This window comes from Pseudomonas sp. PB101, from assembly GCF_009764265.1.
GTDB lineage: Bacteria > Pseudomonadota > Gammaproteobacteria > Pseudomonadales > Pseudomonadaceae > Aquipseudomonas.
Genome location: NZ_RWIR01000035.1, coordinates 114,303 through 171,973, shown reverse-complemented (window position 1 = coordinate 171,973; position 57,671 = coordinate 114,303). Strand labels below are relative to the sequence as shown.

Annotated in this window: 46 protein-coding genes and 1 pseudogene (2 of these 47 cut by a window edge); 27 read left to right on the top strand and 20 right to left on the bottom strand. The window is 59.5% G+C overall.

Features of this window, described 5'->3' with window-relative positions:
- The 10 genes from EI969_RS11505 to EI969_RS11460 form a co-directional block, all read left to right on the top strand.
- Window positions 1-1,499 carry the 3' portion of a DUF2235 domain-containing protein gene (locus EI969_RS11505; RefSeq protein ID WP_160387905.1) on the top strand. It extends 802 nt beyond the left edge of the window, so only the last 1,499 of its 2,301 coding nucleotides appear in the window; the start codon falls outside the window, past its left edge; the stop codon is at window positions 1,497-1,499.
- 37 nt (window positions 1,500-1,536) lie between these two features.
- Window positions 1,537-2,061, top strand: coding sequence for a DUF3304 domain-containing protein (locus tag EI969_RS11500; RefSeq protein ID WP_160387924.1), 525 nt, complete (start codon window positions 1,537-1,539; stop codon window positions 2,059-2,061).
- 102 nt (window positions 2,062-2,163) lie between these two features.
- Complete coding sequence (locus EI969_RS11495; RefSeq protein WP_160387904.1) at window positions 2,164-3,294, top strand: hypothetical protein; 1,131 nt, start codon at window positions 2,164-2,166, stop codon at window positions 3,292-3,294.
- Complete coding sequence (locus EI969_RS11490) at window positions 3,278-6,646, top strand: ImcF-related family protein (protein WP_256678297.1); 3,369 nt, start codon at window positions 3,278-3,280, stop codon at window positions 6,644-6,646. The genes EI969_RS11495 and EI969_RS11490 overlap by 17 nt, the downstream gene beginning before the upstream one ends.
- Window positions 6,643-8,250, top strand: a complete 1,608-nt coding sequence (gene tssA, locus EI969_RS11485) for a type VI secretion system protein TssA (RefSeq protein WP_160387903.1) — start codon at window positions 6,643-6,645, stop codon at window positions 8,248-8,250. The genes EI969_RS11490 and tssA overlap by 4 nt, the downstream gene beginning before the upstream one ends.
- A gap of 21 nt (window positions 8,251-8,271) precedes the next feature.
- Window positions 8,272-10,041, top strand: coding sequence for a type VI secretion system baseplate subunit TssF (tssF, locus tag EI969_RS11480; RefSeq protein ID WP_160387902.1), 1,770 nt, complete (start codon window positions 8,272-8,274; stop codon window positions 10,039-10,041).
- Window positions 10,005-11,102: a type VI secretion system baseplate subunit TssG gene (tssG, locus tag EI969_RS11475; RefSeq protein WP_160387901.1), complete on the top strand. Its 1,098-nt coding sequence runs from the start codon at window positions 10,005-10,007 to the stop codon at window positions 11,100-11,102. The genes tssF and tssG overlap by 37 nt, the downstream gene beginning before the upstream one ends.
- Window positions 11,083-11,619, top strand: coding sequence for a type VI secretion system lipoprotein TssJ (gene tssJ, locus EI969_RS11470; protein ID WP_160387900.1), 537 nt, complete (start codon window positions 11,083-11,085; stop codon window positions 11,617-11,619). The genes tssG and tssJ overlap by 20 nt, the downstream gene beginning before the upstream one ends.
- Before the next feature lie 2 nt (window positions 11,620-11,621).
- Window positions 11,622-12,062 (top strand): type VI secretion system baseplate subunit TssE, encoded by a 441-nt coding sequence (gene tssE, locus EI969_RS11465; RefSeq protein ID WP_160387899.1) that lies wholly within the window; start codon window positions 11,622-11,624, stop codon window positions 12,060-12,062.
- 37 nt (window positions 12,063-12,099) lie between these two features.
- On the top strand, window positions 12,100-13,245 hold the full coding sequence (locus EI969_RS11460; protein WP_256678296.1) for an OmpA family protein: 1,146 nt from the start codon (window positions 12,100-12,102) through the stop codon (window positions 13,243-13,245).
- A 60-nt stretch (window positions 13,246-13,305) separates the two neighbouring features.
- Here EI969_RS11460 and speF read toward each other — a convergent pair whose 3' ends face one another.
- Together speF and EI969_RS11450 are read right to left on the bottom strand one after the other, a co-directional pair.
- A complete protein-coding gene (gene speF, locus EI969_RS11455; RefSeq protein WP_160387897.1) occupies window positions 13,306-15,489 on the bottom strand; it encodes an ornithine decarboxylase SpeF in 2,184 nt (727 codons plus the stop codon).
- A 127-nt stretch (window positions 15,490-15,616) separates the two neighbouring features.
- Window positions 15,617-16,510 carry a serine hydrolase gene (locus EI969_RS11450; protein WP_160387896.1) on the bottom strand — a complete coding sequence of 298 codons (894 nt, stop codon included), beginning with the start codon at window positions 16,508-16,510 and terminating at the stop codon, window positions 15,617-15,619.
- Window positions 16,511-16,814: 304 nt separating this feature from the next.
- Here EI969_RS11450 and EI969_RS11445 point away from each other — a divergent pair, with 304 nt between their 5' ends.
- Window positions 16,815-17,597 (top strand): DeoR/GlpR family DNA-binding transcription regulator, encoded by a 783-nt coding sequence (locus EI969_RS11445; protein WP_160387895.1) that lies wholly within the window; start codon window positions 16,815-16,817, stop codon window positions 17,595-17,597.
- Between the two features lie 172 nt (window positions 17,598-17,769).
- Here EI969_RS11445 and EI969_RS11440 read toward each other — a convergent pair whose 3' ends face one another.
- The 4 genes from EI969_RS11440 to moaA form a co-directional block, all read right to left on the bottom strand.
- On the bottom strand, window positions 17,770-19,053 hold the full coding sequence (locus EI969_RS11440; RefSeq protein ID WP_160387894.1) for an FAD-binding oxidoreductase: 1,284 nt from the start codon (window positions 19,051-19,053) through the stop codon (window positions 17,770-17,772).
- Between the two features lie 363 nt (window positions 19,054-19,416).
- A complete protein-coding gene (gene chrA / locus EI969_RS11435) occupies window positions 19,417-20,775 on the bottom strand; it encodes a chromate efflux transporter (protein WP_160387893.1) in 1,359 nt (452 codons plus the stop codon).
- A 180-nt stretch (window positions 20,776-20,955) separates the two neighbouring features.
- The gene (locus tag EI969_RS11430; RefSeq protein WP_160387892.1) at window positions 20,956-21,855 is read right to left on the bottom strand and encodes a bestrophin family protein; all 900 of its coding nucleotides are present in this window, start codon (window positions 21,853-21,855) and stop codon (window positions 20,956-20,958) included.
- Window positions 21,856-21,860: 5 nt separating this feature from the next.
- On the bottom strand, window positions 21,861-22,859 hold the full coding sequence (gene moaA, locus EI969_RS11425) for a GTP 3',8-cyclase MoaA (protein ID WP_160387891.1): 999 nt from the start codon (window positions 22,857-22,859) through the stop codon (window positions 21,861-21,863).
- A gap of 592 nt (window positions 22,860-23,451) precedes the next feature.
- On the opposite strand from moaA, the pseudogene EI969_RS30260 reads away from it, so the two are divergent.
- From EI969_RS30260 to EI969_RS11385, 8 genes and pseudogenes are all read left to right on the top strand, one after another.
- Window positions 23,452-23,669 (top strand): annotated as a pseudogene (locus EI969_RS30260) (ubiquinol oxidase subunit II); the annotation flags it as partial.
- Between the two features lie 618 nt (window positions 23,670-24,287).
- A complete protein-coding gene (gene ccrA, locus EI969_RS11415; protein WP_160387890.1) occupies window positions 24,288-25,487 on the top strand; it encodes a crotonyl-CoA carboxylase/reductase in 1,200 nt (399 codons plus the stop codon).
- A gap of 12 nt (window positions 25,488-25,499) precedes the next feature.
- Window positions 25,500-27,347 (top strand): non-ribosomal peptide synthetase, encoded by a 1,848-nt coding sequence (locus EI969_RS11410; protein ID WP_160387889.1) that lies wholly within the window; start codon window positions 25,500-25,502, stop codon window positions 27,345-27,347.
- A 1-nt stretch (window position 27,348) separates the two neighbouring features.
- Window positions 27,349-33,075, top strand: a complete 5,727-nt coding sequence (locus EI969_RS11405; protein WP_160387888.1) for a type I polyketide synthase — start codon at window positions 27,349-27,351, stop codon at window positions 33,073-33,075.
- A complete protein-coding gene (locus EI969_RS11400) occupies window positions 33,065-33,793 on the top strand; it encodes a thioesterase II family protein (RefSeq protein WP_160387887.1) in 729 nt (242 codons plus the stop codon). The genes EI969_RS11405 and EI969_RS11400 overlap by 11 nt, the downstream gene beginning before the upstream one ends.
- The gene (locus EI969_RS11395) at window positions 33,783-34,700 is read left to right on the top strand and encodes a serine hydrolase (protein WP_160387886.1); all 918 of its coding nucleotides are present in this window, start codon (window positions 33,783-33,785) and stop codon (window positions 34,698-34,700) included. Before EI969_RS11400 ends, EI969_RS11395 begins: the two co-directional genes overlap by 11 nt.
- A gap of 1 nt (window position 34,701) precedes the next feature.
- Complete coding sequence (locus EI969_RS11390; protein ID WP_160387885.1) at window positions 34,702-35,460, top strand: class I SAM-dependent methyltransferase; 759 nt, start codon at window positions 34,702-34,704, stop codon at window positions 35,458-35,460.
- Window positions 35,447-36,694: an MFS transporter gene (locus EI969_RS11385; RefSeq protein ID WP_160387884.1), complete on the top strand. Its 1,248-nt coding sequence runs from the start codon at window positions 35,447-35,449 to the stop codon at window positions 36,692-36,694. The genes EI969_RS11390 and EI969_RS11385 overlap by 14 nt, the downstream gene beginning before the upstream one ends.
- On the opposite strand, the gene proS is transcribed toward EI969_RS11385, so the two are convergent.
- Together proS and EI969_RS11375 are read right to left on the bottom strand one after the other, a co-directional pair.
- Window positions 36,686-38,176, bottom strand: coding sequence for a proline--tRNA ligase (gene proS, locus EI969_RS11380; RefSeq protein ID WP_160387883.1), 1,491 nt, complete (start codon window positions 38,174-38,176; stop codon window positions 36,686-36,688). The genes EI969_RS11385 and proS overlap by 9 nt on opposite strands.
- A gap of 218 nt (window positions 38,177-38,394) precedes the next feature.
- The gene (locus EI969_RS11375) at window positions 38,395-39,246 is read right to left on the bottom strand and encodes a CAP domain-containing protein (RefSeq protein ID WP_160387882.1); all 852 of its coding nucleotides are present in this window, start codon (window positions 39,244-39,246) and stop codon (window positions 38,395-38,397) included.
- Window positions 39,247-39,388: 142 nt separating this feature from the next.
- On the opposite strand from EI969_RS11375, the gene EI969_RS11370 reads away from it, so the two are divergent.
- The 5 genes from EI969_RS11370 to EI969_RS11350 all read left to right on the top strand — a co-directional run bounded on the left by EI969_RS11370 (window position 39,389) and on the right by EI969_RS11350 (window position 43,776).
- A complete protein-coding gene (locus EI969_RS11370; protein ID WP_160387881.1) occupies window positions 39,389-40,009 on the top strand; it encodes a cell wall hydrolase in 621 nt (206 codons plus the stop codon).
- A 169-nt stretch (window positions 40,010-40,178) separates the two neighbouring features.
- Complete coding sequence (locus EI969_RS11365) at window positions 40,179-41,156, top strand: NAD-dependent epimerase (protein WP_160387880.1); 978 nt, start codon at window positions 40,179-40,181, stop codon at window positions 41,154-41,156.
- Between the two features lie 50 nt (window positions 41,157-41,206).
- The gene (locus EI969_RS11360) at window positions 41,207-41,947 is read left to right on the top strand and encodes a glycosyltransferase family 2 protein (protein ID WP_160387879.1); all 741 of its coding nucleotides are present in this window, start codon (window positions 41,207-41,209) and stop codon (window positions 41,945-41,947) included.
- Window positions 41,944-42,222, top strand: coding sequence for a lipid-A-disaccharide synthase N-terminal domain-containing protein (locus EI969_RS11355; RefSeq protein WP_007976061.1), 279 nt, complete (start codon window positions 41,944-41,946; stop codon window positions 42,220-42,222). Before EI969_RS11360 ends, EI969_RS11355 begins: the two co-directional genes overlap by 4 nt.
- A gap of 3 nt (window positions 42,223-42,225) precedes the next feature.
- Window positions 42,226-43,776 carry a glycosyltransferase family 39 protein gene (locus EI969_RS11350; RefSeq protein ID WP_160387878.1) on the top strand — a complete coding sequence of 517 codons (1,551 nt, stop codon included), beginning with the start codon at window positions 42,226-42,228 and terminating at the stop codon, window positions 43,774-43,776.
- A gap of 167 nt (window positions 43,777-43,943) precedes the next feature.
- Here the strand turns inward: EI969_RS11350 and EI969_RS11345 are convergent, their stop codons facing one another.
- Window positions 43,944-44,975 (bottom strand): NAD(P)-dependent alcohol dehydrogenase, encoded by a 1,032-nt coding sequence (locus tag EI969_RS11345; protein WP_160387877.1) that lies wholly within the window; start codon window positions 44,973-44,975, stop codon window positions 43,944-43,946.
- A 199-nt stretch (window positions 44,976-45,174) separates the two neighbouring features.
- On the opposite strand from EI969_RS11345, the gene EI969_RS11340 reads away from it, so the two are divergent.
- Window positions 45,175-45,375, top strand: a complete 201-nt coding sequence (locus EI969_RS11340; protein WP_008001923.1) for a YbdD/YjiX family protein — start codon at window positions 45,175-45,177, stop codon at window positions 45,373-45,375.
- 13 nt (window positions 45,376-45,388) lie between these two features.
- Here the strand turns inward: EI969_RS11340 and EI969_RS11335 are convergent, their stop codons facing one another.
- The 8 genes from EI969_RS11335 to EI969_RS11300 form a co-directional block, all read right to left on the bottom strand.
- Entirely contained in the window at window positions 45,389-46,156 is a 768-nt protein-coding gene (locus EI969_RS11335) for a metallophosphoesterase (protein WP_160387876.1), read from the bottom strand.
- Window positions 46,157-46,469: 313 nt separating this feature from the next.
- A complete protein-coding gene (locus EI969_RS11330; protein ID WP_160387875.1) occupies window positions 46,470-47,942 on the bottom strand; it encodes an aldehyde dehydrogenase family protein in 1,473 nt (490 codons plus the stop codon).
- Window positions 47,935-48,762 carry an ABC transporter permease gene (locus EI969_RS11325; protein WP_110659223.1) on the bottom strand — a complete coding sequence of 276 codons (828 nt, stop codon included), beginning with the start codon at window positions 48,760-48,762 and terminating at the stop codon, window positions 47,935-47,937. Before EI969_RS11325 ends, EI969_RS11330 begins: the two co-directional genes overlap by 8 nt.
- Window position 48,763: 1 nt before the next feature.
- Window positions 48,764-49,681 carry an ABC transporter permease gene (locus EI969_RS11320; RefSeq protein WP_160387874.1) on the bottom strand — a complete coding sequence of 306 codons (918 nt, stop codon included), beginning with the start codon at window positions 49,679-49,681 and terminating at the stop codon, window positions 48,764-48,766.
- Window positions 49,682-49,712: 31 nt separating this feature from the next.
- A complete protein-coding gene (locus EI969_RS11315) occupies window positions 49,713-50,855 on the bottom strand; it encodes a PotD/PotF family extracellular solute-binding protein (RefSeq protein WP_160387873.1) in 1,143 nt (380 codons plus the stop codon).
- 39 nt (window positions 50,856-50,894) lie between these two features.
- Window positions 50,895-52,010: an ABC transporter ATP-binding protein gene (locus EI969_RS11310; RefSeq protein ID WP_160387872.1), complete on the bottom strand. Its 1,116-nt coding sequence runs from the start codon at window positions 52,008-52,010 to the stop codon at window positions 50,895-50,897.
- Between the two features lie 186 nt (window positions 52,011-52,196).
- Window positions 52,197-52,685 (bottom strand): RES family NAD+ phosphorylase, encoded by a 489-nt coding sequence (locus EI969_RS11305; protein ID WP_160387871.1) that lies wholly within the window; start codon window positions 52,683-52,685, stop codon window positions 52,197-52,199.
- Window positions 52,682-53,158 carry an antitoxin Xre/MbcA/ParS toxin-binding domain-containing protein gene (locus tag EI969_RS11300; protein WP_103393764.1) on the bottom strand — a complete coding sequence of 159 codons (477 nt, stop codon included), beginning with the start codon at window positions 53,156-53,158 and terminating at the stop codon, window positions 52,682-52,684. Before EI969_RS11300 ends, EI969_RS11305 begins: the two co-directional genes overlap by 4 nt.
- Window positions 53,159-53,778: 620 nt before the next feature.
- Between EI969_RS11300 and EI969_RS11295 the strand changes: the two genes are divergently transcribed.
- Window positions 53,779-54,093: a DUF6124 family protein gene (locus EI969_RS11295; protein WP_160387870.1), complete on the top strand. Its 315-nt coding sequence runs from the start codon at window positions 53,779-53,781 to the stop codon at window positions 54,091-54,093.
- A gap of 138 nt (window positions 54,094-54,231) precedes the next feature.
- On the opposite strand, the gene EI969_RS11290 is transcribed toward EI969_RS11295, so the two are convergent.
- Both EI969_RS11290 and EI969_RS11285 read right to left on the bottom strand, forming a co-directional pair.
- Entirely contained in the window at window positions 54,232-55,056 is an 825-nt protein-coding gene (locus EI969_RS11290) for a response regulator transcription factor (RefSeq protein WP_160387869.1), read from the bottom strand.
- Between the two features lie 171 nt (window positions 55,057-55,227).
- Window positions 55,228-56,448 (bottom strand): MFS transporter, encoded by a 1,221-nt coding sequence (locus EI969_RS11285; RefSeq protein WP_160387868.1) that lies wholly within the window; start codon window positions 56,446-56,448, stop codon window positions 55,228-55,230.
- Between the two features lie 123 nt (window positions 56,449-56,571).
- On the opposite strand from EI969_RS11285, the gene EI969_RS11280 reads away from it, so the two are divergent.
- Window positions 56,572-57,345 carry a helix-turn-helix domain-containing protein gene (locus tag EI969_RS11280; RefSeq protein ID WP_160387867.1) on the top strand — a complete coding sequence of 258 codons (774 nt, stop codon included), beginning with the start codon at window positions 56,572-56,574 and terminating at the stop codon, window positions 57,343-57,345.
- A 33-nt stretch (window positions 57,346-57,378) separates the two neighbouring features.
- Here the strand turns inward: EI969_RS11280 and phnX are convergent, their stop codons facing one another.
- On the bottom strand, window positions 57,379-57,671 hold the 3' end of the coding sequence (gene phnX, locus EI969_RS11275) for a phosphonoacetaldehyde hydrolase (protein ID WP_007980567.1). 535 nt of this gene lie beyond the right edge of the window; only the last 293 of its 828 coding nucleotides appear in the window; its start codon lies beyond the right edge, outside the window; it ends in the stop codon at window positions 57,379-57,381.

Sequence of the window (57,671 nt, the reverse complement as noted above, 5' to 3'; positions counted from 1 at the left end):
GGGCTACCCAGAGCCTGAGACTGCTCGACCTGCACTTGCCGGTGAGCGTGGAATACCTCGGGCTGCTCGACACCGTGGCTTCGGTGGGTATCGCCGACATCATCCCGGGGGCGAACGGCCATATGAGCTGGGCCGATGGTAATCAGCAGCTGCCCGCTGATCTGGTCAAGCGCTGTTTGCACCTGGTGGCCAGCCATGAGCAGCGGCTGTGTTTTCCATTGGAGTCGATTCGCCGTACGCAGGGGGGGTACCCGGCGAACAGTGTCGAGGTGATCTACCCAGGGGTGCATTCGGATCAGGGTGGGGGGTATCCGCCTGGGGATCAGGGGAAGGCGATTGGAAGAGATGACCGTCTGCTGCTGTCCCAGATTGCCTTGCATGATCTGTATGCCGACGCCTTTGCCCATGGCGCCCCGCTGAAAGTACCCAAAGCGGCCTTGTCGGCTTCAATGAGCCGTGAATATTGGCGAGTGATGGATCTGGAGGCAGAGGCCGAATTCGCTATTACGCCAACTCTAGTCAACCGCTTCAACGCCTGGCGACAAGTGACTCTGGGCCTCGAGCCCGCACTGCCCCCGCTTACCCTCCAACAAATCGAACACTACGAACCACTCCTCGCCAGCGACAGCCTGGAGCAGGCCCTGCAAACCCAGTTGGGCTGGATCACCGCCTGGCGCATCGACCGCTATGGCTTCGCCAGCCTGATCGACACCGACTTCTACCGCGAGGCCAGCGACAAAGAAGCCGACCCGCAAGTGCGCAAGGACGCCGAGTACAAGCGCGACGCCAAGCAGAAAGAAGTCGAAGACCGGCGCAAGCTACAACACAACCGCGAACGCCGGGAGGACGTAGCAAAAACGCTGTTTGAACCCGGGGTCAAGGACTTCGATGCCGACATGGCGCAAACCCAGTTGCGCGAAGCCGCCGGGGAGTTCGCCGCAGCCTACCGGAGCCCCGGATCGCTGCGTACCATCGCCCTGCGCGTGGCCCTGCTGAGGCTGGGTCAGCAACCCTATCGGGCCTATGAAGTTATTCTTGCCGAGCATCGGCGCATGAAAGCTGCGGGGCGAGCCTTGGTCAGCCGGTTGTTCCCGGCCCCCAGCGACTGGGGCAACCACCGCGACGAACATACCCGCGGGCATGTGGCTGAACACCTCAACGCCGCGCAGCCCGAGGGCCTGCTACGCGCCCTGTTCGACGATCAGGTCCACGACTCCCGGGCCTGGTTTCTCTATTCGATTGGACGTGAGCCCTGGGGCCACTATTTCCAGGAACGCATGGTGTTCTTCGGTGACCTCGGCCGTCGGGATCTGGCGCTATATGGAGAAGAGGGTGCCGTTCAACTGGCGGGGGGCAAGACCGTCCCCGCGTCCGAGTCTGTTCGTTCAACACCACCGGTGATGGACGCCGAGCGCCTCGCTGAAGTTCATCGTGCCATCGACGCGATCTGGGATGCCTATGACGCCAATGGTGGGGAGGTGAACGATGCGCTGGTCTGAATTGATTCGTCGCTGCCCCGCACTAGCACTCGGCTCAATGCTCACGGGGCGCCCGCTGCTCGGCGCCCTGTGCGGACTCGCCGTAATGGTGCTGACAGAAAACGTCCATGCCAGCACCCTCGAAGGCATCAACCACACCCATTGGGCTATCAATCATTTCAGCGTCAATGGCCGTTCTGGCCTGGACATCATCGGTCCCTACCAAGGCGGAGGGGGGGGGTGTTGTTACATCGCACCTTCGCGCTGGCAGCCGGGGATGGCCGTGCGGGTCGAGTGGGAAACTGGAGCGAGTGGGGTGAGTGACCTCGCAGATGAATTTCCTGGGTTTGCCAATGAAGCCAAATACGACGAATGGCTTGAGAAAGTGGAGTCGCAGAAGCGTCGCCACAGCAAAGAAGTAGCCATCCCCGACTACACCGGCCAGAAAGTCTGCGGCCTCACCGTGCACTTCCTTCCTTGCGACGAGCTGCAGGTCACCACCTCCTGCTACGCCTACGGCAGCCCCGAATACCCGATCAAGACCCCGCTGCAATTGCCGGAGCCTCAGTCATGCCCAAAATAATCTGCGCCAAATGGCCGGAGGCAAGCCAATGAACGCTGTGATTGATCGGTGCATTGATAGCTGCACCCAAGTCAGTTCCATACCCCCTAGCCAGGTGCTCAAATGAAGCCAGCTCCGAAATTCCGCCCCTATCCGGAGCCGCGCGAAGCCCGTTATTCGCGCTGGTTTGCCGTTGGTGCTGCAGTGCTTTTACTAACATGGCTTGCATGGACGAACACTGTCGCCCTGCCGATGAACCTACCCAGGTTTTTACAGTTTATTTTTTTTGGAGCTCTGTCGGCACTATGGCTACTGGCATTTCTAGTACGCATACTTGTCTACTGCCTCGATTGGCATAGCGCGCGATACTATGAAAAAAACGCGAATCAGGTACAGCAAGGCTGGTGGGAACACCATCGCCAGAAGGTAGCGCTGATCGACACGGTATTGGTGGGGCCAGCCTGTACCAATCCGCTCCAAAGACAAGCCCTGTTCAGTGCGGACCACCGTCCCCCCACGCCTCAAAGTACGCCAGGCGGAGCAACGCTCAAACTGCTTCAGGTCTTCGGCGATGATCTCGTCGAGCGCGAGCGTCAACTGGCGAAGCTGCTGGTTCTACAGTGGCGGGCACAGCGGCCTGACCCTTGCGGGTTACAACCACTGTCATGCTACTGGCAAGGCTCCCAGTCCACCTGGCGAGCCTTCGCCGAGCAGATGGCGAAGTCCTTTCCCCAGATTGAATTGCCCGAGAAGCCCGAGCCTTGGGAGGGCATCTTCAGTCTCGATTCGATCATCGACCGACTGCATGGCGCCCCCACGGATGCGCGGATTCTCTGTGCCGGCTGTCAATCCTGGCCGCCCGGACAAGGCAGTCATTTGCCGGCAGGAGAGGCCGCGCTGCTGTGGCTGCTCGGTCCCCAAGGTGGAGTCGGTTTCACTCGCGGCGAATGGTTCGATGCGGACACCGAACAGCTCCCGACGGTGGCAGAGCGCGCGCTGCAACAGAGCAAATTGACCTCACCTCCGTCTGTTTGTGTCTCGTTCTCCCAGGCCGATGCACCCCTTGACTGGAACACCGGGCAGCACCTGCTAGACGCCAACTTTGGTGCCTTGGGCAGTCTGGAAGGCATGGTCGTTCAAACCCTGGCTGCCACCTGCTGCGAATTGCAGCGAGTGCCCTGTGCCTGGGTGGCAAGCGATCCTAATTACACATTTGTGCTTGGAGTTATGGAACCCGATGACTCAACAATCTGAATCCCTGAAAGTCTCTGCCTGGCGTACGACCTTATTGCTGGCTGTGTTCCTGGCGGTGCTGATCGCTGCAGGGATTGCGGTTTGGTGGTTATGGATGGAGCCGGGGCCTGTCACTCGTGCCTGGATGCTGGATGTATTGCTCAAGGCCGCATTGTTATGGGCGTTATTGTTCATCATGGCGCTGTTGACCTGGCAGACGATGCTGAACGGTATGCGCCAGCTGATAATCGGGCCATGGCTGCCGGCTTCGCAGCCCGTGAAAAACGATTCCGGTAAAGACAAACCGGCCATGGATGAGGCGTTACGCGAAAGTCATGGTCGTTTCTGGCGCCACAAGATCCGCTTGCTGCTCATCGTTGGAGAGCCCGAGCAGATCAAGGCCATCGCCCCCGGCCTGACCGAGGACCATTGGCTGGAAGACGAGGACACCGTACTGATCTGGGGCGGCAGTGTGCAGAAGGAACTGGACGAGTCGGTGCTTGAGCGCTGTTGCCGCCTGACCCGCTGGCGTGCCCTCGACGGGGTGGTCTGGGCGCTGGATAGCGCTCAGTGCGCCGACAGTAAAGTCATGGGCAGCGGCGCGCGGCACCTGCAAGCGTTGGCGCGTACGCTGGGTTGGTCGTTGCCGCTGCACCTTTGGCAGGTCTGCGCCAGTCACTGGGTGCAGGACAAGCGTCCGAGCCAGGCGGTGGGTTGCGCGCTACCGTCACGCCTCACCGCAGCAGACCTCGAAACGTCGCTGTACGGTCTGCTCGGCCCCATGCGCCAAGAGGGTTGGGCGCAGATGAACAAGGCCATGGCGCATGACTTCCTGGTGCGTCTGGCGCGGGACCTGGAGGTTGAAGGTGTGGTTCGTTGGCGCCAGACATTGACGCCTTGGTTCGGCGGTTCCCGTCAAAGCGTGCCGTTGCGCGGGTTGTGGTTCAGCTTGCCATTGAGCGAAGAAACGATTGAAGAAGACGATCACTTCTGGTCCATGGACCCGGCGTGGCACGGCGTGCTCGGCGAGCCAAAACAACCAAGCCGTCGCCTCGGCTGGAGCGCCCCGCGCATCGCCTACGGTTTGGTTTTGACCTTGGCCCTGGTCTGGAGCGCCGGCCTGCTGCTGTCGTTCATCAGCAACCGCGTGCAGATTCACCATTTGCAAACCTCGCTGACCGCACTTCAGCAAGCCACCCCCGGTGACGCACAACTCAGCGCCCTCAACGAACTGACCCGCGAACTCGGCCGCCTGGATTACCGCGCCAGCCACGGCTCACCATGGCATCAGCGTTTCGGCCTGAACCAGAACGATGCGCTATTGGCCACGCTCTGGCCGCGTTACGTCGAGGCCAATCAGCGCCTGTTGCGTGACCCGGCAGCGGCCACCCTCAAGGCCCGCCTCAACGCCCTGGTCAAGCTGCCACCGGACAGCCCCGAACGCGCCAAGCGCGCCCCGGCCGCCTACGCGCAGCTCAAGGCCTACCTGATGCTGGCGCGCCCGGAAAAAACCGATCCGGCCTTTCTCACCCAAGCCTTGGTGGAAGTCGAACCGCAAAGCACCGGCTACTCACCAGGCCTCTGGCACGCACTGACCCCAACCCTTTGGCAGTTCTACGCCGAACAACTGGCCACCCACCCGGACTGGCGCATCGACGCCGATCCCAAGCTGGTCGCCCAGGTGCGGCAGGTGCTGATCAGCCAACTGGGCCAGCGCAACGGCGAAGCCAGCCTGTACCAGACCGTGCTCGACAGCGCGGCCAATCACGCGCCGGCGCTCAGCCTGGCGCAGATGGTCGGCGACACCGAAGCCGCGGCGTTGTTTACCACTTCAGCCGAGGTCCCCGGCGTGTTCACCCGCCAGGCCTGGGAAGGCCAGGTGCGCCCGGCCATCGACGCCATCGCCGAGGCGCGCCGCGAGGAGATCGACTGGGTGCTCAGCGACAACCCGGCGCGTCTCGCCGCCGACTTGAGCCCGGAGCAGCTCAAGCAGCGCCTGACCGAACGTTACTTCCAGGACTACGCCCACGCCTGGCTGGACTTCCTCAACCAACTGCGCTGGCAACCGGTCGACAGCCTCGGCGAGGTGATCGACCAGTTGGCGCTGATGAGCGATGTGCGCCAGTCGCCGCTGATCGCGCTGATGAACACCCTGGCCTATCAGGGCCAGGCCGGCACCCGTCGTCAGGCGCTGGCCGACTCGCTGGTGCAGTCGGCGCAGCAACTGCTCGGCAAGGAGCCGGTTCCGGTAATCGAACAGGGCGTGCCCGGCACTGGCAGCCCACTGGACGCCACCTTTGGCCCGCTGTTGACCTTGCTGGGCAAAGACGTCGACAACCAGAACGACAACGAACGCCTGAGCCTGCAAGCCTTCCTCAACCGCGTCACCCGGGTGCGCCTGAAGTTGCAGCAAGTGAGCAACGCGCCCAATCCCCAGGCGATGACTCAGGCCCTGGCGCAATCAGTTTTCCAAGGCCACAGCGTCGACCTCACCGACACCCAGGCCTACGGCAGCCTGCTCGCCGCCAGCCTCGGCGCCGAATGGGACGGCATCGGCCAGGCGCTGTTCGTGCAACCGCTGGAGCAGGCCTGGCAACGGGTGCTGCAACCCTCGGTGGCGGGGCTCAACAGCCAGTGGCAACGGGCGATCGTGCGTGACTGGCAGGGCGCGTTTGCCGGGCGCTACCCCTTTGCCGCCACCGGCAGCGATGCCTCGCTGCCGATGCTCGGGCAGATGATCCGCGCCGACGCCGGGCGCATCGACCAGTTCCTCCAGCAGCAATTGGGCGGCGTGCTGCGCAAGGAAGGCAGCCGCTGGGTGGCCGATTCGCGGCACAGCCAGCGCCTGCACTTCAACCCGAAGTTCCTCGCGGCGATCAACCAGCTCAGCCACCTCGCCGACGTGCTCTACACCGACGGCGGCATGGGCCTGAGCTTCGAACTGCGCGGCAAGCCGGTGCGCGACGTGGTGCAGACCACTTTCATCCTCAACGGCGAAAAGCATGAGTACTTCAACCAGAAGGAACGCTGGCAGCGCTTCAGCTGGCCGGGCTTCAGCCAGCATCCGGGCACGCGTTTGCTGTGGATCAGCGTGCTGGCCAATGAACGTCTCTACGGCGATTACGAAGGCACCTGGGGCCTGATCCGCCTGCTCGAACAGGCAAAAATCACCGCGCTGAACGACACCGACAGCCAGTACCGCGTGCAGCTTCGGGCCCCGGACGGCCTCGACCTGACCTGGTACCTGCGCACTGAACTGGGCGCAGGGCCGCTGGCGTTGCTCAAGTTGCGCGGCTTTGAATTGCCGGGGCAGATATTTCTCGGCGAAGGCTCTCAAGCACAGCCCTATGCGCAGAATGGAAGTTACCCATGAGCCTGCTCAAACTGATCACCCGTTGCCTCGGCGAACGTGACCCGCTGGCCCTTGCCCGTACCCAGGCCGACTGTTGGCAATCCTGGTTGCAGCCCATCAGCGCGCAGTCGCCGGTCGGTGAAGACCCGGGCTATGACGATGACTTCCAGCGCATGCGCGAAGAGGTCAACAAGCTCTCCGGCGCGAACGTCGACGAGGTCATTCAACTGGCGGAGAAATTGCTCGGCCAGCGCAGCAAGGATTTGCGCATCGCCACGTATTACCTGTGGGCACGCCTGCAGAAGGACGGTGAGACAGGGTTGGCCGACGGCATCAGCCTGCTGGCTGCGTTGGTCGAACGGTACTCGGGCGATGTGCTTCCCGTGAGGGCCAACAGCCGCAAGATGGCCCTGGAATGGTTGACCAGTGCCAAAGTGCTGGATTGTCTGTCGCTTTACCCTGAAGTGGTCAAGGCCGAGGCGGAACGCACGGCGGCGGCGCTGGCCTGGCTGGAACATGGGTTGCAAGCCTGGCCCAAGGATCAGCGGCCGCAGCTGGATGCGTTGCATGGGGCGTTGTCGGCGCGCCTGGCGCAGTCTGGTGGGGTCGATGCGGTGGTGCCGCAACACAGCGCCAGCCACGATTCCGTCAGCCAGGCCTGCGCGCCGCACAGCCAGGCCAGCGCGCCGGACAGTCTGGCCATCAAGTCCGGGCGCGACCTGCTGAGAGGCGGCCGGACGCTGGCCGACTACCTGCGTGACCAGCCCCTGGGCTGGCTGGCGGCGCATCGCCTGATGAAAAGTTTGCGCTGGGATACCTTGCACGAGCCGCCGCTACAGGACGCCAGCGGCACGACGCGTCTTTCACCGCCCAGGGGAGAATCCAGGGCGAAACTCAAGCGCTTGTATCAGCAACAGAACTGGAGCGAATTGCTTGTTCAGGTCGAATGGATATTCGCCGAGGGGGTCAACCATTTCTGGCTGGACCTGCAGTGGTACCTGGTCCAGGCCCTGAGCAAACTACCGGCGCCTCACGACGGCTGGGCCGACATCGTCAAGCGCGACCTGGGCATGTTCCTCGAGCGTCTGCCGGGCCTTGAGTTGCTGGGGTGGAACGACGGTACACCGTTCGCCGACGAGACCACCCGTGAATGGATCGCTCAGCATGTCAGCGCCGATCAGTCGCGTCAGCTCCTGCCCTTAGCGGCTGCGCCAACGGTGTTGGCCGACGTCGAGATTCTCTCGCTGGAGAGCGAAGCACTGGCCCAGGCCGACAGCGACGGCGTCGAGCATGCGCTGGCCTGGCTGGCCGCGCGCCCGGACATTCACACCGGCCGCCAGCGCTGGCTGCTGCGCCTGCTGATGGCGCGGGTGGCCGAGCAATGTGGCAAGAACGACCTGGCCCTGCACCTGCTCGGTGAGCTGGAGGCCACGGCCGAGCGCCAGGCGTTGGTGCACTGGGAGCCGGAATTGAATTTCGAGGTCAAGGCACGCCTGCTCAAACTGACGCGCCTGAAAGCGCAGCGCAACGCTGTCGACAAGCCCGCCCTGGACAGGCGCATGGACACGTTGCTGGCGGCGCTGGTCGCCATCGATCCGGTACGCGCCTCCGTGCTGTGCGGCTGAACCTCATTTATCAGGATTTATGTGAGCATGGATAATCTGACACTGCGTTATTACGACGCCGAAATGCGCTATCTGCGCGAAGCCGGGCAGGAGTTTGCGCAAGCGTTCCCCGACCGCGCGGCGCAGTTGAACCTGGACAAACCCGGCGCCCGCGATCCCTATGTGGAGCGCCTGTTCGAGGGCTTCGCTTTCTTGATGGGGCGCCTGCGCGAAAAGCTCGACGACGACTTGCCGGAGTTGACCGAAGGCCTGGTCAGCCTGTTGTGGCCCCATTACCTGCGCACCATTCCCTCGCTGTCGATCGTCGAGTTCCAGGTGGAACTGGCACAGATCAGGCGCAGCGAGCTGATCGCCGCCGGCCAGGAGGTGCTCTCGCAACCCATCGGGCCACAGCGTACCGTATGCCGTTACACCACCACCCAGGACCTGCGGCTGCAACCCATCGAATTGCAATCCTTGCGCCTGGACCATGAGCCCGACGGCCGCTCGCTGCTGCGCCTGCGGTTTGCCTGCGCCACGGCGATCGACTGGAGCCAGATCGACCTCAGCCGCGTGCCGATGTACCTGAACGCCGATGCCCCCCTGGCCAGCGCGCTGCATCAGGCCCTGACCCTGAATGCCGACGCAATGTATGTGCGCTTGCCGGGCGAAGCGCCGCGCGTTGCGCTGGCAGGTCATTTCGCGCCTAAAGGCTTTGCCGATGAGGATCGCTTGTGGCCAAAGGGCGACAGCGCGTTCAGCGGCTATCAGTTGCTGCTGGAATATTTCACCTTCCGCGAGAAGTTCATGTTCGTCACTCTCCATGGCCTGGAGCAGGTGAACATCACTGCGGATATGCCCTGGTTCGAACTGGAGGTGGTCCTGCGCGAGTCGTGGCCGCAGGCATTCAACCTGAACGCCGAACACCTTCGCCTGCATGCGGTACCGGTGATCAATCTGTTCTCCCTGGAAGCCGATCCGATGCCGCTGGATCCATTGCAAACCGACTACCTGTTGCGTCCGATGCGCCTGCAGGACGGTCACACGGAAATCTACTCGGTGGACCAGGTCACCGCATCGAAGAACACCGAGCGTCTGGACTATGTGCCCTTCAGCAGTTTTCGTCACAAGGGCGGAATGTTGCGCGACGAGGCGCCCGAGCGTTACTTCCATACCCGCCTCAAGCGAGGTGCCAATGGCCTGCACGATACCTGGCTGATTCTCGGGGGCGACGGCTTCGATCAGGATCGCTTGCAGGGCAGCCAGAGCCTGTCCCTGCAACTGACCGGGACCCACGGCCTGCTGCCCCGCAAGGCGCTGCAAAGCACCCTGCTTGATAGGCTGGTCGACACCGCCTTGAGCGGCTTGCGCGTGCGCAATCTGAGCGCCCCGACCTTGCCGTGCTATCCGCCGAACCGCGATCGTTTCCACTGGCGAGTACTCAGTCACCTGGGTTCCAACTTCCTGCCGATGCTCGATAACGCCGAAGTGCTGCGCGGCACCCTGGCGCTGTACGACTGGAGCGGTAGCGAGCTGAACCGCCGTCGCCTGGCGGCTATCGTCGAAGTCAGGCACCACCTGGTGCAGCGGTTCGAAAAGGGCTTTCTGCTGCGCGGCGTGGACATCGAAGTGACCCTCGACGCCCATGGTTTTTGCGGCGAGGGCGACATCAGCCTGTTCGGCGAAATGCTCCATCGCTTCTTCGCGCTGTACGCCGACATTCACCTGTTCAACCAGCTCACGCTGATCCTTCAACCTACTGGAAAGTGCCTGCGATGGAACGAGAACCACAGTCAGCGTATTCCCGGCTGAAAGCCGGCGGATTGCTCGAAGCGCTGGAAGGGCGGGTGGCCGAAGCGAGTCTGTACCGGTTCTGCCAGTTGCTGGAGCAAGCCCTGCCAGGCCATCCGCCGCTGGGCAGTACCAGCCAACCGGCGGACGACCCGGTACGCTTTCGCCCGGACCCCGGCATGGGCTTTCCTGCCGGTGAACTGAAGGCCATCGAAATCGACGACCGCCAACCGCTGCGCCCGGCGACCGTGCGCACCCGGCTGTTGGGCTTGTACGGCGTCGACTCGCCATTGCCGACGGCCTTTGTCGACGACATTGCCCAGCGCCGCGACGGGCATGAGGCGCTTGAGGCATTTCTGGATATTTTCAACCACCGGATCTTCACCCAGTTCTATCGGATCTGGCGCAAGTATTCCTACCCGGCCACCTTCGAGTCCGGCGGCAGCGATGCGACTTCCCAGTGCTTGCTGGGCCTGGTGGGACTGGGGATTCCCGGCACGGCCAAGCGGATTGCCACGCCGGTTTCGCGCTTTCTTGCGCTGCTCAGTGTGATGCGTATGCCCACCCGCAATGCCGAAGGCATCACTGCGCTGGTGTCGTTGCTGGCGCCTGAAACCCGGGCGAGGATCACGCCGCACTGGCCGCAGAAAATCCCCCTGGTCCATCCGGCGAGCTTGTCGGCGCGTAGTCCGGTCAGTCTGTCCCAGGGCACGCCGCTGGGGAACAACGGGTTCGACGCCAACAGCCAGCTGCACCTGGCACTGTTCACCCGGGACCGGGACGAAGCACGGGGCTGGTTGCCTGATGGCCAGTTGTACAACGACCTGCTGGTGTTGCTGCGGGTCTACCTGGGCTGGCGCTGCACCGCCAGGCTGCAGTTATCGCTGCCGGTGCGCAGCTTGCCGCAACCGGTGCTGGGGCGGGCGCCGATCCGCCTGGGCATGACCGGCATGCTGGGTTCGGGCTGTGACACCTGGCAGGGCGGGGAACACGACACCATCACTATCAATCTGGGCCGCTATCAGGGCCTGACGAAAAACACTCGGAACAGGGAAGCACAGCATGTCGCGTACCGTTGGTAATTCATTGATCCTGACGACGCTGGCGGTAGTGCTCGCCGGCTGTGGTGTCACTCAGACTGTCTCGGAAGGCACGGCATCTGCCACCCGTTCGATTTTCTACAAACAGGTGAAAGACCTGCGCCTGGATTTCAGTGCCCGCACGGCCATCAACACTGATGTTGCGGACATGAATGCGATGTCGGTCCCGACGCTGGTACGGGTCTATCAACTGAGCGACAGCAAGGCACTGCACAGGGCTTCCTACGACAGCCTGCTCGGTGGCGACGAGCAGGCGCTGGCCGGCAATTTGCTCGATACCCGGGCGCTGGTGATCAAGCCTGGCGAGGGCGCGAAACTGGATGTGCCGCTGGACAAGGACGCGCGTTTCGTCACGGTGGTCGCGCTGTTTCGTAACCCCGATGTGCAGATGAATACTTGGCGCCTGACCTTGAACCGCGACGATCTCGACCCGGACCGGGCGCGGGTCATCGAGCTGGGGGACAACCAATTGACCCTGCGTGCATTGGCCCGGGACTGACCATGCCTGACCTCAATCCATCGCTTTACGAAACACTGCTGCAGAACTTCGACGGTGACCTGGACCTGCATCAAGTGAATGAAGAAGACCAGCACACGCTGTCGGTACTGGACAACCTGCAACGTATCCTCAACAGCCGGGCAGGAACCCTCGCGCACTTGCCCGATTATGGTCTTCCCGACATGGGCCAGATCCTGCAGGGCCTGCCGGGCTCGGCGCACGTGCTGATGAGGGCCATGCAAAACACCCTGGTCAAGTACGAGCCGCGCCTGGCGACGGTGAACATCGCGTTGCTCGAGCAGGCTTTGCCGGGCCATCTGGAGTACAGCCTCGATGTCCAGCTCAAAAGCGGCCGGCAGGTGACCTTCGGTACCACCCTGGCAGCGGAGGGCAAAGTCCTGGTGCGCCATCTGAAACGACAGCAATGGCTGTCGAAACCCTGAACCTGTAAAGCAACGGAGGCTGACGGTGCTATTTGAAATGCGTATTCGGCTGGGCGGTGATCCGCGCGGTCATGGTGAGTTTATTGCGCTGCGCGAAGAGCTGGCGAAGTTGGGTCACCCGGCCTGTCCCGATGTGGATTGGGCGAAAGTGGAGCAGTGGTGCCTGGCACTGTTCGAACACAACGGCGCAGACCTGCAGACGGCCGCCGCGTTTGCCTTGGCGCGCAGCCAGCGGCATGGCGTGGAAGGTATGAGCCAAGGCGTGACACTAATCGAAACCCTGTGCGGCCAATGGGCAGCCTGTTGGCCACCCATGGCGTCGGTGCGCCTGGATATCCTGGCCTGGTTGTGTGTGCAGTGGCAGGCGTTGTTGCGCAATCTGGCGCCGGGGGCACAACACTTCCCCGAGCTGCTCCAACTGGACAGCGGGCTGGCGCGTTTGCAGCAGCGCCTGGAGCTGCAGGCGCAACCGCCGGTGGTGGCCTTGCATGCCTTGCGCCAGCAGATCGAGAGCCTGATCCGGCGCATGCAGCGCAGCAGCGTTGTGGTGGGCACACTCTCGCCGCCTGCAAGGGAGCCGGCGCCAGCCGGGTTGATGCCCGTGGTGATATTGCCGCCCAACCCTTTGCCCATGCCTGAAATGCCGCCGGCGAAGCGTTCCGTTGCCCGGTGGCTGTGCGCAGCAGCCGTTGTGACGGGCCTGGTCAGCGGTGCTTGGTGGCTCGGTTCGACCGGCGTTGCCGAGCAACGCCTGGCGCATCTATTGCAACCGCCACCGACTATTGTCGCGCCGGTGCACCTGGACAGCCTGTCGCTGTTCGAGGCCGGCAGCGCCGAGCTCAAGCCGGGTTCGACCAAGATCCTGATCAGCGCCCTGGTCGACATCAAGGCCCGGCCCGGCTGGCTGATTGTCATTGGCGGGCATTCGGATGGTCGTGGCAGTGAGCAGCAGAATTTCCAGCTCTCCCACGCGCGTGCCTCTGCCGTACGGGACTGGATGCAGCGCATGGGCGAGATCTCCGACAGTTGCTTTGCGGTCCAGGGCTTTGCCGCCAGCCAGCCGATCAGCGGCAATGACAGCGAAGCCGGGCGCGCCGCCAACCGACGTGTCGAAATCAGCCTGCTGCCACAGGCGGGTGCCTGCGGCCAGGAGACGCTGGGGGAGCGTCCTGCGCAAGCGTGAGGGGAATGCAAAATCAGGCGCTGTTGCAGACCCGGGTCTGCAACAGCGCCTGCTCATGGATCAGGCCTTGATCACATACCCATAAGCCCGGGTACGACCGCCTTCCTGCTTCAAGTACACCCCTTGCAACTCCGGCGTGAAACCCGGCAAGCGGTTGATGCCTTCCTCCAACGCCAGGAAGTACTTCAGCACCGCGCCACCCCAGACTTCGCCCGGGATTATGCAGAGCACGCCCGGTGGGTAAGGCAGCGCGCCTTCAGCGGCAATGCGCCCATCGGCATCCGCCAGCGCCACCAGTTCGACGTTGCCGCGGATGTACTCGATTTGCGCCTGCTGCGGGTTCATGGCCTTTTTCGGGAAGTGTTCCTTGCGGAACATGTCCTTCTGCAGTTGCTGCACGTTGTGGTGGCGGTACAGGTCGTGCATTTCCTGGCAGAGCTGGCGGATGGTGTAGTTGCGGTAGCGCTCCTGATGTTGCGCATAGATGGCCGGCAGCACCCGACTCATCGGCGCGTCATCGCTGATGAAGCGTTCGAAGCGGGCGATCTGCGCGGCCAGGTGGGTCATCTTCGCCCAGTCTTCGGCCGGGGTGAGCAGGAACAGGATCGAGTTGAGGTCGCATTTTTCCGGGACGATGCCGTTCTCGCGCAGGAAGTTGGCGAGGATGCCGGCGTGAATACCGAAGTCGGTGTAGCTGCCGTCGACCGGGTCGATGCCCGGGGTGGTGAACAGCAGCTTGCACGGGTCGATGAAGTACTGCTTCTCGGCGTAACCGCCAAAGGCATGCCAGCGATCCTTGGGATGAAACTCGAAGAAGCGGATGTCGTTGGCGATTTCCTCCGTTGGATAGTCTTCCCAGGCACGGCCTTCAATGGTGTACGGCACGAATGGGCGGACCATGGTGCAGGCTTCGAGGATCAGCTTGCGTGCTTCGATGCCGAACTTCACGCAGTCTTCCCACAGGCGCAGGCCGCTGCGGCCCGAGTGAATGCGTGCATTCACGTCCAGCGAGGCGAACAGCGGGTAGAAGGGGCTGGTCGAGGCCTGGGCCATGAAGGCGTTGTTCAGCCGGTGATGGTTGCAGTAGCGGGCCTGGCCCTTGATGTGGCGGTCTTTCTTGTGCACCTGCGAGGCCTGGGAAAAACCGGCCTGCTGTTTGTGCACCGACTGGGTGACGAAGATGCCCGGGTCGTTTTCGTCGAGGTCGAGCAGCAGCGGCGAGCAGTCTTTCATCATCGGGATGAACTGCTCGTAGCCGACCCACGCCGAGTCGAACAGGATGTAGTCGCACAGCTTGCCGATGCGGTCGACCACTTGCCGGGCGTTGTAGACGGTGCCGTCGTAGGTGCCCAGTTGAATGATCGCCAGGCGGAACGGCCGAGCCTCTTGGGCCTTGTCCGGGGCGACTTCGGCAATCAGCTCGCGCAGGTAATCTTCTTCGAAGCAGTGGGCGTCGATGCCGCCGATGAAGCCGTAGGGGTTGCGCGCGGTTTCCAGATAGACCGGCGTGGCACCGGCCTGCAGCAGCGCACCCTGGTGGTTGGATTTGTGGTTGTTGCGGTCGAACAGCACCAGGTCGCCGGGGGTCAACAGGGCGTTGGTCACCACCTTGTTCGAGGCCGAAGTGCCGTTGAGCACGAAGTAGGTCTTGTCGGCGTTGAACACCTGCGCGGCGTGTTTTTGCGCCAGTAGCGCCGGGCCTTCGTGGATCAGCAGGTCGCCGAGCTTGACGTCGGCGTTGCACATGTCGGCGCGAAACAGTGTCTCGCCGAAGAAATCGAAAAACTGCCGGCCGGCCGGGTGCTTGCGGAAAAACTGGCCGCCCTGGTGGCCGGGGCAGGCAAAGGTCGCGTTGGCCGCCTCGGTGTAGTGCTTGAGCGAGTCGAAGAACGGTGGCAGCAGGCTTTCTTCATAGGCCTTGGCCGCTGTCTCCAGTTGGTTGCCATGGTATTCGACGTTGCTGGGTGACAGGTCGAAGATCCCGTTCACTTGCAGCAGCACGTCATTGAGGTGTTTGTAGACTTCCCGGGGGCGGGTGCTGGTGCCGGGGGAGGCCACGAGGAAAATCGGGATATCGAAACCGGTGCGCTGGATGACATCCAGGGCGCCGGCGAGCACGTCATTGACCGAGACAACCGCTACTGCGACATCGGTGAAGTCGGTCTGGTTGAGCTGGACCACTTCCCGGGCGTTCTTGAAACATTCTGGGGTGCCATCACTGGCAGCGATCTTCAGGGATTTCATGGGTGGCGTCTCCTGGCAGGTATCCATGTGCCCGCGGCTTTGCTTGAGATCGATTGGCGCAGGAACCTTCCCGTTCCGCTAAGCGCAAATCATGTCACCACTGGTTATAGAGCAAATTACGCATCTGTCAGGCTTTTTGCCGCCAGCTTGCACAGATTGACCCCAGGCGCCTTACAACCTCTGTTTCGGCGGCCCCCTCAAAGTCACTTGCAGCAAACACCGCGCAACACGCGGAGTGACTGCCCTGGACGCAGCGGTAAACGGCCAGTGTGCTGCCCGGGCCGCCGCCGGTATGGCCGCTCAAGGTCAGGCCGTTCTCCACCGCGCCCTGCATCAGGCCGAGGCCATAACCGGGGGCCGTCCACGGGCGACCGGCAATCGGGCCGCCCAGTGCACGGGTGGTTTGCATCTCGAGTAAGAGGGCATGTGGCAGGAGATCGCCACCCAGCAGACGGTCCAGGCACAGGGTGGCCTGTGCCAGCGGGCCGACGAGCAAGCCATGATAGACCCAGCCGGGGTCGTAACCGGCGACGTTGCCCGTGATGTTGGCCAGATCGGCGCGGGTTTTCGCAAGGCGTACACGGGACAAACCCAGGGGAGTGAAGATGCGCTGGTTCAAGGCCTCTTCGAGCGTGAGGCCGGTAGTGCGCTCGATGAGACGTGCAACGAACAGGTAGCCGACGTTCGAATAACGCCAGCCGTCCCCCGGTGCGTAGCGCAATCGCGAGGCGTCGAGGCGGCGCAACATGTCTTCGGCCGACCACGGGTTTTCATGGCCGGCAACGGCGGCGTGGTAGTCGGCGAGTTCGCCATAGTCGGCGAGGCCGGCCTCATGGCGCAGCAATTGGCGCAGGCTGAACGGGCCTTCGGCGACGCGGTGATCAAGCTCGACCAGGCCATCGCGCACCAGCGTCAACGCAGCCGCCGCGAGCACGGTTTTGGTGAAGCTCCACCAGGGCACCGTTGTATCGGACTGTTCAGGCGTAAGAAGGGAACCATTGGCTACGACGGACACAAGCATGAGCTGACTCAGGTAGAGGCTGGGCGCTCTATCTGCCCAGCATTCCCGGCAGCGGTCAAGCGTGTACCAGGGCGATCGTGAACGAGAACACGATCATGCAGGCAAAGGCAAAATTGATATTCATGAGGTTTCCATCCAAAGCATGAGAGACGGCGCCATCTTGAACAGGTCACGGAAAAATAAAAAATTCGCTGTAATGATTTGAAAGATCGAAAGAAATGATACCCGGCCGGTTCGTTGTCTTTGCTTGCGGTTGCGGATATCCTCGTGAAACGCGCAATTACACGCATAAGCGGGCAAAAACATGCATGACAACCATTCCGCTGCCGAACTTCCGTCGGTGCGTCGGCAAAAAATCCTGTTGATCCTCGAGCGTGATGGCAAGGTCATGGCCTCGGAGTTGAGCCAGCATTTCGCCGTGTCCGAAGACACCATCCGCCGCGATCTGGCGGACCTGGCCAGCGCCGGCCTGGTGCAGCGGGTGCACGGCGGGGCGTTGCCGCGACCCAAGGACACGGGCAAGGACTACTTCACCCGGATCAGCGAGACCGACGAGGTGAAAACCCATCTGGCGCAACTGGCGGCGCGACAGGTGCAGGACGGTCAGATCGTGGTGTTCGATTCCGGTACCACCACCTTGCAGATCGCACGTGCGCTGCCGGCGGACATCGTCATCACCGCGATCACCGCATCGCCGATGACGGCCATTACCCTGTCCGAATACAAGGGCATCAAGGTGATCCTGGCCGGCGGTCAGCTCAACCCGGCGACGATGTCGGCCAGCGGCCACGAGACCCTGCGGTTGCTGGCGGGGATCAAGGCCGACCTGTTGTTTACCGGGGTTTGTGCGATACACCCGCAGGTGGGTCTCAGTTCACTGCATTTTGATGAAGTGCCGGTGAAGCAGGCGATGCTCGATTGTGCGTCCCATGTGATTGCGGTGACTACGGCGGACAAACTCGGCGCGGTGGAACCCTTTGTCGTCGCGCCCTGTCAGCGCGTGCACACGCTGATCACCGAGCGGCATGTGGCGTCGGGGAATGTCGAGGATTATCGGGGGCTGGGGATCGAGGTGGTGCAGGTTTGAGAGCTGTATAGAATGTCCCGGCCCCATCGCGGGCAAGCCCGCTCCCACAGTGGGCAATGTGAAGCACAAATTGTGCGAACACCGAAGATCCCTGTGGGAGCGGGCTTGCTCCGGGCGGCGATCCGACGATGGGGCCAGCACAATCAACCTCCATATGTGCTGGCCAACAACCTCAGCGCAGTCGCTCAAGCATCTGGTAGTACCACATGCCCGCAGCCAGCATCGGGTTGCCGAGCAGGTCGCCCATGGGCACGCGGATGTGCTGGCAGGCGGCGAAGGTGTCGAACTGCTGCAATTGTCCTGTGATCGCCCGACCCATGATTTCACCCATGATGTGGGTGGTGGCGATGCCGTGGCCGGAGTAGCCCTGGCAATACCAGACGTTGTCCGACAGCTTGCCCAGTTGCGGGATGCGGTTGATCACAATGCCCATCGCGCAGCTCCACTGGTAGTCGATGGCCACGCCTTTGAGCGCCGGGAAGGTCTGCTCGATGCACGGGCGCAGTTCGGCGGCGATGTCGCGTGAATCCTTGCCGCTGTAGTTGGCGCCGCCACCGAACAACAGGCGACCGTCCGCGGTGAGGCGGTAGTAGTCGAGCACGAAGCGACAGTCATAGACCGCCAGGTCTTCGGGGTTGATCTGTTTGGCCAGCTCGCCCAGCGGCGCGGTGGTGACGATGCCGCCCATGGCCGGGAAAATCTTGCCCTTGAGCTTGCCTGGTTCCAGTTTGTGATAGACATCGCCGGCCAGCAGCACCTGGTTGGCGTCGATGTGCCCGTGGGCGGTGCGTACACCCGGCTTGTCGCCGTGGATGATTTCCAGCACTTCGCTGTTTTCGAAGATCAGCGCGCCCAGGCTTTCGGCGGCGCGAGCTTCGCCTATGCACAGGTTGAGCGGGTGCAGGTGCATGTTGCGCGTGTTCTTGATCGCGCCGTGGTACAGGTCGCTTTGCAGCAGGTCGCGCACCTGGCTACGGTCGAGCAGGCTGACTTCATCGCCCATGCCACGGTGCACGGCCTCTTCGTAATCCTTGCGCAAGCCGACCATGTGCGCCGGTTTGTACGCCGCATGCAGGTGGCCGTGCTTGAGGTCGCAGGCGATGGCGTATTTTTCCACGCGCTGCTGGATGATCTGGTGCCCGCGCCAGCGCAGGTTCCAGATGAAGTCGTCGACCTCGTCGCCGAGGGTCCGGCGCATCTGTTTGCGCATGGCCTCATCGCCCGACAGGCTGCCGGTGACCTGGCCGCCGTTGCGTCCGGTGGCGCCCCAGCCGATCTTGTGGCTTTCGACGATGGCGACCTTCAGGCCTTTTTCCGCCAGCTCGACGGCGGTGGCCACGCCGGTGAAACCGCCGCCGATGATCACCACATCAACCCGGTGCCGGCCTTGCAGCGTCGGGTAGTCCGTGTCCTGGTTGAGGGTGGCGGTGTAGTAGGAATTGCAACGTTGAGTCATGTCGGTGTCCACGCAAAAGGAGATCAACCAATGCCGGTCAGGCGACCGCGGAACCTGTGGGAGCGAGCTTGCTCGCGATTGCGGTGGATCATTCGATATCAATGTTGAATGACACACCGCAATCGCGAGCAAGCTCGCTCCCACAGGGGGGCTGTAGCGTCTGAGCATTGGCAGGGATAGCGAAGGAGGGGGCCCGCCAATCAGGCGAGCAGGGCGCTATCCGGCGGACGTGCGGAATGACGCAGTTTCGAGCGGCGCAAGGCCATGGGCAGGTTGACAATACGCTTCATGCGCGTGTTTCCGGCTGCGGACAACGTTGGAGGCCGAAGCCTCCGGGGATGCTGGATAGTAGGGGGTCGCCCTTCAACCTGCAAGGTGAATCCCGAGGCCGATCAGCCCGCAGCCGATCAACACCTCGATCACCCCGCGCTTGAAACGCAGCAGCGCAATGCCCGCCAGCAGAGCGATCAGCAGCGAAGGCCAGTCCAGTTGTCCCTCGAAGCCTTTGGGCCAGAGCACGTGGTAGGCAAAGAAACACGCCAGATTGAAAATCACGCCGACCACGGCGGCCGTAATGGCCGTCAGCGGCGCGGTGAACTTGAGCTCGTTGTGCGTCGACTCCACCAGTGGGCCCCCGGCGAGGATGAACAGGAACGAAGGCAGGAAGGTGAACCAGGTCACCAGCGTGGCGGCGATGGCACCGGCGACAAACGCCTGGTCCGGGCCGAAGACCTGCTGCACGTACGCGCCGACGAAACCGACGAAGGCAACGACCATGATCAACGGACCTGGCGTGGTTTCGCCCAGCGCCAGGCCGTCGATCATCTGTGTCGGCGTCAGCCACCCATAGTGACCGACCGCGCCCTGATAAACGTACGGCAGCACGGCATAGGCGCCGCCAAAGGTCAGCAGCGCGGCCTTGGTGAAGAACCAGGCCATCTGGGTCAGCGTGCCTTCCCAGCCGAACAGTGCGGTGAGCACCGCCATGGGCAGCGTCCACAAAATCACCCCGACCACCGCCAGCCGCGCCAGCTTCAAACTGCTGAAGCGGGCGTGCTCAGGGGTTGGCGTGTCGTCGTCGATCACTGCCGGGCCGGAGGATTGTTTCGTCGCGCCGTGGCCACCGGTCCTGAACGTTTGCGGCGCCAGTCGTCCGCCGAAATAACCGATGACCGCCGCACCGAGCACGATCAACGGAAACGGCACATTGAGCACGAAGATGGCCACGAAGGACGCGGCGGCGATGCCCCACAACCAGCCGTTCTTCAGCGCCCGCGAGCCGATGCGGTGAGCGGCCTGGACCACGATGGCAGTGACCGCAGGCTTGATCCCGTAAAACAATCCGGCGACCACGGGCATGTCACCAAAGGCGATGTACACCCAGGACAAGGCAATCAGGATGAACAGCGACGGCAACACAAACAGCACGCCTGCGATCACGCCGCCCCAGGTCCGGTGCATCAGCCAGCCGATGTAAGTCGCCAACTGCTGGGCCTCGGGTCCGGGCAGCAACATGCAGTAGTTGAGCGCGTGCAGAAAGCGCCGCTCGGAAATCCAGCGCCGGCGCTCGACCAGTTCCTGATGCATGATCGAAATCTGCCCCGCCGGCCCGCCGAAACTGATGAAACCGAGCTTGAGCCAGAACAGGAAGGCTTCGCGCAGGCTGATAGTGCGCGGGGGTGGCACAGCCTGTCCGGTGATCGGGGAGGGTGTCGGGCTCAAGCGTAAATTCCTTGCGCAGATAAGCTTTGAACCCGTGACTGTAGCTACGCGCGAGCGCGTTGGATAGACGCTTCAGGCGGAGTTTGTGCCAGTGCCATCGGGCCCTGGCGGCGCGTGTTGGCAGACCCACCGTCATCGCGAGCAGGCTCGCTCCCACAGGTTTTGTGTGTTTCCTGAAAATCAGGTCAACACAAAATCCACCGGCTCCAGTTGTGGCGGCAACTCCGTCACGCCCAGTGCCGTCAGCACATCACGCTCGATGTTGCGCACGATGGCGTCGGTGGGCAGGTCGTTTTCGTCGCGGCCGAACGGGTCTTCCAGTTCATCGGCAATCGCATCCAGGCCGAAAAAGGTGTAGCTGACAATCGCCGTGAAAATCGGCGTCAACCAGCCCAGGGGCTCGGCCATGGCAAACGGCAGGAGGATGCAGAACAGGTAGATGGTGCGGTGCAGCAACAGGGTGTAGGGGAAGGGCAGCGGGGTGTTCTTGATCCGTTCACAGACGGCCTGGGCATGGGTCAGGCTGGTCAGATGATTGGCCATGAGCGTGTAGCGCCAGTCGTTGATCACCCCGGACTCGTTGAGTGTCGAGCACTGCTGACCGACCTGCATCAGTATTTGCCCGGTGACGTCCGTGGAGTTGCCCTTGGGCATCGGCTGCAGCCAGTCGCCACTGGCGGCCATTTCGTTTTCCTGGCGCAGCCGTGCGTTCAGGGCATGGGCAAAGCCGCACAGGTTGCTGAGGATCGTATGCCGTTCATCCGTGTCCTTGATCACCAGGGTTTCACGAATCATCGAGCGGACCTCGACGATCACATCGCCCCAGGCTTTGCGTGCTTCATACCAGCGGTCGTAGCAAGCGTTGTTGCGAAAGCTCATGAAGATCGACAGCGACAAACCCAGCAGCGTGAAGGGCGTGGCGCTGACCTTGGAAAAGTAACTGGGGTGCAGGGTTTCGATGAGCACGATGGCCGAGGCGAGCAGCGTCACCATCAGGCTGCGCCAGGCGATGCGCTTGGCAATCGAACCCTTGAGGGACGTCAGCACGCCGATCAGGTTGGGTTTGGGTCTCACGATCATGGGTTTCAGCCGCCCGTCATGTTCATGAAGCGAACCACCTGGACATCGTCGTTCACTTCGAAATTGTGTCGATAAGGCTTGAGTTTCATCGCCTCGATAATGGCCTTTTCCAGGCGCTCGGGCTGTCCGGGATGGCTACGCAGGACAGCCTTGAGATCCACCGAGTGCTCATTGCCCAGGCACAGCAGCAGACGTCCTTCCACGGTCAGCCGCACCCGGTTACAGGTGCCGCAAAAGTTGTGGCTGTGGGGCGAGATGAACCCCAGGCGAATCTGCGGCGCCTCGGCCAGGCGCCAGTAGCGCGACGGACCCTGGGTCGACTCGGCGGAATCAATCAAAGTGTAGCGTTCGGCGATGCGCTCGCGGACCTGGCTGCTTGCGAAAAACGACTCGGCGCGGCTGTGCTCGTGGATGGTGCCCAACGGCATTTCTTCGATGAAGGAGATGTCGAGGTTGCGGTCGATGGCGAAGCTCACCAGGTCATTGATCTCATGGTCGTTGCGGCCTTTCATCACCACGCAATTGAGCTTGGTGTTGCGAAAACCTGCCTGGTTGGCCGCGTCGATGCCCTTGATCACCTGCGCCAGGTCACCGGTGCGGGTCAGCTCGCGAAAACGTTGCGGGTCCAGACAGTCGAGGCTGATGTTGAGGCGCTTGACCCCGGCGTCGAACAGCGGCCCGGCCAATCGGGCCAACTGCGAACCGTTGGTGGTCATGCACAGCTCACGCAAGCCGGGCAGGGCGGCGATCTTCTCGCACAGTTGCACCACGCCCGGACGAATCAGCGGCTCGCCGCCGGTGAGGCGAATCTTGCGGGTGCCCAGCGCGACGAAGCTTTGTGCCAGCTGGTAAATCTCTTCCAGGGTCAGCACCCGTTGGCGCGGCAGGAACTGCATGTCCTCGGCCATGCAATAGACGCAACGGAAATCGCAGCGGTCGGTGACCGACATCCGCAGATAGTCCACGCGCCTTGCAAACCCATCGATCAGGACTCGTTCTGACATGACACCCTCGCTTGGAACCGCACGCATTGAATGAATATCCGAAAAACCTGTAGGAGCGAGCCCTGCTCGCGATGGTCGTTAACGATTATGCGGGCTTTCTGGTTGAGCGCGGTGCCCTTGGGTCCATCGCGAGCAGGCTCGCTCCTACAGATGCGAATTCCGTTAATAACGGATTTGTTGAGCGCAAGCTAAGAGCAACTTTAACGGGCGTCCAATCACTATTAATGACCGGGTGATCGACCGGATCTATGATGAACTTTATTTTGTGGTAAATGAGCCTGAAGTTATTTTAACTAATTGAAAATAAAGGTAAAAAATTAATGATGGAGTGTTTCGATAATGCTGTCATAAATAGCGATTAGACAATATTTAAACGCCATTCATATGCTTTCTCCGTCAATTCGAACAATGACCTGAATCCGGTCCAAGCCTGTGTGCATTGTCACGGAGAAGTACCATGTCTCAAGTCGACCGCTACAAACCCTACAAAGGTGCCGCCGCTGGTTGGGGTGCGCTGATCGCTGATACCAAAAACTGGCTGGGCAGTGAAAACGCGCTGAAGAACATTCGCGCAATGCTCCTGCATCCGGACATCGCCCAACGCCACACCCATTGGCCGTTCGTCTTCACCCTGATGCTGATGTTCCTCGGCTACATCTGGCCGAACATCGTGCTGTCGTCGATCAGCTTGTGGGCGGCGGCGTCATCACCGACCAGCAAGTTGTTCACCCTGCCGATCTCCTGACGTACATGGTCTGGAGCTACTACGTGTTCCGCGGCAAAGTGAGGATTGGCGATGGCTACCATTGATTCCCGTGAACTGGAACCGACGCCCTGGTACAAGCGCCTTGGGTGTCTGGTGTTGATCTGGCTGGGCAGTGTGGTTGCGTTGGGGTGGTGGCGGGGGCGGGGGCGTTGCGGATGTTGATGCATGCGGCCGGGATCAGTAGCCACTGAGGTTCACTACGAAAAAATGAAACCCGGAGCCCCGTGACAGGGCTCCGGTTTTTTATTGCGAAATTTTAAAACCGAGGGTGTTTTCTTTTGAAAACTGCCCTTGAAATTCAGTGTTTTCATAAGAAGTTGATTTTCATAGAAAACTTCAGGCTATTTTACGTTTTTACAGTATGCGAATACTTTTTTGTTTTTTATGTTTAAAAGATTGTAGGAGGGTGGTGACATTGTTTTGGGATGTTTCTGCTGCTGAAATAGGAATGGTAGTTCGCTGGTTGTAAGTTGTGTCTGAAATTTGGTTTTGCTCTTTGCGAGAGAGTTAATGTTGTATTAGGTTTTAGTCCTTGGTTGGTTGACATTGGTTTGTCGAATTTCTGTTTTTAAAGTTTTTTGTCGTTGGTTCGTTGTGGTGGCTGGGGAAGGAAAGGGGTTCTAATTAAATTTTCAAAGCTTCAAGCTCAAGGAGTTCAAGATATGGATGAAGTAGGCGTAATGCCTGATTCTAAAAAAGTCGATGTCCCTGAGAAAATGTTGGCGCAAACCATTAGGTCTGAAAGGTATGGCCCACCTTCAACCGCATTTGCTCTGGAGACCGTCGCTGTACCAATCATTCAATCAGATGAATGCTTAGTCAAGGTCATGGCTGCTGGTATAAATCATAATGGCATTTGGGCTGCGCGCGGATTTCCAATAGATGTCATTGAACTTCAAAGAGTTCGTGGTGAAGATTGTGATTTTCATATAGCGGGATCTGATGCTTCAGGAATAGTTGTTGCCGTGGGGAAGGATGTGGACGATATCGCTATTGGCGATGAAGTCGTACTGCACTGCGGTTGGTGGGATCACGATGCAGTGGTCGACGAAATCATGGACAAGTCGGCAAAGATCTGGGGTTACGAAATCAACTTTGGCGCTTTCGCTGAATACACCCGGGTCAAGCGCCAGGCAATTCTGCCTAAGCCCGCGCGATTGAGTTGGGAACAAGCGGCGTCCTACATGCTTTGTGGGGCAACGGCGTACCGGATGCTGCACGGCTTTGCACCACATACGGTGAAACCGGGAGACGTGGTACTGATATGGGGCGGCAGTGGTGGAATGGGATCCATGGCAATCCAATTGGTTAACGCTGCGGGGGCGATACCTATAGCGGTGGTCAGTAATGAAGAAAAAGCTGCGTATTGTCGCGAAATCGGTGCAAAAGGCACGATTAATCGACAGGATTATGGGCATTGGGGGGGGCTCGAAGATATTGAAGACCCAACCAAGTACGCCTGCTGGTTAGGTGAAGCCAAGCGGTTCCAGCAGGAGATCTGGCGCCTGGTTGGGGAGCGAAAATGCCCCCGAATTGTGATTGAGCATCCAGGTGAGGATACCTTTCCGACTTCCTCTTTCGTCTGTGCCCCTGGTGGGATGGTAGTCATTTGTGCTGGCACCACTGGTTATAAGGGGACGTTCGATGTCCGATATCTCTGGATGCGCCAAAAAAGATTGCAAGGCTCGCATTTTGCCAATCTTGACCAATGTCGTGAATTTAATAAGTTGATTGATGAAGGCGATGTGAAGCCATGCTTGACCCGATCTTTTTCCCTTGAAGATCTACCTGAGGCTCATCAAATTATGTTTGATAATCGAGAGCCGCTTGGAAACTTCGTAGTGCGAATCGGTAGTCGTTAGGAGTGTTGACTTATGTTGTTTATTAATAGGTTCCTGAATCAGGTTCGTGAAAGTCCTGAGTTTCCGGCCATTGCTGACGCATTGTCGGAGGTTTCATATGAGGAGTTATATTGTCGCGCGCGTCGATTAGCTTGGGCTCTTGCTGGGGGAAGTTCAGCAGGAATGATCGGTGTAGTGGTGAGTAAAAGTGTCGAGTACATTGTTTCAGTACTTGCTATTCATTTGTTGGGTAGAACGGTTGTTCCGTTGGACGGTAACTACCCAATTAGCAGATTGAAACAAATGATTGCGTCTCTTGATTTGTCTTTATGTCTGGTGAGTCATCCGCAAACGATTGAATTGACTGGCGTGTTGCAGGAATGCACGCACCTTTTACATATCGAAGACACGATAGGGAGTGTGATTGACGAAGCTGAGTTCATGGTCACGGCTGGGGAGGATACACCGGCGTATGTCGTGTTCACGTCTGGTACCACCGGCGTACCAAAACCGGTTTTGGTGCCTTATCGATCACTCAGCACCTTGATCGACTGGATGGCTAAAGCACCAGGGTCGAAAGGCACCACATTGTTGTACGCGGCACAGGGGTTTGATGTTTCATTTCAAGAGATCTACGCAACTTTGTGCTATGGCGACCGCTTACTGATTGCCACGGATGCGCATAAGAAAGACTTGCGTGTCTTGATCGAGCATTTATCTGCAGGAAAGGTAACGCGTCTATTCCTGCCTACGTCGATGCTGATCCCACTGGTGAAATTCGGTCTTGAAGAAGGGGGGGCACTGGTCGATTTGGAACAGGTGATCGTGGCAGGAGAGCAACTAAAGGTCACACCTGCCGTCAGGCAGTGGTTCAAGGCTCATCCTCATTGTCGATTGATCAATCATTACGGTCCATCTGAAACACATGTGGTGATGACCTGCCAACTCGAAGATGAACCGGATAGATGGCCGGATCTGCCGCCGATCGGTCAGGTCACGCCAGGTAGTGACGCCTGGCTGTTTGACGAGCAGTTACAGCCAGTGGCACGAGGGGACTGCGGTCAACTGCACATTTCGGGTCGCTCATTGGCGTTGGGTTACTACCGTTTGCCGAAGGAAACAGAGGAGAAATTCATCCCCCATCCTCTCACTCTAGAGCGGATGTACAACACAGGCGATATGTGTGTACTCAACGAGCAGGCTCAATACGAATACAAGGGACGGCGTGACCGGCAGTACAAGGTTCGTGGGTATCGAGTCGAGTTGAAAGAAATCGAGTCGGCAGTTATGAACTCCGGATTGGTAGATGATTGCCTTGTCGTAGCGTTGCAAACGAATTTGATCACCTCGCTGGTCCTCTATTTTTCAGCACCTGAGTCCGAACAAGATCTAAGTTTGAGTGTGCATGCGCATCTTGCTGCAACACTACCGGAATATATGCTGCCGTCCTTCTATAAAAAAATTGCAGCTATTCCGTTGACCCTTAACGGCAAAGCCGACACTGCGAAGCTGCCGCCTATCAGCGAGCCGAGATCGCAGTTGTCGTCTAGTTATGTAGCGCCGAAGGGGCCGCTTCAAACACTGATTTGTGAGTTGGCAGCGGAGTGTTTCGGGATTGATCGACTCGGCGTTGATGACAACTTCATGGCGGCGGGAGCGAACTCTTTCACACTGATGTCCTTGTTAGCCGAGTTGCGCCATGTATTGGGCCACAGCTTTAGGCAGACCGATCTGTTCGAGTACCCGACACCCAGATTGCTGTGCGGGATCGTTCAGAGCTCAATGCAAGTGTCTGAGCCGAAAGTCCCGGTTATCTCTGTAAACCAGCGGAAACTGAGATCGGCTGCCATTCACAGTGCTCATGGAAAAAGGAGAAGCTGACATGCGCACCCATGAGGACAACTGCGCCGTGATTGATGAGAACAGCATTGCCATCGTCGGGATGTCTTGTCGGTTTCCGGGGGCGGATTCGGTGGATCAGTACTGGCAAAACTTATTGGCCAGCCTCGAAAGCATTCAGGTGAAATCTGACGTGGACGGGCGGGTGCGTGCCCGCGCTGAATTGTCGGGCATTGAGGATTTTGATTACGATTTTTTTGGTTTCAGCTTCAAGGAAGCCCAGCTACTTGACCCCCAACAAAGAGCGTTGCTCGAATGTGCATGGGAGGTGTTGGAGGATGCATCGCTGAATGAGCGAGGCGGCTCCATCGGAGTGTTCTGCGGTGCCGGGCCCAGTTCCTACTTCATCAACAATGTCCATGGTCTGCAAGCACACGAAACTGCTTGTGGCTTGTATCAATCCTCTGAGTCACTGGCGCAGTTCATGGCGACTGACAAAGAGTTTCTAGCCAGCCGGATCGCCTACAAACTCAATTGCTGTGGCCCTGCGGTCAATGTTCAAGCTGCATGCGCGACGTCTATGTTCGGCATTCATGCGGCGATTAATGCCCTGTTACTGGGCGAATGCGGGGCCGCATTGGTGGGCGCGGCTGCCATCTCTGTTCCGCAATCGATTCCCTATTATTTTGAACCAGGGATGCCATTCAGCGCCGATGGTCATTGTCGTCCGTTTGATGCTCTGGCGAGTGGAACAGTTTTTGGTTCCGGAGCGGCGGTGGTCGGGTTGAGGAGGCTAAGTGATGCACTTGCTGATGGCGATCAGATTCATGCCGTGATTCGTTCGGTGGCGACCAACAATGACGGTGCGCACCGAGCTGGTATGTCGGCGCCATCAGTTGCCGGTCAGGCGAGAGTCATCTGTGAGGCACTTGAGCTGGCAGGTGTCGACCCAGCCGATATCAGCTATGTCGAAGCTCATGGCACTGCCACCCCCATCGGTGACCCGATCGAGATAAAGGCGCTGGCCAATGCCTTTGCCGGTCGTGATTGCGCAGACACCTGCTATCTGGGGAGCGTCAAAGGCAACATCGGGCATCTGGGGTGGGCCGCGGGCATGGCTGGCTTGATCAAAGCTGTCCTGATCGCCAAGCACAAAGTGATACCTCCGACCCTTAACTTCCAGCATTACAACCCGCACTTGAACATCGAAGAAACGCCTTTTGAGATCAACCGTGAATCGGTTGTAATCAACCAGCCTCATGTCATCGTTGGCGTCAGCAGTTTCGGGCTGGGTGGCAACAATTCGCACTTGATACTCGAGACCGCACCGAAAGTATTGATGACTCACTTTTCCATCGATCAGGACCAGGCCTCCTTGATCCCCGTTTCGGCCAAAGACCCCAACGGTCTGCGTGACCTCTGCATAGCCTATCGGCAGTTTCTAGAAACTCAGACGGATAGCTGTTTCCCAGTATTTGTCTCCAACTTGAGGTTTTCCAGATCGCTGTTCGGGTACCGCGCTTACATCATTGCCAGCCGGCGTACGGAAGCTATTGAAGCCCTGACTGCACTGTCCTCCTTCGACAATCGTTCATCGAACGGACGTACCCCGGCGGTGGGTTTGATGTTCAGCGGTCAGGGCGCAGAGCATAGGGAGATGGGACTCGGGCTGTATGCTCAGGAAGCATTGTTCAAGACTGAGCTTGATGCATTTGATCCGGTTTGTCAGGAAGCCTTTGGCGCGCGCGCCGTCGACCTATTGTCCGACGTACAGATCGAGCAGGATATTGCACTGTCGCAGCCACTGACGTTTGCGTTGCAAGTGGCAATGGCGCGACTGCTTCTAAGTCATGGGATAACCCCCGTCGCTCTGTTCGGACATAGCCTTGGGGAATATGCCGCCGCCTGCATCGCAGGTGTGTTCAGCCCGGAGCAAGGATTCAGAATACTTGTGCAGCGTGGTCGACTGCTGGATTCGCTCGGTGATATCGGAGCGATGGCCGTGCTGGAAGGCGATCACTCGTGTGCATCGGGACTGATGGACACAGAATTCGGTGACTTGTCTATTGCCGCATTGAACGGTAGGAGCAATACGGTGGTTTCCGGAACACGGGAAGCAATTGAGCAACTCCTGTCCAAGGCACAAGACGCTGGCGTCAATGCGACGCGACTGAAGATTTCACGCCCCGGGCATTCCAGCTTGCTTGACCCTTTGCTGGAGAGCTTCGAAGCCTACCTGGATACTGTCGAAATGCGCTCCCCGGTCGGCCCCTTCATTTCCACGTTGACGGGTGAACTGGCAGGAAGTGAAGTGGCCACCTCGCAATACTGGCGTCGGCAATTGCGTGAAACAGTGAGCTTTGGTGCGAGCGTAGAGTCGGCTTGCGAATACGGCTGCACTCACCTTGTCGAAATTGGGCCAAAAGCAACACTCTCGGGCTTGGTTCTGGGTGACTGGGGCGATCAACTGAGCGTTTTGCCGTTGGTCAAGGGGGGTAGAAAAGATCACCGGCAATATTTGACCGTCTTGGGCGAGTTGTTACGGGTTGGCATAGATGTACGTTTCCCGGAACTGCCGGTACGGGCTCCGATACTTTCGGGATTGCCGACTTATCCTTTTCAGCGAGTTCGTTGTTGGGTCGAAGCTTCGCCACTGGAGTCTGTCCTCACCGAACCGGTATATCAGACGGTCTGGCAACCGCTGACGGCAGCGTCAATGGATGTGCAAGTGGCAGCGAACATGAAGGTGCTGTTTTTTACTGTTGGCGAAACACCTGCACAGGATGAGATCCGCTATTTGGCAGATGCTTTCAAACAGTTTCACTGTATCGCTCTTGATCGCGGTGCAGGCGCGGGAAAGGAAATTGCTAAGCCATCGATCGACGAATTGTGGCAGGAGTATGGTGACGATGTTGACCGGGTCTATCTCGATCTTCGGCACCTATCGGACGCTCATGTCTCTACAGCAGTCAGTGCCTGTGCTCAGACCTTGGACCTGATGCGTAGCATGACGAGTACTTACCCGCAGATCTGTTTGTTGTTTGCCGTACAGGTTTGCAGCGACGGAGACGAGGCACCGGGGCCGGTGGCCAATAGTGTCGTGGGCATGCTGCGTTCTTTGTTGCTTGAGGAACCTGATCGACAGGTGACCGTTCTCAACTTTCTCAGAAGCCCGCAGTTTCATTGTGCCGAAGAGGCAGGGCCGATCGTACTGTTGCCGTTCACTGAAGAGCTCGTCGTCACAATAGAACAAGGACTGGTCAAAGTTCCGCGTCTGGAGCGGGTGTTGGTTGACGACTTGCTGGAGGGTGAAGTGGATCGCGACTCGCACTATCTCCTTCTCGGGGGTGGGGGCGGCATCGGCCAACAACTGATCGAACGCCTTTGTGCCGATCAGTGCGGCTCCATTTCCGTCATCGGCCGCGCACCTCAGCCGAGTGACGCATTACGCAGGCTGATGACGCTTCATCCGACCGTCCGCTATCTGGGTTTCGACTTGTCGACCGATCAAGGGCGGGACGATTGTGCGCAGCATTTGCGGCAGACCGTCGTGCATCGGGCAACAATCTTCAATCTGGCTGTCGATCTCAACGATAAATTATGGAGCGAGATAGGAATTTCGGACCTGCAGCAATCTTTCGACGCCAAATGCAGTAGTGTCCTGAGCCTGTATCACTTGCTTCGTGAGCAGGGCACGGTGATCGAATGTGTTTTTAATTTTTCTTCCGCCACTTCGATTCTGGGCAACGGCGGACAGATGGCTTACGGGGCCGCCAGTTCTTTCCTCGATGCGGCCCACGCCTTCCTGTTTCCTGAGGCTGGCCAAGTGCTGACGGTCAACTGGGGCGTGTGGGGGGATGCTGGAAAGTTACGTAATGCACGTCAGCGCTTGCAGGTACTCAAGGCCGGCGGCTTGAACAGCCACAACAGCGAGCAGGGATACCTATTCATCCGCAGGCTCTTGGGCGGTCCGTCCCGCCACGTTGCCTACATGAACATCGACGCTCAGAAACTGGCGGACAGATCCCGAGTCAGCCAAAAGTTTCTCGAACGTTTGACAGCCGAACCCCGTCCTCGCGAAAGCAAGCACCCGGACAGTGTGTCGACGCGTCTGCTCGGATGTACAGATGAGCGGGAAATCGGCCAACTGCTAGAGAGCTGGCTGGTATCGACCACCGATGCGCTCGTCGGGTTGGAGGCGGCAAGCCAGGGAAATTATGACGCCATCAAGTCGTGCGGTTTCCAGTCGTTGGGGTTTGACTCTCTGGCGTTAGTACAGCTGAAGAACGCCTTGGGCTCACAGTTGGGGTTGCAGTGGAGCCTCAAACGTTTCCACGCCACCGAGGCACTGAGCGAGTTGCACGCTGAAATGCTTGTTCATGTCAGTCAGCCGGCCTGGCGTACAGCGAATCAACCGAACAAAGACACCGTGGAAAACAACGTGCAGGACATGGTTGTTTCCTTACAACAGGCTCGATGGATTTCGCTTATCGGGCAGGATTACGGTCTGCGCATCATTCCGTATCGGATTTACTGCTCCTTCGATGCCGAGCATTGTCGCAAGGCGCTGCTGCAGGTAATCGACGAGCATCGATTGTTACGCACGTTTTTTCCACAGGGGCAGCCCGTGGTCAAGACGGCGGCACAGGTGGTCGAAGGCTTCGGGACTTTGTTCACCAAACTCGGTGGGCAATCCGAAGCGCAGCAGACACGTCAGATCACGACTCTTGTACGTTCAATGACGCAGGGGTTGCCAAAGCCCGAGGATAATGTGACGTGGGCCATTCACTTTATCGACATCGCAGGCCCTTGGTTTATTGCCCTACTGGGTGTCCAGCACCTGGAATTCGATGGCAAGTCACTGACCTTAATGTTCGACCGTTTTGGTGAGTGCCTTGATCGAATGACCAGGGAACAGCCGCTGACCAGGATTGAACATGCCATCGACTATATCGACTACGCACGCCGTCAACAGCAGTACCTCAGTGGCGACTGGCTTAGAGATAAAGGTTTTTTCAAAGGGCTGTACAACGCATTCGAAAGACCCACGGTGCTTTCTGGACATCCAGGGTTCCACTCCACCACGGTGTGTTCGTCGTCGCGACACAGTGTTGACGTTGCCGGTGCGCACCGCACATTGAGCGAAATGGCCGCGCAGAACGGATTTAGTGTGTTCAACGCCATTTTGTATGCCTACGCCTCGACCATGGCCGAGGTGATTGACTGTGGTCAGCTGATTATCAGTGCCATCAACAGCGGCCGCGGATTGAGTGAGTTCAACGATGTGATCGGCCCGTTCACGTCTCCGTTACCGGTACCGATTATTGTGCATCACGAATGGTTGACCGGAATCGCAATGGTTACGCGCACACTGGAGGCCATGCACGCCTATCCGTTGATGCACCCGACGATGTTGATCGATGAAGTATCGGCATTTTCGGGGATGGCCCATGACACCTACTTTTCCGATCTCGGTATTAATTTCCTCAACTACCGTCACACCACTGCAAGTCCGGGCAAGGTATGGATCGAAGGGGTAGAAATACTTGGTCCTGTCGGCGAGGGGGTTCTGTCGGGGGCCAACGTCGAAGACATGCGAAGAGTGCCCGGACTGCATCTGGTGGTTGAAATCAACGGTGATGACTTGCGCTTCAATTTCTGGTTCCACACCCAGCGTTTTACCAGCACCGAGGTGAAAGGTTGGGGCGATCTCATGGTGCGTAACGTCAATGAGCTGCTGGACCTGGCGAGGGCATTAAATGAATCGTGATCCAGCGACACTGCTTTGCTTTTCTTATGCCGGTGGCAGTGCCGGATTCTACGCACGTTGGCGCAGTGTATTGCCCCATATCAAGGTCATCCCAGTCGATATTCCGGGGCGGGGCACCGCTCGGGGCCTAGAGACGTTGGTGACCCGAAACGATGTCATTGACTACCTGCTCGAACATTGCCTGCGTCGGTGTGTACCGCCATTCGCATTGTTCGGGCATAGCCTTGGAGCGCGCATCGCGTTTGAGTTGCAGTCGGTGCTGGAGTGTGACTTTGGGTTGCAAGCCTCGCGGCTGTTTATCAGTGGTTGTCTCTCGCCGGAGCGCTTTACTCGTGCTGTGGCTGTTCACGAGCGGGATCTGAGCGATTCGGCATTATTGCGATTACTGGCCGGAATGGGCGGTACACCGCCGGAGCTGCTTGACAACCCGCTGTTGATGCAGACAGCACTGCCAATTATCCGAGCTGATTTTGAGTTGGCGATCGACCTCTCCAAAAGTGCCGCCATGTCCGTTGCATCACCCATCCATCTGTTACTCGGCAATCAGGACAAAGTCACTTGTCTGTTTGAAGACTATCCCGGTTGGCGGCGTCATACCTCCCGAGGGTGTCAGGTATCCCTTTTCGAAGGGGACCATTTTTTTGTCCGTTCCCAAGCGAACCCGGTTGCCATGCTCGTCAGGGAACAGTTGCAGGAGGTTGTGCCGCGTGAGGAATGAACAGCAGATACAGGATTGGTTGGGCGGTGGCGGCTGGCCCTTGCACACCATCGGTCAACGAATGATCGAACTCGCCAAACAAGAGCCTTCTTGTGCCTACCGTTGGTGTGTTCGTGATGTGAGGCAGGGTACCTGCCATGTGTTCAATGAACACATGGCAGGTCCTGCTTCGAGCACCCGCAAGCTGTACATCCTTGTGACTACGCTGCTGTTGGTTGAGCGCGCAGAGCTTGCCCTAGAGGAAACCCTAGTGGTGGATAACTCCAGGGCTGGGAACCAGACCTGTGGTGGCCTCTGGTTGTTGGACAGTCCTCGAACATTCACCATCGGCGAACTACTCAAGTTGATGATGGGGCTGAGTGACAATGTCGCAACGTTTTATCTGGTTGAGCGGATTGGACTGCAACGTATGAATGCACTTTCAACGGATCTTGGACTGCGCCAAACCCGGCATCTGTCGTCGGTGCCAAGTCAAGCGTTGACTGCGGATCACTCCTTGGACGCCGTCAACACCACGACGGCGTGGGATCTGGCAACAGCGCTGTCATTTTTGGTCGATGGCGCAGAAGGTCGACTACCGCAGGGCGGTACCTTCATTGGCCAACGACTTTCCCGGTTCGGTCTTGACGCAATGCTTGCCCAACAGGACACCACTGCAGTGAGGAGTTGGATGGATGAAGTGGGTCACATAGGCGACAAGCAGGGCGTTGGCTATCGCAATTACAACAACGTCGGCTATTTGGTTCGTGATGGCTCGGTGCGGATGGTCTTTTCGTTCATTGTTGATGACCTGCACCGGATGGAAGAGCCGCGACCGGCCTTTGCTCATGCCAGGGATTTCATTGCCCTGTTCTTCCGCTTGCTGGACGACTCCAGCAAGCTCCAGTCACCTTCGAAGGATTCTTGATATGGTCTGTTCACTGGCTGAGAGCTACCACAACAAATCCGCTATTTATGACAGCGCTAGACCGTCCTATCCGCTGCCGGCAATCGAGTTCATCCACAATCAGCTCGATTTGTCCTCGGGCTTACCGGTGCTGGACGTCGGTGCGGGTACCGGAATACTTACCCGGCAACTGGCGCAGACCGGCATGCCAGTTGTTGGCGTGGAACCTGATGTGCAGATGCTCGCGAAGGCCCGAGCGGGTACCGAGGCGCCCAATGCAAGTTTTCGAAATGCCACCGCCGAGCAAACAGGATTTGCCTCCGGCTCCGTGTCGGCCGTGGTATGTGGACAGTCTTTCCACTGGTTTGATCCGGGTAAGACCCAGGCTGAGTTCAGACGTGTACTGGCTACAGAAAACCCGGTATTTCTAGTCTGGAATATTCGTAGTCCCGATTGCGACGGATTTCACCGCGATTACGAGCAACTGCTGCTGAACCAGTTCGAACGTTATGAGGAAACGTTACAAATTGATCAGTGCCTGGAAGATCGTCTCCGCCGGTTTTTTGATGGTTCGTATGAGGAGCGCACGTTCGTCAATAGCCAGCAGTTGAGCGCATCTGGACTGCTCGAAAGAACCATGTCTTGTTCCTATGCCATGCATGTCGGAGCACCAGAATATGATTCGGCCAGTCGCGCCTTGAACGCTCTGCATCAGCAATATCGGCAAAACGATGTTGTCTCCATGATCTATAAAACGCGAGTGGTCTATGGACGCCTTTGAACGGTTGAACGTGAGTCGGCTAATGCACGGAGCCGCGTGGGTGGTGCCGTTATCATTTTTCCCTACGTTGGCGCGGGCTGCATTTCTTTCTTATTTCCTGATTTTCCTGAGTGAGCGGTTTGCGCTGTCGGTGGATCGGATCGGCCTCTTTGTAGGAGGGTTCATCCTCCTGAGTTCTGTTGGAAGTCTGGTGTTCGGCGCGTTGCTCGACAGAATGAGCATCAGAACTTTGATGCTCAGTTCATCGGTCCTCCAATCTGCGGTGTACGCCGGCCTGTTGTGGTCCGATTCGCTGGTGCTCGTATTCATACTGTGCCTGGTACTCAACCTGGCGTACCTGTCACTCGAAACGGCCATACGCATGTGTATCGCTCGTTGGTTTCACTCAGCGAAAACCGCGTCCGTGCTCTCAATTAAATACACCCTTACTAATACTGCGTATGCATTAGGGCCATTGGCCGGCCTCTGGTTGAACAAACAAGGCGTTTCGCCAATGTTATTTTGCAGCACCGCCGCGATTGTATTTGCCTTGGCGGCGTTTCGTCCTTTCGCCGATACAGAGGAGCGCGAACAACCACGCGATAACGGCGAAGGAGTACTTGGCCCTCTGGTGAACATGGCCAAGGATCGCAAGCTGCTGAAGTTCACAGTGGCCAGTGTCCTTTTGGCCGGCGTATTCGGGCAGTTTCATCTTTATGTAGGCCAATACTTGCTCACCACGTACTCCATCGAGCAAATGTACGAAATCATAAATGTGGTATTCGTCACCAACGCGCTGACATCAATCCTGTTGCAGTACCTGATCGGTCGCAAAGTAACGGCTGAACGCTTTAGGCTTTGGACGTGCGGGTGTATCTTGGCCTTCGCCGGCGGGCTGTTGGGATTTGCATTCTCCAGCACGGTATTTACCTGGGCTGTCTTCACTGCCTTGTTTACGGTGGGGGAGATCATCATTCAGCCTCTTGAGTTTCTATACATTACACGTATTGCTCCTGCCCGAATGGCAGGGGCGTACTACAGTTCTCAAAACCTGACCTATCTGGGAGCGGCATCCACGCCGGTGGTTTGCGGTTATATCCTTGTTGACTTAAGTCCCTTGTATTTTTTGTTGTATCTTTTTGTATTGTTGATTGTAGGCGGTGTGATTTTTTACAACGCAGGCGGAAAGTTGGCTTCTCTGGAAACAATACAGCACCGCAATAGCGGGGCTGTATGTGATCAGGGATCAATATGACTTTGCATAAAGTGCCCACGTGTTCGTTTTACGGCCGGTGAATAAACAGGTTGCAGAAATACCAGGTTGTTTTAGCGGAATACAGCGAACGGTTACTCCAAGCTCTCCGATAGCTTTTTCAACTTTCTTGTCCTCGCTGAAGGGGGCGAGAACAAAGGCGTTAAGTTTTGCGTTCTGTATGAAGTGTTTTTTGAATTCGTCCAGAGTAGTGACCGTTTTGGTGTTATCGGACAATTTCTTCTGTGCCACCACTAACATGTCTTTTTGAAGGGTGGCCAGTGTTTTCGAGATGTCATTAAAAAAATCTTCAGTGTCAAGTTTCAGAAGGGTTTTGCAGTTGTTTCGACAGGAATAGGACACCACATTTTGCTCCAGTTCCTTTATGCCAATCTCGATCCGGACAGGGACGCCACGCTTGATGTGGTACCACTTTTTTTCGCCACTGTTCATGTCCCGCCAATCAACGCTGGCCCGAAGGTTTTGCCCCTTCAGTTTTTTCCGGCAAATCTGTTTTTGCAATTTTTTGCAGTAGTCATGAATGGCATCTGCATCTTGTTCGTTGCGCACGATCGGGATAATGACGACCTGCGTCGGTGCCACGAGGGGCGGGAGCACTAGTCCATCATCGTCACCATGGGCCATTATCATCGCGCCAATCAGTCGCGTGGATACTCCCCAGGACGTAGTCCATGCCAGTTCTTTTATCCCCTCTTTGTTCACAAAGCGGATGTCTGAACTCTGTGCGAAGTTCTGGCCTAAAAAATGAGAAGTACCTGCTTGCAGGGCCTTGCCGTCTTGCATCATCGCTTCAATGGTGTAGGTGCTGACGGCACCTGGAAATCGTTCCCAGGAGCACTTTTCGCCCTTGATTACAGGTATGGCCAGGTGCTCGGTCGTAAAACGCTCGTAGATATCCAACATCTTCAGCGTTTCGTCCAGGGCCTCATCATGAGTTGCGTGAACGGTGTGACCTTCCTGCCATAGGAACTCCGATGAGCGCAGGAAAATCCGGGGACGCATTTCCCAGCGCAGTACGTTCGCCCATTGATTGATAAGCAAAGGCAGATCCCGATAGCTTTGTACCCATCGTGAAAAGGATGCACCGATGACCGTTTCACTGGTGGGCCTGATGATCAACGGTTCTTCTAGTGTTCCTGCGGGAACAAGCGTTCCATCCGTCGACTTTTCGAGACGGTGATGGGTTACCACTGCGCACTCTTTGGCAAAGCCTTCAACATGCTCGGCTTCTTTTTGAAGAAAGGATAACGGAATCAACAGTGGAAAATAGGCGTTTGAATGTCCTGTGTCTTTGATTTTCTTATCAAGTTCTCGTTGAATCTGCTCCCATATGCCATACCCCCAAGGACGGATAACCATGCAACCTCGAACTGGAGAGTTCTCAGCCATTTCCGACTGGATGATCACTTGTTGATACCAGTCAGAAAAGTTTTCAGTTCTTGTAGGTGATATTGCGTTTTTCATAGGACCCTTGCTTTGAAGTCGAAATCGTTATTCGAAATGGTGTCGTAAGGGGTAGGTATATTTATTGAGCTTTGAAATTTCAAGACTTCATGTGTGGTTTTTCATATTTCAGAAATTTCCTTCAGAAGGATCTTTCTTTTTACAAAGCTATTCCGCTCTTCGACGTGTTCGTTGACCAAAAACAACCCCCAATGCCATCGCTTCGGGGGCTATGGCTCTCACTGCGCCCCAAACATCGCCGTCCAATAAATCCCCGCATCGCTCTTCGGATCGGTCGCATACGCTGCGCCCAGTTCGCGGAACTGCGGGTTCATCAGATTGGCGCAATGGCCGGGGCTGGTCAGCCAGCCTTCTACCACCTTGTGCGCGGTGTCTTGACCGGCGGCGATGTTTTCGCCGATCTGCTGGAAGTTGTAGCCGGCCAGTTCCGCGCGGTCGCCCGGGGTGCGGCCGTCGCGGTCCTTGTGGTCGAAATAGTTGTTGTTGGCCATGGAGCGCGAGTTGCCTTCGGCGGCGCTGGCCAGCGTGGCGTTCCAGGCCAGCGGTGGTGCGGCGGCAAAGGATTGCGCGCCGCACTGGCGTGGCCGGGTGCGGGCTGCGTTGAGTTCGGTGAGCAGCTTCTGGCCTTCGGCCTGCGCGTCACCCAGGCGTGCGCTCAACAACGGCCGTGCGACCACGATGCGCCATTCACGGTCCTGGCGGCTGACGCCGACATCGACGAATTGCGGGTCGAGGACGATCTGGCAAAAACTCTCCTGAATCGCCTTCATCGCCGAGGCAGCATCGCGGGGCCCGGACAGGCTGATGGCCTGCACGTTTTTCATCGGATAACCGGCAGTGGCCATGGCCTGTTGCAGGTTGCCGATGCTCGGGGCGGACAGCACCAGGCGCGGGTCGGCCGACAGCGGCGGCAACTCCGATGAGACCTGGCCGGCACAGCGCTGCAGTTGGCTGCGGTAGACGTTGATCGATTCGATCAATTGCGCTTCGTCGGCCGCCATGGCGTTGGCGGCGAATACCAGGCCCAGTGACAAACCGGCCAAACGCATTGCGGATGAGATGTAACCCATGAAAATCCCCCTTGAGCAGATTGCGCCCATCATGCGCGAAGTTGCCCCGTGTAAGACAACGGATTTATCCAAAGTGTAGTGGGGCGGGTGCAATCATTTCACTACTACACTGAATCGAACCGCTCACCGAGTGAGATCGATCATGCGCCTCCACTGGATCGCCACCTGCCTTGCACTCACGTTGCTTGCCGGCCCGGTTTTCGCTTCGGATCAAGAGCAAAAACAGGCGTCGGCCGAGAACAAGGCCGAGGTGCTGGAACAGAAGGCCGCCGAGAATAAAGGCTCCGCAACGACTCCCAAGGCCGATGCCATTACCCAGTCCGAAGTCCAGGCCGTTGACCCGGCGGGTGCCGCGCCGCTGGACGATGCGATCACGTGCCTGGCCCGGTCGATCTACTGGGAAGCCAAGGGCAAGGACTCCGCCGACATGGAGGCGGTGGCCAACGTGGTGATGAATCGCCTGGGCCACGAGGGCTTTCCGGATACGGTGTGCAAAGTGGTCAAGCAGGGTTCGGAGAGCAAGAGTTGCCAGTTCTCCTGGTGGTGTGACGGCAAATCCGACTCGGTCCAGGAAGAAGTGCCTTACGCGATGGCCAAGGAAATCGCGCGCAAGGCCCTGAACAAGGAACTGCCGGATCGCACCCAGGGTGCCTTGTATTTCCATGATCGTACGGTCAAGCCGGCTTGGGCCAAGGAATACATCAGGACCGTGGATATCGGTCTGTTCCGGTTTTACAAGCCCCATGCCGGATCGGCCAGATAGGTTTTTTGCAGCGGTCGAGTACGGCGTTATCCAAACTGAAATGTTCCTGTTTTATAAGCTTCATGACGCAACCGTGCGTGCAATGACGCCATAAGCAGGAACTGCACATGAAGCTGGTCTGGATCACTCATCTCGCGCCGATCACGGCGCAGTCGCCGGCGCGCAACGAATGACCGTCCTGGTCACCGGTGCGGCCGGCTTCATTGGTTTTCATACGGTCCGGCGCCTGTGTCGCGAGGGGCAGGACGTCGTCGGTATCGACAACCTCAATGACTACTACGACGTGGAACTCAAGCACGCACGCCTCAAGGTGCTGGAGGCATTGCCGGGTTTTCGCTTCCGGAAAATGGACATCGTCGACAAACCGGCATTGATGAGCCTGTTTCAGGACTACGGTTTTACCGAGGTGATACACCTGGCCGCCCAGGCCGGGGTGCGTTACTCGCTGGACAACCCGGATATTTATGCGCAATCGAACCTGGTGGGTTTCCTCAATGTGCTGGAAGCCTGCCGGCACCATCGTCCCGGGCACCTGATCTACGCCTCGAGCAGTTCGGTGTACGGCACCAACAGCAAGATGCCGTTCAGTGTCGAGGACCCTGTCGATCATCCCGTTTCGCTCTATGCCGCGAGCAAGCGCGCCAATGAATTGCTGGCCGAAAGTTACTGCCATTTGTATGGCCTGAAAGCCAGCGGCCTGCGCTTTTTTACCGTCTATGGCCCGTGGGGTCGCCCGGACATGGCGCTGTTCAAGTTTACCGACGCCATCCTCAAGGGCCTGCCCATCGACATCTACAACCAGGGCCGGATGTCGCGGGACTTCACTTATGTCGACGACATTGTCGAAGCCATCGCCCGGTTGCGCCCAAAACCTGCAGTGCCGCAAGGCACGGCTACCGGGGTCAACCGGCTGTTCAACATCGGGCGTGGCATGCCGGTGGCGTTGCTGGATTTCGTCGAGTGCCTGGAGTCGGCGCTGGATCAGCAGGCCCGGCGCAACTACCTGCCGATGCAGGCCGGCGATGTGGTCAAGACCTGGGCCGATGTCTCGGCACTGGCCGAGTGGGTGGGTTTCAGCCCGCAGGTGACGCTGGAAACCGGCGTAAGAGAATTTGTGCAGTGGTATCGGCAGTTCTACCGGATTTGAAGCGTTCGCCTCTGATCTCGAAAAAATCACAAAAAGGCGAGAGAGACTCCATGAGCCAAGACATTTTTGTATCCGTACTGATTCCCGCGAAGAACGAAGCGAACAACCTCAAGCCATTGCTTGAGGAAATCCGTGTGGCGCTGGCCGCTGAATCCTACGAAATCATCGTGGTCGACGATGGCAGCACCGATGCGACCCTGCATGAACTGCGGCAGATCCGCCACGATGGGCTGGACACCTTGCGCATCCTCCACCATGAGCGTTCGCTGGGGCAGAGCACCTCGCTCTATCACGCGGCCCGGGAGGCCCGTGGGCAATGGCTGGCGACCCTCGATGGCGACGGCCAGAACGACCCGGCGGACATCCCCGGCATGCTCGCGCTGGTGCGTGGCGAACCGGGCAAGGTCGACGTGCAACTGGTCGCCGGGCACCGGGTCAATCGTCGTGACACCGCGAGCAAACGCTACGCCTCGCGTTTCGCCAACAACCTGCGCCGGCGCCTGCTCAAGGACGCCACCCCGGACACCGGTTGCGGCCTGAAGCTGATCGAGCGCGCGGCGTTCCTGCGCCTGCCGTACTTCGACCACATGCATCGCTTCATTCCGGCGCTGATCCAGCGTCACAACGGGCGCATGATCGTGCACCCGGTCAACCACCGGCCGCGCACGGCCGGGGTGTCGAAATACGGCAACCTCGACCGCGCGCTGGTCGGCATTCTTGACCTGATCGGTGTCTGGTGGCTGATCAAGCGCACGCGGCTGAACACCATTGCCCAGGAGCTCGAAGGATGATGCTGACCCGTGAAACCCTGTGGCTGGTGGTCGGTTTTGCCGGCCAGATCGCCTTTACCGGGCGCTTTGTCCTGCAATGGCTGTACAGCGAGTACAAAAAGCGCAGCGTGATCCCGACCAGCTTCTGGTACCTGAGCATCGTCGGCAGCTCCTTGCTGCTGGCCTACGCCATCTACCGTCAGGATCCGGTGTTCATCGCCGGACAGGCCTTTGGCTCCATCGTCTATTTTCGCAACCTGCAATTGATTGCCAAAAGCCGCAGCGTGAAGGAATGAACCATGCATAGATCCTTGTCGCCCCGGGTCGAGTGCCTGGGGCTGATGCTGCTTGCCCTGTTGTTGATCGGCGCGGGGCTGGGGTTGCGTCAGGCGCAGAACGTGGACGAAGAGCGCTTCCTCGGCGTCGCCCTGGAGATGCTGCAAAACGGCTCGTGGCTGATCCCGCACCGGGCCGCCGAGATCTACGGCGACAAGCCGCCGATTTTCATGTGGACAGTGGCGTTTTTCACCTGGCTGACCGGCAAGCCGAACATCGCGCTTTATATCCCGGGACTGTTTTCGGCGGTGACGGTCACGGCGATGGTCTATGACCTGGGCCGTCGCCTGTGGACCCAACGTACCGGGCGCAACGCTGCGCTGCTGTACCTGGCGACGTACCAGACCTACAGCATCCTGCGCACCGGGCAGATCGACAGCCTGTTGATTCTGTTCACCTCCCTGGGCCTGTACGGTCTGGCGCGCCACCTGCTGCTGGGCCCGGCGTGGCGCTGGTTTTACATGGGCTGCGCGGCCATGGGCATTGGCGTGATCACCAAGGGCGTGGGTTTCCTGCCGGCGCTGATGCTGATCCCGTATGCCTATGCCGTGCGCAAAGGCTGGCCTGGCGTGGTGGCCATGCCCGGCGAGGCGCGCAAGTGGTTGCTGGGGTTGGCAGTGTTGCTGGGTGCCATCGCGATCTGGCTGTTGCCCCTGGCCTTGTCCATTTTCTTCAATGGCAGCGCCGATGAAATTGCCTACGCGCGGGAGATCCTCCTGCGCCAGACCGCCGGCCGCTACGCCGCGGCGTGGCATCATCGCGAACCGTTCTGGTATTTCTTCACCAAGGTGATTCCGCAGTACTGGCTGCCGTTGGTGCTGGTGTTGCCATGGCTGGTGCCGGCCTGGCGCCGTCAGTTGCAAAAGCGCGACGGCCGGGTCCTGGTATTGCTCGGTTGGGTGGCGCTGGTGGTGCTGTTTTTCTGTATCAGCACGGGCAAGCGCAAGTTGTACATCTACCCGGCGCTGCCCGGGCTGGTGCTGGTCGCCGCACCGTTGATCCCGTGGCTGCTCAAGCGCTGGTTCAAACGGCATCCGCGTTTGCGTCGGGTATTCCCGGCACTGCTGGCGACCTGGTTCGCGTTGTGGTTCGCCCGTGGATTCATCGAACCGCTCAGGGACGGCAGCAACGTTGATCAGGTGCTCATGACCCAGGCTGCGAGCATGACCCGAGGCGCCGATCTGGTGCTGGTCAATTGGGAAGAGGGGCACTGGTTGTTCGCCCGTCAGCCGATCGTGCATTTCGGCATGGACTATTCAACCATCGAAAAAGCCGCCCTGTATCTGCGCGAACATCCCAAGGCCTATGCGCTGGTGCCGGATGAGGTGCTGAACCAGTGCTTCAAACCCGAAGCGGCCCGTGAACTGGGGGAAAACGCCCGGGCGAAATGGTCGATCGTGGGCGCGGATGCCGACAATGGCAAATGCCTGCCGCAAGAGTCCAGCAAGGCCTATCGATTCACCTGGAATGACCCGCACATGCCAGTGGCGCCTGCGCAGGCAGCCAATCCGTAGGAGCCGGCTTGCTGGCGATGGATTCAAGTGCGCCGCGTTTATCCAGGTTGCACGCGTTATCGTTAACGTCCATCGCGAGCAGGCTCGCTCCTACAAGGGACCGTGCAATACCTGTAGGAGCCGGCTTGCTGGCGATGGATTCAAATGCGCCGCCGCATCGTCACCTGTCACTGACTGGCATCCAGCACCACTCGGTAGCGCGCCTTGCCGCTGCGCAAGTGATCGACGGCTTCGTTGATCCGGCTCATGGGAAACATCTCGACCTGCGGCAGGATCTGATGGCGGGCGCAGAATTCCAGCATCATCGCCGTGTTGGCCGGTGAGCCGACCGGTGAGGCGGACATGACCTTTTGCTGGGGGATCAGGTTGAACACGTGCACCGGTATGGCGTCGGGCACGATGCCGACAAAGTGCAGGCGCCCCTTGCCGCGCAGGGTGGCGAGCATGGCGGTCCAGTCGAGGTTGGCGTTGGCGGTGATCAGCAGGAAATCCAGGGTACCGGCAATCGCCTTGAGCGCATCACTGTCGGTCGAGGCGACCACTTTGTGCGCACCCAGGCGCCTGGCTTCGTCCTGCTTGCTCAGCGATGAGGTAAACGCCGTGACGTCGCAGCCCCAGGCATTGAGGAAGCGCAGCGCCAGGTGACCGAGGCCGCCGATGCCCACCACGCCGACCCGGTCGGTGGGCTTGATGCCGAATTCCACCAGCGGGTTGAACACGGTCGAGCCGGCACAGAACAACGGCCCGGCCATCGCCGGGTCGAGTCCGGCCGGAATCGGCAGGGCCCAGGCCCAGTGAGAGCGGATGCGGTCGGCAAAGCCGCCGTTGCTGCCGATGATGGTCGGTTGCACCGTGCTGCACAGGTTATGCGAACCTTCGATGCACGACGTGCAATGCATGCAACTGTCCTTGTACCAACCGATGCCCACCCGTTGCCCGATTTCCAGACCGCGCACCTGGGCACCTGCGCGCACGATACGGCCGACCACTTCGTGGCCGGGGATGAACGGGTACTGGCTGATGCCCCAATCGTTGTCGATCAGCGACTGGTCGGAGTGGCAGACGCCGCAATATTCCACGGCGACTTCCACTTCATCGTTGCCCAGCGGACCGGGATCGTAGCTGTAGGGTTCCAGTGGCGCGCCGGCTGCCGTGGCGGCCCAGCCGGTAAATGTAGTGAGTTCGCTGCTGTCGCTCATGGGATACCTCCAGATCAGAAGTCAGGGGTCATGGCCGCTCGGGTGCCGCGGCGGAGCGAGGAAAGTGTAGCGGGTTGCCGGCGTTGCATCGGGCGCGAGCCTGGCTACTTGAACATACAAAGGCGCCGGATCCGGACACATTGCAGATACATGGGCGCGGTTTCATGGGCCAGGTCCCACGCGCACAGAGAGATCCGCCATGTTCCGTAAATTGCAGCAGTTCGTCAGATTGTTCAGCCAGAGCGCCCGATTGATGGTCGGCGTTCCCGAGTACGACAACTACGTGGCACAGATGGCCCGAAACCGTCCGGGCGAGCCTGTCATGAGCTATGAGATGTTTTTCCGCGAGCGCCAGGAGGCGCGTTTTGGCCGGGGCAAGTGCAATACGCGGTGCTGTTGACCCGAGAGTTACCTCAGAAATCCAGATCGATGACGAAGGACTCATCGAAATCAGGATTTTCATTGATGCCATTCTTGGCATATCCCCGGGGGTTGCAGATCACACGGGTGTTGCCCACCCGATAATCGAAACTGCCATGAGTATGGCCGTGCAGCCACAGCGCCGGCTGCCAGTCCTTGATCCGCGCTTCGAGGTCCGAGACGAAGCTTGAGTTGATCGGCGAACCGGAAAAGGTCGGGCTGATACTCGACCGTGTCGGGGCGAAGTGAGAGACCACCACCGTGGGCGTGCTGCTGTCGCGGGTGAAGCAGTCTTCCAGCCAGACGATCGTCTGCAGAAAAATCATCTGGGAAATGGCCGGGGTGAACAGGTCGGGAAAATCCGGGGCGATCTTGATGTGGCTGAAGTCACGGATCAGTTGGGTCGCCAGATCGATGCCCAGCGTCCGATCCTCCGGGTTGTCGAGCAGGCGATAGTCGGACCACAAGGTGCAGCCGAGGAAACGCACGCCATCGTGGGTGTATTCCGAACGTTCCAGAACGTGGATCCGGGTGCCTTGCGCCAGGCTGTTCAACTGTTCGTAGGTGGAGACCAGGTCACTGCCATAGAACTCGTGATTGCCCGCCACGTACAACAGCGGAACCGGGCAGGCTCTGGCCCACTCGATGGCCTTGGCCGGCCGGGCGATGTCCCCGGCGAGCACGACGATATCGGCCTCCACGGCGGGAAAAGGGATCGCGTTGACGGACAGGTGCATGTCGGACAGCAAGGCGATGCGCATTGATCAACTCCGGCGTGTCTTGAAGGGCAGGCCGTTCAAACTACCGGTTGTGAGCCCATTGCCACAAGCCTGCCACCGGACCTGTAGGAGCCGGCTTGCCGGCGAATGCGGTGGGTCAGGCGCCATTTATTTTGGATGTGATGGCCTCATCGCTGGCAAGCCAGCTCCCACAGGGATCTTCATCGCACGCAGAAATTGATTCCGGCCTCTCTCACAGTGGATCTTCAGTGAACATAGAGTTTGTGTCAGATGCCGATTACTGTAGGAGCCGGCTTGCTGGCGATGCAGGCACCACGGTCTGCCAGACAGGCCTTTACTTCAAGTACCACCCCCAAGGCTGGTCACTGACGTACTCGGTCACCTGCTTGACCTCAAGATAATTGTGCAGCCCCCATTGCCCCAGCTCCCGGCCGATGCCGCTGTGTTTCATGCCACCCCAGGGCGCTTCGACGAAGGTCGGTTGCGAGCAGTTGACCCAGACGATCCCGGCGCGCAGCTGGTTGGCGACCCGGGCGGTGCGTTGCAGGTCGGCGCTCATCACGGCGGCGGCCAGGCCGAAGCGGCTGGCGTTGGCCATTTGCACCGCTTGTTCTTCGGTCTTGAAGCGCTTGATGCACAGCACCGGGCCGAAGACTTCCTCGCGCCACAGAATGCTGCTGTGGCCGGGCTCGTCGAAGATCGCCGGCTCGACGAAATAACCTTCGCGCAAGTGTGCTGGCCGCCGTCCGCCGGTGAGCAAGCGGGCACCGCTGGCCAGGCCCTGGTCAATGAAACCGAGCACCTTTTCGTACTGGCCCTGGCTGACCAGCGGGCCGAGCAGAACCCCGGGCTGCATACCCGGGCCGATGCTGATCTTGCGGGTTTCTTCCACCAGCCGTTCGATCAGGCGCGGGGCGATGGTTTCCTGCACCAGCAGGCGCGAGGTGGCGCTGCACACCTGGCCCTGGTTCCAGAAAATCCCGAACAGAATCCACTCCACAGCGGCGTCGACATCGGCGTCGTCGAACACGATGAACGCTGACTTGCCCCCCAGTTCCAGGCTGATGTTCTTGATGTCCCGCGCCGCCGCCGACATGATTTTCGCCCCGGTGGGCACGCTGCCGGTGAAGGCCAGTTTGTCCACTCCCGGATGCTCGGTGAGCGGGCTGCCGGCGTCGGCGCCGAGGCCGGTGATCAGGTTCAACACCCCGGCGGGCAAGCCGATACGGTCGGCGGCGGCGGCCAGTTCCAGGGCGGTCAGTGGCGTCAGTTCGGACGGTTTCAACACCACCGTGGCACCTGCGGCCAAGGCTGGGGCGACCTTCCACGCGGCCATCAGCAGCGGGTAGTTCCAGGGAATGATCTGCCCGGCCACGCCAATCGGTTCGTGGCGGATGCGGCAGCGAAAACGCGCGTCCGGCAAGGCCAGTGGCTGATCCTGCTGCTGGTCCAGATCACGGGCCAAACCGGCGTAGTAACGAAAGCAACCAATCGCATCGCCAATGTCCCACTGCGCTTCGGGCAAGGGCTTGCCGTTGTCGCGCACTTCCAGTTCCGCCAGCGCCTGCTGGCCACTTTCCAGTTCATCGGCGAGCGCCTCCAGCCACTGCGCGCGCTCGGCGCCGCTGGTCTGGCCCCAGCCATTGTCGAAGGCCCGCCGGGCCGCGCGCACGGCATGGTCGACGTCTTCTTCAGTGCCAGCCGCCACGCGGTGGAAGACCTGTTCGGTGGCCGGGTCGATCACGTCCAGATAGCCGCCAAGGTCCGGGCTGACCCATTCGCCGTTGATGTAGAGCTGATCACGCATGGTGCGACTCCTGGACGCCGGTACGGCGGTTTTGCAGATGGCGGGAAGTGAACAGCAGGGCCAGCGATACGCAGATGATCACCGTGGAAATCGCGTTGATCTCCGGCGTCACGCCACGGCGGATCGACGAAAAGATGTAGATCGGCAGCGTCGTTTCAGAACCTGCGACGAAAAACGCGATGATGAAATCGTCGAAGCTGAAGGTGAACGCCAGCAGGAACCCGGCCATGATCGCCGGGCTGATCTGCGGCAGGGTCACCCGCCAGAAGGTGTCCATCGGTGGCGCGTAGAGGTCCGCCGAGGCTTCCAGCAAGGCCTTGTCCAGCGAGTCGACGCGGCTGCGCACGATCACCATCACCAGCGCCATGGTGAACAACGAGTGCGCGGCGATCACGGTGAAGAAGCCCATGTTCAACTTCGGCACCGTCGGCAACCAGCTCGCCAGCAGCGGGTTGATCAGGTCGAACAGGCTGATGAAGGCGATCAGTGTCGAGATGCCGATGACGATGCCCGGCACGATGATCGCGCAGTAGGTCAGCGCATCGAACAGCATGCGCACCTTGCTGCCGCAGCGCTGCAAGCCGAACACCGCGAGGGTGCCGAACAGCGTGGCAATCACCGCCGAACTGAAAGCAATCAGCGCACTGTTGCCCAGGGCTTCCATGATGAACGGGTTGCCGAACGCGGTGCCGAACCATTGCACCGAGCAGCACTGGAACGCCAGGCCACTGCGCCCGGCGTTGAAGCTGAACAGCACGATCAAGGCAATCGGCGCGTAGAGAAACAGGTACAGCGAAGTCGAATAGCTGCGCAACCACATGTCACAGGCCTCCGTCGGCAGGGCGGCCGCCGTAGCGCGCCACCAGTTTCAAATACACGCCGATAATCAGCAGCATCATCGCCACCAGCGTCATGGCCAGCGCACTGCCGAACGGCCAGTTGCGCGATTGCAGGAACAGGTCGACCAGCGCGTTACCGACAAAAAACACCTTGCCGCCGCCGAGAATGGCCGGGATCAGGAACTCGCCCATCAGCAGGATGAACACCAGCATCACCCCGGTGATGATCCCCGGCGCGGACAGCGGCAGGGTGATCCGGCGGAAGCTTTCGAAGGCACTGGCACCCAGGTCCGCCGAAGCTTCGAGCAGGCGCTTGTCGAGTTTTTCCAGGCTGACGTAGATCGGGAACACCATCAGCGGCAGGTAGCCGTAGACGATGCCGATCAGCACCGCCCACGGCGTGTTGATCAACCGCACATCCTCAAGGCCCAGACTGGCCAGCAGCGCCGGAATGCCTTTGCCGCTGAGGATGAAAATCCACGCATAGGTGCGGATCAGGAAACTGGTCCAGAACGGCACGATCACCAGGGTCAGCAACAGCGAGCGGTTCCTCGTGACCTTGACCGCAAGAAAGTACGCCAGCGGATACGCCGCCACCAGGCACACCAGGGTGCCCAGCGGCGCCAGCATCAGCGTGTTGCTGAATGCCGCGCCACGCGAACCGAGGTTCAGGTAGTTGGCCAACGTGAAGCCACCGGCGTAACCGCCCACGGCGCTGCGCTCGCCGAAACTGAAGACCATGATGATCACCAGCGGCATTAACAACAGCAGCAGGAACCACAGGGTCGAAGGCAAGAGCATCAGCAGGGTGATGCGTCGGCCGAGGCTGCGCCGCTGGCGAACCTCGACCGCCAGGGCATGGCCCGGCTGCACCGTTTGCGGGTGGGCGGCGGCATTCATGGGTGACTCCTCATTGGCCATGGTCAGGCGATCAGGCGGACTTGAAACGCGCCATCAGTTCGGCGCGCGCGGGGCTGGTCAGCGTCGCGGCGGCCCCGAACTCCAGCGGGCTCAGGGCCTCGGCGGCGGGGTACATGATCGGGTCGTCGAGCATCGCCACCGGCAGCAGCGCGTCGACACGCTTGTCGCCGCTCGGGTAGCCATGGCTCAACACTTCCAGCTTGTTGTGCTGCGGGTCGAGCAGGTAGTTGATGAAGGCGTAGGCGGCGTCCTTGTGCTCCGAGCTTTTCGGAATCGCGAAAAAGTCGCTCCACAGCTCGCCACCTTCCTTGCCCAGCTCGAACTGCATTTGCGCGTTGTCACGGTGCAGTTGCGAGGCGTCGCCGGTCCACGACATCGCCAGCCAGGCATCGCCGCTGCGCATCGACGGCTGGATGTCGGAGTTGATCGCGAACAGGTGCGGCTTGACCTCGATCAGCAGTTTTTCCGCGTCGGCCAATTCTTTCGGGTCCAGGGAGTTGAAGCTGTAGCCGAAGCTTTTCAGGGCGTTGCCGATGGCGGTCAACTGGTAGTCGTGGACCATCGTCCGGCCGCTGGCCGGGCCTTGGGCGGCGGCCCAGAATTCCTTCCAGCTGGTCGGGCCGTTTTTCAGTTTGCCGCTGTCGTAGAGCATGCCGGTGGTGCCCCAGTTTTTCGGCACCGCGTAGACCTTGCCGTCCACCGTGCCCTGGGCCATGAACTTCTGCTGGAACGCCGAGTCGTCGAAGTTGGGAATACGCGACAGGTCCAGCGGCTCGATCAGGCCCAGGCCGACGTAGGTGCTGATGGTGTAGTTGGTTGGCACCAGCACGTCCCAGCCACTGCCGCCGGCCTGCAATTTGGCGAGCATTTCTTCATTGGAACCGAACACGCTCATCGACACCCGGGCGCCGGTGGACTTGCCGAAGGCGTCGAGGTTTTCCTGGCTGTGGTAGTTCGGCCAGGTCGCCAGCGACAGACGATCACCCAGCTTGGTCTGCTCGGCAGCCTCGGCGCTGGAGGTCAGCAGGCCGGGCATGTTTGTCGCGACCACGGCGGCGGCGATCCCAAGGCCGGTGCGACCAAGGAACTCGCGGCGACTGATCGAGCCGTTCTGCCAGCTGCGCAGGGTTTTTATAAAAGTCTTCTGGTCCATAGCACGCTCCACATCCGGTTGATGAAACGAATCAATGATTTACAACGCCATGGCCAGGCCATTGGCGTGATCCCAGCCGACGCGCACTGGCGCGCCGTGTTCGAATGCATTGGCGCCGTGATCCTGCTGGCGCGGCACCCGCACGCAGACCACGCCGAAGGCCTGGGTGCGCACGCGGTACTCGGTGGAATTGCCCAGGTAGATGCGGTCTTCGACGCAGCCCGGCAGCTTCACTTCGCGGCTCAACTCGGCGTTGGCGCCGGCGATGCTGATCAGCTCCGGGCGTACCGCGATGCAACCGGCGGCGTTGGCGCTCAGGCCCTTGCCGGTGGGGGTGAGCGGGCTGGTCAGCTCCAGCCCCTGCTCGGTACGCAGCACCACCGAGTTGCCGTTGAGCTGGCGCACGGTGCCGTCGAACAGGTTGGACTCGCCGATGAAGTCAGCGACGTAGCGACTGGCCGGAGCTTCGTAGAGTTGTTCCGGAGTGGCGGTCTGGATGATCGACCCGTTGTGCATCACGCTGATGCTGTCGCTCATCGACAGGGCTTCTTCCTGGTCGTGGGTGACCAGCACGAAGGTGATGCCGACCTCGCGTTGCAAACGCAGCAATTCCGATTGCATTTCCTTGCGCAGCTTGCGGTCCAGCGCGGCCAACGGCTCGTCGAGCAGCAACACCGTCGGCTTGTTGACCAGGGCGCGGGCGAGGGCGACACGCTGTTGCTGGCCGCCGGAAAGCTCGCTCGGCTTGCGCTGGCCGAAGCCGCTCAGGCGCACCATCTCCAGCGCCTCATCAGCCATGCGCAGTTGCTGTTTCTTGTCCGGGCGAGGGGTGCGATAGCGCAGGCCATAGGCAATGTTCTGCGCCACGGTCAAATGCGGGAACAACGCGTAATGCTGGAACACCATGTTCACCGGCCGCTCGAACGCCGGCACGCCGGCCACGTTTTTACCGGCCAGACGCACCTCGCCGCTGGTGGGCTGTTCGAAGCCGGCGATCATGCGCAGGGTGGTGGTCTTGCCACAGCCCGAACCACCGAGAAAGGAATGAAACGAGCCACGCCGCACCGCAAAATCCAGACCACTGACGGCCTGCACCTCGCCATAGCGTTTGACCACATTGCAGAATTCGATATCGCTTGGCGGGGTGTTGTTCACGAGTCGGGCTCCCTTGCAGTGATGAATCAGTGCGTCGGGGGCCAAACTAGCAATGGGGGTTTTGCGGTGTATATATCCCTTGGGGGATAGGAGGGGAATGGTTCAAACGTTCGGTAGGCGGTGAGGTGTAGAGATCACACGCGAATGCTGCATTTTAGTACTGGTAGGCCAAGTCGACATTCGAGTTCATTTCAGCAAACGGGTATCCAGTCCAAAACGCTCCTGCGAAACAAGCTTGAATTGATCCGCGGCCAAATCACAGCTAACCAGCAGGTTCCAGGAGTGGCGCGTAACTGCAGACGGAATAAGCACGAATGGATGTTGCGCCAGTAGCTCATCAGCAAAATGCTGTTGATTGGGCGAGAGTTCAGATGGAATGAGCCAGTTGGGGTTCGGCACGTCTTCGGGCTGAACAACCTTGATGACATTCGAATCCAGAACTTCGAAACACGTCAGCACATAAGGCACCCTGTCGAGAGTATCGAAGCCTGCGTGGGTGGCGACCTCTAAAATCGCCGTAGCCGGGTCGGCCGAAGCGTAAATGACCCGGCGGCCAGGAGGATTCCATCGGCCGCCGGATTGTTGCGCACCAATGCCGCTATCCCATGTGTCCTTGAAAACCGCACGGTCCAGACGCCAAGCGTGCCACTTCCCATCCCAAGGCAAAGGATTCATTGATAAACCCCGTGTTCAATGCGGGTCAGGTAGTCCTCTACCACCTGGAAACCCAGCGAGTTGTCGATCAGTTCCAGCGGAATATGACCCTCCAGGTACTTGCAGGGTTTCTTCAGCCAGTCCTCAGCCAACTGCTGATCGCCAAACACATTGATGGCGTGTTCGAGTACCTGTGCGTACTGAAAGGCGACAGTGCTTTGCTGCTGGTTCAGCCGAACCGGCTGGGTCTCCTTTGCCAGGCGCTGCACCGTCCTCAGGGATTTCCCGGTAATGCGCTGAACAAGGTCGTGCTCCATGTACAGGCCGGATATGGAAATCATGTCCCTGACGTCACTCAGGTCAAAGCCTTCTTGCGTGTATCGGATGATCAACATGCGTGTATCGCCACTACGGCCATGTAGCAGCACTTCAGTAGGCTTGCGTGTGACACGCTTTGTCTCTGTCCCTACGACTTCATTTTTGACGGCGGGCATACCGTTTACCTCTATGCGACATTTGACGCGATCATAGCGCCAAATGTCGCCAATCGGGTAATTGCCTTTCTCGACCCTTGTCTCGCGCATGTAATCGTTTCACCCTGAATGCCTGAAAGAACGCCCGCATCAGGCGAGAAATTGCTATCCCTGATCAGCGCGGCCAAGTTAAACCTCAAGCTTCCGGCCGCCAACCTTAAAAATACGTCAGATATTTCCTCTGCGGTCCTAGGAATTTCAACGTGGGCAAGCCACGTAAATTCAAGGCTGAGACACGTATGTTTAATCGCTGTCAGCGTTACTTCCCGCAAGCTACACCAGCTTGCGTCGTTGCCTACAGGTACGCCAGAATCCGCCGGCTTGTGCGCCTTGGGGCTGGGTTTTATCGTTTGCCGGTTGCTGGAAAACTTCAGTGATCGGGTTTGGTAGCCCGGTGTAACAAGGTGCAATGCGTCACTGTCAGCAGCGTTTTTCTGCTCTGCTTTATGGTGGCCATGCACAGGGCGCCTTCGGGCGCGCCGGTCTCCTTGTACCCGGTCTACCAACCTGCGTATGGCCACCACCCAACGTTTGGTAGCGTGAGAGTGATGGCTCCTTTTGACGGTACAAGGAGTTTCGCTATGTTCAAAGTCACACCCAATCCGCCGGACTCCGATCCGGCATCCCCGTACGAAAGCCTCGATCTCAACCCTGGCCCCCACATCATGGCGACGCCCCGCAAGCCGGGCACGATGTTCATCGTCAATCCCGACCTCAATCTCGAAACCTTGCTGGTGCACGCCTGCGAATCGCTGGCCTCGGCCAATGTCATGGCGACCGATCTGGTGGATCATTTGGAAGGGTCGAGTCGCAACGCGCTGCTGGGCATCGCGCAGGTGATCATGCTGGGGGAGTTGGCAGTGAATCGGGCGCTGGATCAGCTTGATCCGCCCTGAACACAATCTTCAGAACACCGATAGACCTGTGGGAGCGGGCTTGCCCGCGATGGCGGTATGTCAGACACATCAATGTTGAATGTGCTGCCGCTATCGCGGGCAAGCCCGCTCCCACAGGATTTTGCTTACCGACAGGAATCAGGCCTGCAGCTTGAGCCCCGGCACCTGCAACGGATCCTCCGTCAACTCCCGAATAAACAACCCCAGCAACTCCGACTGGCTGCCAATCCCCAACTTCGCATAAATATTCTTGCGGTGAATCTTCACCGTCCCCGGGCTGATGTTCAGCTGTTCGGCCACCGAGGCGCTGGAGTGGCCGCGCAGCAACAGTTGCACGATCTCCTGCTCACGCCCGGTGAGGATGTGCGCGCCGAAGTGGTCGAAGGCTTCGCGGATCTTGAAGTCCAGGTCCTGCGCCGGTCGCGGTTGCTGAGCCTGACGCAAGCGCCAGGCCTCATTGATGACCTGCTCGACCACTGCTTGAGCACACTCGACCAATTGCATTTCATCCCGACTGAACGCACAGCTGGCGCTCGAGCGCATCAACGACAACACCGCCGTGGCACCACCGCCGAGGTCGACGAAGAACGCCACTTCCTCGGCGAGGCCGGTCTGCTGGTAATAGGTCAGGAAGTACTCGCCGAGGTAGAAGTGGTCGGGGGCGAACTGGCGCAGTCGCCACAACCCCGGCGCCTGCCCGCGGGTGCAGGCCAGGTAGAACGGGTCGAGCAGGTAGGGCCCGCACTGATAGTCGTCGACATACACCGCGCGCTTGTCCGCCGAGAAGGTATCGAACATCGCCAGTGGTCGGTGATTGCCTTCGTAGACAAACAACACGAAATGATCGACCGGGCAGATTTGCCGGAGCCAGTGGCTCAACCCCGACAGCCGCGCATGCCCGGCAGGCAGGTCGAGCAGGTGGGCGACTCCGGTGGTCCAGAGTTTCAGTTCCTTGGGGCGCATGGCGACTACAGGCAGAAGAGGATGGCCTTGGGATGCACAAAGTACGCCATGGCGATTTTGCCCGTGTGGAGCGGGGCAGGTGGCGGTGCGCCGTGGAAAAGACGCACCGCAACAGGGCCGGGTGTTACCGAGTGCTACAGGGCGGGTAGCAAAAATGATCGGCTGAATCCTTCAGCGAGCACTCCGGGTCGAAGGCAACAGGATCGTCAAAACTCCCAGCAACGGCAGGTACGAACACAACGTGTACACGTACTCGATGCCATGAATATCCGCCAGGTGCCCCAGCAGCGCCGCACCGATCCCGCCGAAACCAAACATCAGGCCGAAGAATACTCCGGCTATCATGCCGACGTTGCCGGGCACCAGTTCCTGGGCGAAGACCACGATGGCCGAGAACGCCGAGGCGAGGATGAAACCGATGATCATGCTCAGCACGCCCGTCCAGAACAGGTCGACGTAGGGCAGGGCGAGGGTGAAGGGCGCAGCGCCGAGGATGGAAAACCAGATCACTTGCTTGCGGCCGATCCGGTCGCCGATCGGGCCACCAAAGAAGGTGCCTGCCGCGACGGCTCCGAGAAACAGGAACAGGTACAGCTGCGAGCTGGCCACCGACAGGTCGAATTTCTCGATCAGGTAGAAGGTGAAGTAGCTGGTGAAACTGGCCATGTAGAAGTACTTGGAGAACACCAGCAACGCCAGCACCACCAGGGCGAAGGTCACTCGCCGCTTGGACAGGCCGTGGGTGGCCTTGCTGCCTTGCTTGAGCTTGAACAGGTTCAGGTGATTGCGGTACCAGCGGCTCAGGCCGTATTGCACGAGGATGGCGAACACCGCGAACAGGCCGAACCAGGCCACGTTGCCCTGGCCGTAGGGAATGATGATCGCGGCGGCCAGCAAGGGGCCGAAGGCGCTGCCGGCATTGCCACCGACCTGAAAGGTCGACTGCGCCAGGCCATAGCGACCGCCCGAGGCCAGGCGCGCCACCCGCGAGGTCTCCGGGTGGAAGGTCGACGAACCGACGCCCACCAGCGCCGAGGCCACGAGAATCGCCGGGAAGCTGCCGACCATCGACAGCATCAGAATGCCGATCAGGGTGCAGACCATGCCGGCCGGCAACAGCCACGGTTTGGGATGACGGTCGGTGTAGAAACCGATCCAGGGTTGCAGCAGCGAAGCGGTGAGCTGGAAGGTCAGGGTGATCAGGCCGACCTGGGTGAAGCTCAGGCCATAGGTGGTCTTGAGCATCGGGTAGATCGACGGCAGCACGGCCTGGATCAGGTCGTTGATCAGGTGCGCCAGGGCGCAGGCGCCGATGACGCGCATGACCAGCGGGCTGGCCTGGCTTGCAACCGAGGCGGTGGGTGAGGGGGAGCTGAGGGTGGTGGTCGACATGGGCGTTCTTCCGGATAAACGCGAACTGCGAAGCAGTCAATTTCAGGGTTCGGCGTTATCCTAGGGGCCTTGAAATCGCCCGTCTCGCGCAGATCGGGCATCGACCATCGCAAAAAGGGCGTCATGATCAAACCACTGGATAAATTTCTCGCGGACATCGACCAGGGCGACTGGGACGTTCGCAGCAGCGCGACCGATTACCCGGAAAACTGGTTTATCCAGCCGCACTCCCACGAGAAGCATCAACTGATCTATGCCATCGAAGGGGTGATGGTGGTGCATGCCGCGAGCAGCCAATGGACCGTACCGCCGAGCCGTGGCATCTGGATGCCGAGTGGGCAAGTGCACTCGATTCGCTGCGTGGGGCCGATCAAGATGCGCAGTGTGTTCGTGCACCCTGACGCGAGCATCGGACTGCCCGCCGAACCTCGGGCCGTGAGCGTTTCTGCACTCCTGAGTGAGCTGATCAAAGTCTCGGTTGATTTCGACTTCGGCGAACAACCGAACTCACGGGAGGCCCGGGTGCTGCGGCTGATCCTGGATGAGCTGACGATCCTGCCGACCTTGCCGTTGAACCTGCCGCAGCCCGCCGATCCACGGATCAACCTGATCTGTAGCGCGTTGCAGCGTGATCCCGGGGATGGCTCGACCCTGGCGGACTGGAGCGATCGGCTGAGCCTGGACGCCAAAACCATCCAGCGTCGTTTCCGCAAGGAAACCGGCATGACCTTCGGCCAATGGCGCCAGCAAGCGCGACTGCTGTTGGCGCTGGAACGCATCGCCGTGGGGGAGAAGATCATCGACATCGCCGGGGAGCTGGGCTACGACAGCCCGAGCGCGTTCACCACCATGTTCAAGAAGCAGTTCGGCAAGACGCCGAGCGATTTTTTCAAGTGATGGCGGCCGCCCGCGGGACGGCCGCTTGACGGCTCAGGAACCTTGCGGTGTTTCACCCCGCGCCAGGCGGGCATTGATGTCTTCGATGACCGCCGGCAGATCGACGATGGTGTCGATCAGGTAGTGCGGGCGGGAGCCCTCGAACATCTTGACGATGCGCGCCCGCTCGCTGTCCAGCCTGTCAGAGGGCAGGGCCTTGTATTGCTCGTAGGTCAAGCCCAACGCATTGCCGGAGCAGGTCAGCGCCACTGTCCACATCCCGGCGGCGCGGCCTTCTAGAATGCCGGGCCAGGTGTCGTCGACCTTGACGCAGGCGGCGACGTCGC

Coding starts and splice junctions, on each gene's coding strand:
- EI969_RS11285 (WP_160387868.1), bottom strand. CDS start 56,448: ATGTCGACCACCACCCTCAGCTCCCCCTCACCCACCGCCTCGGTTGCA.
- EI969_RS11315 (WP_160387873.1), bottom strand. CDS start 50,855: ATGGACCAGAAGACTTTTATAAAAACCCTGCGCAGCTGGCAGAACGGC.
- EI969_RS11370 (WP_160387881.1), top strand. CDS start 39,389: ATGCGCCTCCACTGGATCGCCACCTGCCTTGCACTCACGTTGCTTGCC.
- EI969_RS11340 (WP_008001923.1), top strand. CDS start 45,175: ATGTTCCGTAAATTGCAGCAGTTCGTCAGATTGTTCAGCCAGAGCGCC.
- EI969_RS11350 (WP_160387878.1), top strand. CDS start 42,226: ATGCATAGATCCTTGTCGCCCCGGGTCGAGTGCCTGGGGCTGATGCTG.
- EI969_RS11320 (WP_160387874.1), bottom strand. CDS start 49,681: ATGAATGCCGCCGCCCACCCGCAAACGGTGCAGCCGGGCCATGCCCTG.
- speF (WP_160387897.1), bottom strand. CDS start 15,489: ATGAAATCCCTGAAGATCGCTGCCAGTGATGGCACCCCAGAATGTTTC.
- EI969_RS11410 (WP_160387889.1), top strand. CDS start 25,500: ATGTTGTTTATTAATAGGTTCCTGAATCAGGTTCGTGAAAGTCCTGAG.
- EI969_RS11375 (WP_160387882.1), bottom strand. CDS start 39,246: ATGGGTTACATCTCATCCGCAATGCGTTTGGCCGGTTTGTCACTGGGC.
- EI969_RS11430 (WP_160387892.1), bottom strand. CDS start 21,855: ATGATCGTGAGACCCAAACCCAACCTGATCGGCGTGCTGACGTCCCTC.
- EI969_RS11440 (WP_160387894.1), bottom strand. CDS start 19,053: ATGACTCAACGTTGCAATTCCTACTACACCGCCACCCTCAACCAGGAC.
- EI969_RS11305 (WP_160387871.1), bottom strand. CDS start 52,685: ATGAATCCTTTGCCTTGGGATGGGAAGTGGCACGCTTGGCGTCTGGAC.
- EI969_RS11300 (WP_103393764.1), bottom strand. CDS start 53,158: ATGCCCGCCGTCAAAAATGAAGTCGTAGGGACAGAGACAAAGCGTGTC.
- EI969_RS11280 (WP_160387867.1), top strand. CDS start 56,572: ATGATCAAACCACTGGATAAATTTCTCGCGGACATCGACCAGGGCGAC.
- tssA (WP_160387903.1), top strand. CDS start 6,643: ATGAGCCTGCTCAAACTGATCACCCGTTGCCTCGGCGAACGTGACCCG.
- EI969_RS11355 (WP_007976061.1), top strand. CDS start 41,944: ATGATGCTGACCCGTGAAACCCTGTGGCTGGTGGTCGGTTTTGCCGGC.
- EI969_RS11330 (WP_160387875.1), bottom strand. CDS start 47,942: ATGCGTGATCAGCTCTACATCAACGGCGAATGGGTCAGCCCGGACCTT.
- EI969_RS11490 (WP_256678297.1), top strand. CDS start 3,278: ATGACTCAACAATCTGAATCCCTGAAAGTCTCTGCCTGGCGTACGACC.
- tssE (WP_160387899.1), top strand. CDS start 11,622: ATGCCTGACCTCAATCCATCGCTTTACGAAACACTGCTGCAGAACTTC.
- EI969_RS11460 (WP_256678296.1), top strand. CDS start 12,100: ATGCGTATTCGGCTGGGCGGTGATCCGCGCGGTCATGGTGAGTTTATT.
- moaA (WP_160387891.1), bottom strand. CDS start 22,859: ATGTCAGAACGAGTCCTGATCGATGGGTTTGCAAGGCGCGTGGACTAT.
- tssJ (WP_160387900.1), top strand. CDS start 11,083: ATGTCGCGTACCGTTGGTAATTCATTGATCCTGACGACGCTGGCGGTA.
- EI969_RS11400 (WP_160387887.1), top strand. CDS start 33,065: ATGAATCGTGATCCAGCGACACTGCTTTGCTTTTCTTATGCCGGTGGC.
- EI969_RS11495 (WP_160387904.1), top strand. CDS start 2,164: ATGAAGCCAGCTCCGAAATTCCGCCCCTATCCGGAGCCGCGCGAAGCC.
- EI969_RS11405 (WP_160387888.1), top strand. CDS start 27,349: ATGCGCACCCATGAGGACAACTGCGCCGTGATTGATGAGAACAGCATT.
- EI969_RS11450 (WP_160387896.1), bottom strand. CDS start 16,510: ATGCTTGTGTCCGTCGTAGCCAATGGTTCCCTTCTTACGCCTGAACAG.
- EI969_RS11345 (WP_160387877.1), bottom strand. CDS start 44,975: ATGAGCGACAGCAGCGAACTCACTACATTTACCGGCTGGGCCGCCACG.
- ccrA (WP_160387890.1), top strand. CDS start 24,288: ATGGATGAAGTAGGCGTAATGCCTGATTCTAAAAAAGTCGATGTCCCT.
- EI969_RS11360 (WP_160387879.1), top strand. CDS start 41,207: ATGAGCCAAGACATTTTTGTATCCGTACTGATTCCCGCGAAGAACGAA.
- EI969_RS11325 (WP_110659223.1), bottom strand. CDS start 48,762: ATGTGGTTGCGCAGCTATTCGACTTCGCTGTACCTGTTTCTCTACGCG.
- EI969_RS11445 (WP_160387895.1), top strand. CDS start 16,815: ATGCATGACAACCATTCCGCTGCCGAACTTCCGTCGGTGCGTCGGCAA.
- EI969_RS11385 (WP_160387884.1), top strand. CDS start 35,447: ATGGACGCCTTTGAACGGTTGAACGTGAGTCGGCTAATGCACGGAGCC.
- EI969_RS11335 (WP_160387876.1), bottom strand. CDS start 46,156: ATGCGCATCGCCTTGCTGTCCGACATGCACCTGTCCGTCAACGCGATC.
- EI969_RS11290 (WP_160387869.1), bottom strand. CDS start 55,056: ATGCGCCCCAAGGAACTGAAACTCTGGACCACCGGAGTCGCCCACCTG.
- EI969_RS11365 (WP_160387880.1), top strand. CDS start 40,179: ATGACCGTCCTGGTCACCGGTGCGGCCGGCTTCATTGGTTTTCATACG.
- proS (WP_160387883.1), bottom strand. CDS start 38,176: ATGAAAAACGCAATATCACCTACAAGAACTGAAAACTTTTCTGACTGG.
- EI969_RS11390 (WP_160387885.1), top strand. CDS start 34,702: ATGGTCTGTTCACTGGCTGAGAGCTACCACAACAAATCCGCTATTTAT.
- tssG (WP_160387901.1), top strand. CDS start 10,005: ATGGAACGAGAACCACAGTCAGCGTATTCCCGGCTGAAAGCCGGCGGA.
- EI969_RS11500 (WP_160387924.1), top strand. CDS start 1,537: ATGCTCACGGGGCGCCCGCTGCTCGGCGCCCTGTGCGGACTCGCCGTA.
- EI969_RS11295 (WP_160387870.1), top strand. CDS start 53,779: ATGTTCAAAGTCACACCCAATCCGCCGGACTCCGATCCGGCATCCCCG.